General features: G+C 39.6%; 50 protein-coding genes and 3 pseudogenes (2 of these 53 running past the window's edge). 22 read left to right on the plus strand and 31 right to left on the minus strand.

Annotation, left to right across the window (positions count from 1 at the left end; genetic code table 11):
* A protein-coding gene (locus FY048_RS13385) for a capsule assembly Wzi family protein (RefSeq protein ID WP_446091468.1) crosses the window boundary here: on the minus strand, nt 1-696 show its 5' end (the start). The gene continues 750 nt to the left of window position 1, outside the view; only the first 696 of its 1,446 coding nucleotides appear in the window; the start codon lies at nt 694-696; the stop codon falls past the left edge of the window.
* A 187-nt stretch (nt 697-883) separates the two neighbouring features.
* Nucleotides 884-2,413: a lysine--tRNA ligase gene (gene lysS, locus FY048_RS13390; RefSeq protein ID WP_004641802.1), complete on the minus strand. Its 1,530-nt coding sequence runs from the start codon at nt 2,411-2,413 to the stop codon at nt 884-886.
* Nucleotides 2,414-2,671: 258 nt separating this feature from the next.
* Here lysS and FY048_RS13395 point away from each other — a divergent pair, with 258 nt between their 5' ends.
* The gene (locus FY048_RS13395; RefSeq protein ID WP_042898226.1) at nt 2,672-3,160 is read left to right on the plus strand and encodes a YqiA/YcfP family alpha/beta fold hydrolase; all 489 of its coding nucleotides are present in this window, start codon (nt 2,672-2,674) and stop codon (nt 3,158-3,160) included.
* A 53-nt stretch (nt 3,161-3,213) separates the two neighbouring features.
* Here FY048_RS13395 and FY048_RS13400 read toward each other — a convergent pair whose 3' ends face one another.
* Nucleotides 3,214-3,654 (minus strand): SRPBCC family protein, encoded by a 441-nt coding sequence (locus FY048_RS13400; RefSeq protein ID WP_446091469.1) that lies wholly within the window; start codon nt 3,652-3,654, stop codon nt 3,214-3,216.
* A 414-nt stretch (nt 3,655-4,068) separates the two neighbouring features.
* Between FY048_RS13400 and rubA the strand changes: the two genes are divergently transcribed.
* The 4 genes from rubA (at nt 4,069) to oxyR (ending at nt 7,422) form a co-directional block, all read left to right on the plus strand.
* The gene (gene rubA, locus FY048_RS13405) at nt 4,069-4,233 is read left to right on the plus strand and encodes a rubredoxin RubA (protein ID WP_000760495.1); all 165 of its coding nucleotides are present in this window, start codon (nt 4,069-4,071) and stop codon (nt 4,231-4,233) included.
* A gap of 94 nt (nt 4,234-4,327) precedes the next feature.
* Nucleotides 4,328-5,509, plus strand: coding sequence for a rubredoxin reductase RubB (gene rubB / locus FY048_RS13410; RefSeq protein ID WP_446091470.1), 1,182 nt, complete (start codon nt 4,328-4,330; stop codon nt 5,507-5,509).
* A gap of 53 nt (nt 5,510-5,562) precedes the next feature.
* Nucleotides 5,563-6,507: an esterase EstB gene (estB, locus tag FY048_RS13415; RefSeq protein ID WP_446091471.1), complete on the plus strand. Its 945-nt coding sequence runs from the start codon at nt 5,563-5,565 to the stop codon at nt 6,505-6,507.
* 6 nt (nt 6,508-6,513) lie between these two features.
* The gene (gene oxyR / locus FY048_RS13420; protein WP_446091472.1) at nt 6,514-7,422 is read left to right on the plus strand and encodes a LysR family transcriptional regulator OxyR; all 909 of its coding nucleotides are present in this window, start codon (nt 6,514-6,516) and stop codon (nt 7,420-7,422) included.
* A 29-nt stretch (nt 7,423-7,451) separates the two neighbouring features.
* On the opposite strand, the gene FY048_RS13425 is transcribed toward oxyR, so the two are convergent.
* Complete coding sequence (locus tag FY048_RS13425) at nt 7,452-8,042, minus strand: SPOR domain-containing protein (RefSeq protein ID WP_446091554.1); 591 nt, start codon at nt 8,040-8,042, stop codon at nt 7,452-7,454.
* Between the two features lie 57 nt (nt 8,043-8,099).
* On the opposite strand from FY048_RS13425, the gene FY048_RS13430 reads away from it, so the two are divergent.
* Entirely contained in the window at nt 8,100-8,228 is a 129-nt protein-coding gene (locus FY048_RS13430) for a hypothetical protein (protein WP_132071880.1), read from the plus strand.
* 59 nt (nt 8,229-8,287) lie between these two features.
* On the opposite strand, the gene ppk1 is transcribed toward FY048_RS13430, so the two are convergent.
* Together ppk1 and mtgA are read right to left on the minus strand one after the other, a co-directional pair.
* Complete coding sequence (gene ppk1, locus FY048_RS13435; protein WP_016138921.1) at nt 8,288-10,366, minus strand: polyphosphate kinase 1; 2,079 nt, start codon at nt 10,364-10,366, stop codon at nt 8,288-8,290.
* A 105-nt stretch (nt 10,367-10,471) separates the two neighbouring features.
* The gene (gene mtgA, locus FY048_RS13440) at nt 10,472-11,149 is read right to left on the minus strand and encodes a monofunctional biosynthetic peptidoglycan transglycosylase (protein WP_446091473.1); all 678 of its coding nucleotides are present in this window, start codon (nt 11,147-11,149) and stop codon (nt 10,472-10,474) included.
* 76 nt (nt 11,150-11,225) lie between these two features.
* Between mtgA and FY048_RS13445 the strand changes: the two genes are divergently transcribed.
* Nucleotides 11,226-12,035, plus strand: coding sequence for a rhomboid family intramembrane serine protease (locus FY048_RS13445; protein ID WP_446091474.1), 810 nt, complete (start codon nt 11,226-11,228; stop codon nt 12,033-12,035).
* Nucleotide 12,036: 1 nt separating this feature from the next.
* Here FY048_RS13445 and FY048_RS13450 read toward each other — a convergent pair whose 3' ends face one another.
* Nucleotides 12,037-14,496 (minus strand): ABC transporter permease, encoded by a 2,460-nt coding sequence (locus FY048_RS13450; RefSeq protein ID WP_446091475.1) that lies wholly within the window; start codon nt 14,494-14,496, stop codon nt 12,037-12,039.
* A gap of 3 nt (nt 14,497-14,499) precedes the next feature.
* Nucleotides 14,500-15,192, minus strand: a pseudogene (locus FY048_RS13455) (ABC transporter ATP-binding protein).
* Nucleotides 15,193-15,236: 44 nt separating this feature from the next.
* Between FY048_RS13455 and FY048_RS13460 the strand changes: the two are divergent.
* A complete protein-coding gene (locus FY048_RS13460) occupies nt 15,237-15,860 on the plus strand; it encodes an arylesterase (protein WP_446091476.1) in 624 nt (207 codons plus the stop codon).
* 35 nt (nt 15,861-15,895) lie between these two features.
* On the opposite strand, the gene FY048_RS13465 is transcribed toward FY048_RS13460, so the two are convergent.
* Nucleotides 15,896-16,510, minus strand: a complete 615-nt coding sequence (locus tag FY048_RS13465) for a carbonic anhydrase (protein WP_016138926.1) — start codon at nt 16,508-16,510, stop codon at nt 15,896-15,898.
* 285 nt (nt 16,511-16,795) lie between these two features.
* Here FY048_RS13465 and FY048_RS13470 point away from each other — a divergent pair, with 285 nt between their 5' ends.
* Both FY048_RS13470 and FY048_RS13475 read left to right on the plus strand, forming a co-directional pair.
* Nucleotides 16,796-17,821 (plus strand): alpha/beta fold hydrolase, encoded by a 1,026-nt coding sequence (locus FY048_RS13470; RefSeq protein WP_446091477.1) that lies wholly within the window; start codon nt 16,796-16,798, stop codon nt 17,819-17,821.
* Nucleotides 17,822-17,847: 26 nt separating this feature from the next.
* The gene (locus FY048_RS13475; RefSeq protein WP_446091478.1) at nt 17,848-18,855 is read left to right on the plus strand and encodes a hypothetical protein; all 1,008 of its coding nucleotides are present in this window, start codon (nt 17,848-17,850) and stop codon (nt 18,853-18,855) included.
* 23 nt (nt 18,856-18,878) lie between these two features.
* On the opposite strand, the gene FY048_RS13480 is transcribed toward FY048_RS13475, so the two are convergent.
* Both FY048_RS13480 and nfuA read right to left on the minus strand, forming a co-directional pair.
* On the minus strand, nt 18,879-21,143 hold the full coding sequence (locus tag FY048_RS13480) for a TonB-dependent siderophore receptor (RefSeq protein ID WP_446091479.1): 2,265 nt from the start codon (nt 21,141-21,143) through the stop codon (nt 18,879-18,881).
* A gap of 169 nt (nt 21,144-21,312) precedes the next feature.
* Nucleotides 21,313-21,951: a Fe-S biogenesis protein NfuA gene (gene nfuA / locus FY048_RS13485; RefSeq protein WP_336169427.1), complete on the minus strand. Its 639-nt coding sequence runs from the start codon at nt 21,949-21,951 to the stop codon at nt 21,313-21,315.
* A 157-nt stretch (nt 21,952-22,108) separates the two neighbouring features.
* Between nfuA and FY048_RS13490 the strand changes: the two genes are divergently transcribed.
* The 5 genes from FY048_RS13490 to FY048_RS13510 all read left to right on the plus strand — a co-directional run bounded on the left by FY048_RS13490 (nt 22,109) and on the right by FY048_RS13510 (nt 27,946).
* Nucleotides 22,109-22,726 (plus strand): rhomboid family intramembrane serine protease, encoded by a 618-nt coding sequence (locus FY048_RS13490; RefSeq protein WP_336169428.1) that lies wholly within the window; start codon nt 22,109-22,111, stop codon nt 22,724-22,726.
* 170 nt (nt 22,727-22,896) lie between these two features.
* A complete protein-coding gene (locus FY048_RS13495; RefSeq protein ID WP_446091480.1) occupies nt 22,897-24,573 on the plus strand; it encodes an arylsulfatase in 1,677 nt (558 codons plus the stop codon).
* Nucleotides 24,570-25,574, plus strand: a complete 1,005-nt coding sequence (locus FY048_RS13500) for an SUMF1/EgtB/PvdO family nonheme iron enzyme (RefSeq protein WP_446091481.1) — start codon at nt 24,570-24,572, stop codon at nt 25,572-25,574. The genes FY048_RS13495 and FY048_RS13500 overlap by 4 nt, the downstream gene beginning before the upstream one ends.
* Nucleotides 25,575-25,681: 107 nt before the next feature.
* Nucleotides 25,682-25,846, plus strand: a complete 165-nt coding sequence (locus tag FY048_RS13505; RefSeq protein ID WP_016138934.1) for a hypothetical protein — start codon at nt 25,682-25,684, stop codon at nt 25,844-25,846.
* A 552-nt stretch (nt 25,847-26,398) separates the two neighbouring features.
* Nucleotides 26,399-27,946 (plus strand): hypothetical protein, encoded by a 1,548-nt coding sequence (locus FY048_RS13510; RefSeq protein ID WP_446091482.1) that lies wholly within the window; start codon nt 26,399-26,401, stop codon nt 27,944-27,946.
* Nucleotides 27,947-27,988: 42 nt separating this feature from the next.
* Here FY048_RS13510 and FY048_RS13515 read toward each other — a convergent pair whose 3' ends face one another.
* Entirely contained in the window at nt 27,989-29,323 is a 1,335-nt protein-coding gene (locus tag FY048_RS13515; RefSeq protein WP_446091483.1) for a D-serine ammonia-lyase, read from the minus strand.
* Nucleotides 29,324-29,487: 164 nt separating this feature from the next.
* The gene (locus tag FY048_RS13520) at nt 29,488-31,119 is read right to left on the minus strand and encodes an inorganic phosphate transporter (protein ID WP_446091484.1); all 1,632 of its coding nucleotides are present in this window, start codon (nt 31,117-31,119) and stop codon (nt 29,488-29,490) included.
* A 464-nt stretch (nt 31,120-31,583) separates the two neighbouring features.
* On the opposite strand from FY048_RS13520, the gene metH reads away from it, so the two are divergent.
* Both metH and FY048_RS13530 read left to right on the plus strand, forming a co-directional pair.
* Nucleotides 31,584-35,270, plus strand: coding sequence for a methionine synthase (metH, locus tag FY048_RS13525; RefSeq protein WP_446091485.1), 3,687 nt, complete (start codon nt 31,584-31,586; stop codon nt 35,268-35,270).
* Between the two features lie 182 nt (nt 35,271-35,452).
* Complete coding sequence (locus FY048_RS13530; RefSeq protein WP_016138940.1) at nt 35,453-36,280, plus strand: TIGR02391 family protein; 828 nt, start codon at nt 35,453-35,455, stop codon at nt 36,278-36,280.
* Here the strand turns inward: FY048_RS13530 and FY048_RS13535 are convergent.
* Nucleotides 36,280-36,482, minus strand: a pseudogene (locus tag FY048_RS13535) (DUF559 domain-containing protein); the annotation flags it as partial. The gene FY048_RS13530 and the pseudogene FY048_RS13535 sit on opposite strands and share 1 nt — an antisense overlap.
* Before the next feature lie 83 nt (nt 36,483-36,565).
* Between FY048_RS13535 and FY048_RS13540 the strand changes: the two are divergent.
* The gene (locus FY048_RS13540; RefSeq protein WP_016138941.1) at nt 36,566-36,769 is read left to right on the plus strand and encodes a hypothetical protein; all 204 of its coding nucleotides are present in this window, start codon (nt 36,566-36,568) and stop codon (nt 36,767-36,769) included.
* Between the two features lie 9 nt (nt 36,770-36,778).
* On the opposite strand, the pseudogene FY048_RS13545 reads toward FY048_RS13540, so the two are convergent.
* The 5 genes and pseudogenes from FY048_RS13545 to FY048_RS13565 all read right to left on the minus strand — a co-directional run.
* Nucleotides 36,779-36,904, minus strand: a pseudogene (locus FY048_RS13545) (hypothetical protein); the annotation flags it as partial.
* Nucleotides 36,905-37,014: 110 nt separating this feature from the next.
* On the minus strand, nt 37,015-38,019 hold the full coding sequence (locus tag FY048_RS13550) for a transketolase family protein (protein ID WP_000080243.1): 1,005 nt from the start codon (nt 38,017-38,019) through the stop codon (nt 37,015-37,017).
* Between the two features lie 10 nt (nt 38,020-38,029).
* Nucleotides 38,030-38,875 (minus strand): transketolase, encoded by an 846-nt coding sequence (locus tag FY048_RS13555; RefSeq protein ID WP_080645743.1) that lies wholly within the window; start codon nt 38,873-38,875, stop codon nt 38,030-38,032.
* Nucleotides 38,876-38,894: 19 nt separating this feature from the next.
* The gene (locus FY048_RS13560) at nt 38,895-40,196 is read right to left on the minus strand and encodes an MFS transporter (RefSeq protein ID WP_446091555.1); all 1,302 of its coding nucleotides are present in this window, start codon (nt 40,194-40,196) and stop codon (nt 38,895-38,897) included.
* 78 nt (nt 40,197-40,274) lie between these two features.
* Nucleotides 40,275-41,024 (minus strand): SDR family NAD(P)-dependent oxidoreductase, encoded by a 750-nt coding sequence (locus FY048_RS13565; protein WP_252609727.1) that lies wholly within the window; start codon nt 41,022-41,024, stop codon nt 40,275-40,277.
* Between the two features lie 184 nt (nt 41,025-41,208).
* Between FY048_RS13565 and FY048_RS13570 the strand changes: the two genes are divergently transcribed.
* Nucleotides 41,209-42,084 carry a LysR substrate-binding domain-containing protein gene (locus tag FY048_RS13570; RefSeq protein WP_446091556.1) on the plus strand — a complete coding sequence of 292 codons (876 nt, stop codon included), beginning with the start codon at nt 41,209-41,211 and terminating at the stop codon, nt 42,082-42,084.
* A 12-nt stretch (nt 42,085-42,096) separates the two neighbouring features.
* Here the strand turns inward: FY048_RS13570 and FY048_RS13575 are convergent, their stop codons facing one another.
* Entirely contained in the window at nt 42,097-42,543 is a 447-nt protein-coding gene (locus FY048_RS13575; RefSeq protein WP_446091486.1) for a hypothetical protein, read from the minus strand.
* A gap of 192 nt (nt 42,544-42,735) precedes the next feature.
* Here FY048_RS13575 and FY048_RS13580 point away from each other — a divergent pair, with 192 nt between their 5' ends.
* Nucleotides 42,736-43,881 carry an aldose epimerase family protein gene (locus FY048_RS13580; protein ID WP_446091487.1) on the plus strand — a complete coding sequence of 382 codons (1,146 nt, stop codon included), beginning with the start codon at nt 42,736-42,738 and terminating at the stop codon, nt 43,879-43,881.
* Between the two features lie 69 nt (nt 43,882-43,950).
* Here the strand turns inward: FY048_RS13580 and FY048_RS13585 are convergent, their stop codons facing one another.
* On the minus strand, nt 43,951-45,171 hold the full coding sequence (locus FY048_RS13585) for an MFS transporter (RefSeq protein WP_446091488.1): 1,221 nt from the start codon (nt 45,169-45,171) through the stop codon (nt 43,951-43,953).
* A 105-nt stretch (nt 45,172-45,276) separates the two neighbouring features.
* Here FY048_RS13585 and FY048_RS13590 point away from each other — a divergent pair, with 105 nt between their 5' ends.
* A complete protein-coding gene (locus FY048_RS13590; RefSeq protein ID WP_446091489.1) occupies nt 45,277-46,065 on the plus strand; it encodes an AraC family transcriptional regulator in 789 nt (262 codons plus the stop codon).
* Here the strand turns inward: FY048_RS13590 and FY048_RS13595 are convergent.
* Nucleotides 46,032-47,354: a glutaminase gene (locus FY048_RS13595; RefSeq protein ID WP_016138950.1), complete on the minus strand. Its 1,323-nt coding sequence runs from the start codon at nt 47,352-47,354 to the stop codon at nt 46,032-46,034. The genes FY048_RS13590 and FY048_RS13595 overlap by 34 nt on opposite strands.
* A gap of 177 nt (nt 47,355-47,531) precedes the next feature.
* Nucleotides 47,532-48,014, minus strand: coding sequence for a peptide deformylase (def, locus tag FY048_RS13600; protein ID WP_446091490.1), 483 nt, complete (start codon nt 48,012-48,014; stop codon nt 47,532-47,534).
* Nucleotides 48,015-48,248: 234 nt separating this feature from the next.
* Between def and FY048_RS13605 the strand changes: the two genes are divergently transcribed.
* The gene (locus tag FY048_RS13605) at nt 48,249-49,547 is read left to right on the plus strand and encodes an MFS transporter (protein ID WP_446091491.1); all 1,299 of its coding nucleotides are present in this window, start codon (nt 48,249-48,251) and stop codon (nt 49,545-49,547) included.
* 61 nt (nt 49,548-49,608) lie between these two features.
* Here FY048_RS13605 and FY048_RS13610 read toward each other — a convergent pair whose 3' ends face one another.
* From FY048_RS13610 to FY048_RS13645, 8 genes are all read right to left on the minus strand, one after another.
* Nucleotides 49,609-50,805 carry a hypothetical protein gene (locus FY048_RS13610; RefSeq protein WP_446091492.1) on the minus strand — a complete coding sequence of 399 codons (1,197 nt, stop codon included), beginning with the start codon at nt 50,803-50,805 and terminating at the stop codon, nt 49,609-49,611.
* A 155-nt stretch (nt 50,806-50,960) separates the two neighbouring features.
* Nucleotides 50,961-52,601, minus strand: coding sequence for a thiamine pyrophosphate-binding protein (locus FY048_RS13615; RefSeq protein ID WP_446091493.1), 1,641 nt, complete (start codon nt 52,599-52,601; stop codon nt 50,961-50,963).
* Between the two features lie 37 nt (nt 52,602-52,638).
* Nucleotides 52,639-54,105 (minus strand): aldehyde dehydrogenase, encoded by a 1,467-nt coding sequence (locus FY048_RS13620; RefSeq protein WP_446091494.1) that lies wholly within the window; start codon nt 54,103-54,105, stop codon nt 52,639-52,641.
* Nucleotides 54,106-54,118: 13 nt separating this feature from the next.
* Nucleotides 54,119-54,910: an aspartate dehydrogenase gene (locus tag FY048_RS13625; protein ID WP_016138956.1), complete on the minus strand. Its 792-nt coding sequence runs from the start codon at nt 54,908-54,910 to the stop codon at nt 54,119-54,121.
* A 15-nt stretch (nt 54,911-54,925) separates the two neighbouring features.
* Nucleotides 54,926-55,720: an SDR family oxidoreductase gene (locus FY048_RS13630; RefSeq protein ID WP_446091495.1), complete on the minus strand. Its 795-nt coding sequence runs from the start codon at nt 55,718-55,720 to the stop codon at nt 54,926-54,928.
* 15 nt (nt 55,721-55,735) lie between these two features.
* Nucleotides 55,736-56,560, minus strand: a complete 825-nt coding sequence (locus FY048_RS13635; RefSeq protein WP_270902963.1) for an alpha/beta fold hydrolase — start codon at nt 56,558-56,560, stop codon at nt 55,736-55,738.
* Nucleotides 56,561-56,596: 36 nt separating this feature from the next.
* Nucleotides 56,597-57,118 carry a cupin domain-containing protein gene (locus FY048_RS13640; RefSeq protein WP_003653112.1) on the minus strand — a complete coding sequence of 174 codons (522 nt, stop codon included), beginning with the start codon at nt 57,116-57,118 and terminating at the stop codon, nt 56,597-56,599.
* A gap of 23 nt (nt 57,119-57,141) precedes the next feature.
* Nucleotides 57,142-57,671 carry the final stretch of an MFS transporter gene (locus tag FY048_RS13645; RefSeq protein WP_005042319.1) on the minus strand. It continues 694 nt past the right edge of the window, so 530 of the gene's 1,224 nt are visible here — the last part of the coding sequence; its start codon lies off the right edge, out of view — the gene reads right to left on this strand; the stop codon is at nt 57,142-57,144.

A 57,671-nucleotide genomic window follows, 5' to 3' on the forward strand; every position in this document is an offset into this window, starting at 1 on the left:
AGCATCTGGAACTGATTTATAGTCATCTAATTGACCAGCAAAAGCTTGATATTGCCAAGGCCCAATCCAAGATAACCATTTTGTATCAAAAGCATTTTGTACAGCACGTTGTGCAGTTACACCATAAACCGGACGACTAGCATCGCCACGAATTAAGCTACCATCATGGCCAGGCCCCCACCATGTTGGAATTTGACCCGCAACGACCCACTGATTCCAAAGTTTACCAGCGACATATGAGCCTTCAACATTCACATCTTGACCATTATCAATTTGTGGGTCTTTTTCTGCATTTACTCGGATTTTTGCATCCCAGTTTTCGCCACCTGCATTAAACTCTAAAGAACCTTGATATTGAGCTTTTTGGTTATCACCAAATGCTTGCGGAATATTTTTGCTATCAGTTTCAGCAAAAGCGCCCACTTTAACCGTATTGTTATCTGCTTTTAATGCATCAAGAACTGAATTAATAACTTTTTGTTGAGCTGGATGCGTCACTTGTGCTTGAGAAAGTGCTCTCTGGATTTCATCACCACTTAACGGCCAAGTTGAGGTGCTAATCTTGATAACACCTTGTTGATTCAACCAATTTAAGTCTGTACGTAAGTCCTCATTATTTAGCACTAAACCTTGTGCAAAAATAGCGGATGAAGCAGTTGCCAATATTGCAATCGAAAGTGTTTTTCTTAGAAACATGCCAGCCAATTCTCAAAGTTATTTATGAGCAACACCTTAAATTTTTTATCACAACTTTGCAATTGTTAAACTGTGCAATTACATTTTTTAACGCTATCTTAAGATTAGTGTAGATAGGTAAGTTTTTGAGATATAAAAGTAATAAAAAAAGGCAGTATAAATACTGCCTTTTTTTGCCTTTAGAAGATTAACCTTCTTTACGGCGCATATGTGGGAATAAAATTACATCACGAATACTTGGTGCATCGGCAAATAACATGACCAAACGGTCAATACCGATACCCTCACCCGCTGTAGGTGGTAAACCATACTCAAGCGCTTCAACGAACTCTGCATCGTAATGCATAGCTTCATCATCACCAGCATCTTTCTCTGCAACTTGGGCTTGGAAACGCTCAGCCTGATCAATTGGATCGTTTAACTCGCTGAAACCATTTGCCAATTCACGACCACCGATGAAAAACTCAAAACGATCGGTAACATGCGGATTGTCATCATTACGGCGAGCGAGTGGAGATGTTTCAGCTGGATATTCAGTAATAAATGTTGGCTGACGTAGTTTAGTTTCAACTGTTTCTTCAAATACGATAGTTTGAAGCTTACCTAAACCAAAACCTGGCTTAACTTGTTCTTTTAATTCTTCACGAATGAATTGAGCAAGAAACTCACGGTCGCCAACATTTTCTGGCGTAAACTGTGGGTTATTCTCTAAAATCGCATCAAACATAGAGATTTTTTTGTATGGCCCTTTGAAGCTAAACACTTCACCTTGGTAAGGCACATCAGTTGTACCTAAAATATCCAAGGCCAATTTTTCAATCATATTTTCAGTTAATGCCATCAAGTCTTTATAGTCAGCGTAAGCTTGATAAAACTCGATCATCGTAAATTCAGGGTTATGACGTGTTGAAACACCTTCGTTACGGAAGTTACGGTTAATTTCAAACACACGCTCAAAACCACCAACAACCAAACGTTTTAAATAAAGCTCAGGTGCAATACGCAAGAATAATGGCATATCCAAAGCATTGTGATGTGTTTCAAACGGACGTGCAGATGCGCCACCCGGAATCACATGCATCATTGGCGTTTCAACTTCCATGAAACGTTCATTGTTTAAAAATGCTCGAATTCCAGCAACGACTTTGGCACGGATTTCAAAAGTTTTACGTGTTTCTTCATTCACAATTAAGTCAAGATAACGTTTGCGATACTTAACTTCTGTGTCATTTAAACCGTGAAATTTATCTGGTAACGGGCGAAGCGATTTCGTTAAAAGCTCAAAACCTTCAAGGTGAACATATAAGTCACCTTTTCCTGAGCGTCCGATATAACCTTCAGCAGCAATAATGTCACCAAGATCTAAACCTTTAATAGTCTCAAGAATATCTTTTGGTAAACCTTTACGGTCAACATATAACTGAATACGACCTGTCATATCTTGAATAACCATGAAAGATCCACGGTTTAACATGACACGACCAGCAATTTTTACATAAACATGCTCAGCGCTTTCAATTTGTTCTTTCGACTGATCTTTAAATTGTTCTTGTAGATCAGCAGCGTAATGTTCACGCTTAAAAGTATTCGGCCAAGGACTCTTTCCAGTTTCCTTCGCAACATCTTGGATTTGCTTTAATTTGGCATGACGCTGTGCAATTAAATCGTTTTCGGAAATAGTTGGTTCAGAAGTCGATTGAGCGTTTTGTTGCGTCATCTCTGCCTCGATTAAGTAAAAATTAAGTGCTATATCCTAACAGATTGCGGGAGTTTTTCGAATGATTTCAATCAAACAAAAATGAAAAAAGACAATTTTATAGAACAAAACACCACTTTTTAAAGGCAAAGTGACTTAGACCAATCGCTAAGATCATTTTTTAAAGCATTTAGTAAAATATAAAAAAATCCAAATAACCTCGATATTCGAAAGGCCCGATTTGCCTTTTATTTTATCAATGAGATTGTGTCGTAAATAATGAAAATTCTATTTTTACATGGCTTGGATTCTTCCCGTGAATCAACAAAGTTCCATGCCATTTTACATCCTGAAAAATTTTGTATTGACGTCGATTATCGTAACTTAAGTTATGCATCTGTTGAGTACTTTTACCATCAGGCTATTCAGACGATCAAACCAGATTTGTTGGTGGGCCATAGCATTGGAGGCTATTGGGCGCTAAAAACTGCTGCTCAACATAAATTAGCTGTTATTGTGGCGAACCCAAGTCTTACACCTAATTTTCGGGAGGACTATCCTCAACTTTCTGAAGAAGAACTCACTCTCTCTAATCCTAAAATGGCCTATTTAGAATTAGGAGATGAGCAACTTGATATGTATCAGGTTCAAGAAAAACTTGCTCCTTATATGAATATTGAAACTTTTGAAGGTGGGCACCATCGCTTGGCCTATCCTTCGCGAATTAATGATCTGATTATAAAAATTTATAAAAAATATTTGGCTTAGACTTAGATAGTTTGATTATAGAAAAACTGGTGTATATGTGAGTAAAAGAAGCACTATTTTGCTTCAGCCATTTTTTTAACCACATCAAAACCTTGAACAAAGCCACTTTTCAACATGCCCATATATTCAGGCAAGGTGGCCACTTCAACTTTTAGAGTGGTTATATTATCTTTTTGGGTTAGAAAATATTTTTCTAAGGAACCACTCCACCCTTTAACCTCTTCACTCTCTAAATCTTCCTTACCCTCCTTAATCATTCCTAAATGTTTAAAAATCAATATTTCCGGTTTTTGCATTTGTTCAATCGTAGAAACCATTCCATTTCCTTCACCGTCAAGAAAATAAGTTCTACCGCCTATTTGCCAGTCGGTACGCATGGAGGAATCCGGCGCAAAGAATTTCGTCCAAGCGTTATAAGTCTCGCTATTCCAAAGTATGTCCCATACTCTTTCTATAGGCGCCTCAATTTCCACTTCATATACTAAATTTTCCATATTTCACTTCCCTGATTTATACCGTCTTAATGACAGAAAATTTTAATTTTCGGTTTTAATAATGACATTCTGTCACATCATAGTTTGTTGTTATTTAGCTTTCGTATGAGATGATCTTTATTTCAAGATACTTTGACAAATAAAATTAATTATAAGAATGCATTAGTTATTATTCGTTTATGGCGAAGTTTTGCCTAAATAACCAGTTATTTGTCCTAACCTGCCATTCATCTTTACTTACGAATGATTAAACTCCGTTATTTACTTTACTTTGAATGTAGAACTGCGTAAAAATTTGATATCCGATCAAAGGCACATTGGTTATTATTGACCGGATCGTAGTTACATTATTAATAGATGGAATAGTTTTACTGAAAGGCAGCTTTGAGCAAACTTATCAGTGCGGAGAGTCTCATGAAAAAATATCAATGTATCGTTTGTGGATGGATTTATGACGAAGCGGAAGGTTGGCCACAAGACGGCATTGCAGCTGGAACAAAATGGGAAGATATTCCAGATGACTGGACTTGCCCTGATTGCGGCGTTTCAAAAGCTGACTTCGAAATGATCGAAATCTAAGAACGTAAAGTAAAAGGCCATGATCGACATGGTCTTTTTTACGAATATTACCCATCACCGTATTAAATAAATAATTCTAACTCTGGAGAAAAAAATGCATCCTATCGTCATTATCGGATCAGGCATGGCGGGTTATACCTTAGCACGTGAGTTCCGTAAGCTTAGCCCAGAGCAAGAACTTATGATGATTTGTGCGGATGATGCAGTGAACTATGCAAAGCCAACATTATCAAATGCATTTGCAGGTAAAAAAGCCCCAGAGCAGATTCCATTAGGTGATGCTGCTAAAATGGGTACCCAACTCAATATGCGTATTGAGCCTTTTACTTTTGTAAAAGAGATTTTAGCTGAACACCATGAGCTTGTTTTAGAAAAAGATGGTGTAACGTCGAAGCAACCCTACTCAAAACTGATTTTAGCCGTGGGTGCTAATCCAATTCGCCTTGCAATTGCAGGTGATGGTAGCGATGACATTCATGTCGTTAACTCATTGATTGACTACCGCGCTTTCCGTGAAAATCTAGCTCAGCGTAAAGACAAACGTGTTGTTATTTTGGGTGCTGGTTTAATTGGTTGTGAATTTGCCAATGACTTACTTCATAGTGAATATGACATCACTGTGATTGATTTAGCTCCGCAACCATTAGGTCGTTTACTTCCAGAACATATTGCTTCTGCTTTCCAGCAAAATCTTGAAGAAGCTGGAGTAAAATTTGCACTTGGAACCACGGTTGAAAAAGTAAGCAAAATTAATAATGGCGAAGACTATGCGATAACACTCGCAAATGGACAAACATTGGTTGCGGACCTTGTTCTTTCTGCAATTGGTTTACAGCCAAATATTTCACTTGCTAAAAGTGCAGATATTCAAACAAGCCGTGGAATTATTACCAATGGTTTACTTGAAACCAACCAAGCAGACATCTATGCAATTGGGGATTGCGCAGAGGTAAACGGTACTTTACTTCCATATGTAATGCCGATTATGCAGCAGGCTCGCGCCCTCGCAAAAACACTTAGTGGACAACAAACTGCTGTGCACTACCCTGCTATGCCAGTTGCAGTAAAAACGCCAGCAGCTCCACTCACAGTTTTGCCTGCTCCAATTGATGTAGAAGTGAACTGGGAAACGGAAGAATTCGACGATGGGATGCTTGCCAAAGCAATTGACAATGAAGGAACATTGCGTGGTTTTGTATTGTTAGGTGCAACCGCAGGTAAACAACGCTTAACTTTAACAAAGCTTGTTCCAGATCTTATTCCAGCCCAAGCATAAGGTTTGTATCAGGAATACTCAGTTAGAGAGTATTCCTTTAAGGAATGAATAACATGAATAGCGCCTTACAGTTTAACATTTCACCGTACACATCTTTCATGCAAGAAACCAAAGTCAACTTAGGCAATGGAATTGAATTACATGTAGAAGTTGGTGGAAAACCAGAACATCCAACCATTTTGCTGATTATGGGCCTTGGTGCCCAAATGCTTTTTTGGCCAGATTTCTTCTGTAAATCGCTGATTGATCAAGGATTTCGTGTTATTCGTTTTGATAACCGTGATATTGGCCTTTCTTCAAAAGTACGTCATGAAGGTAAACGCTTAAATACTGTCAAATTGATGGGCCGCTTTGCACTAGGGCTAACTAATCAGGGTGCACCTTATACTCTGCATGATATGGCAGACGATGTGTCTATGCTTATTGATCGTTTAGGCGTAAGCAAAGCACATGTGATTGGTGCATCAATGGGTGGGATGATTGCTCAAATTCTTGCAGCAAAATATCCAGAAAAGGTTGAGAAGTTAGGGCTTATGTTTACAAGCAACAACCAGCCATTTTTACCACCGCCTTTTCCGAAACAACTTTTGAGTTTAATTGGCAAACCCGAGACACGTGACGAAGAAGGTATTATTAACCACAGTTTAAAACTATTTCAATTGATTGGTTCACCTGGTTATATCAACCAGATTGAAGCAATACAAACTGCGCGTAAGCTTTATCAACGTAGCTACTATCCTGCTGGTGTACTTCAGCAGTTTTTAGCAATATTATGTACAGGCTCCTTACTTCAACTGGACCGTGAAATTAAGCAACCCGCATTAGTCTTACATGGCTCTCGCGATCGCTTACTTCCACCTAGCCACGGTAAGGCTGTAGCAAAAGCAATTTCCGGTGCTAAGTTTGAATTAATTGATGGAATGGGGCATGATATCCCTGCACATTTTATTCCACAGCTTAGCGGTTTATTTGCGCATCATTTTAAATCATCAGACTAGGACACTATGGCTGCATTACCCTCACTAAGACAGCTATCATATTTAGTTACGTTGTCGGAAACTTTGCATTTTACTGAAGCAGCACGCCGCTCTTTTGTCACTCAATCGACGTTATCAGGCGGCATCATGGAGCTTGAACGTTTATTAGGTGGCGTTCTGGTAGAACGTGATCGTCAGAATGTGCGTTTAACACCTTTAGGTGAACAAGTCGTTGCTCGTGCCCGTGTATTACTAGCAGATGCTCAAGATTTAATGCGTTTGAGCCGTGAAATGAGTGAGCCGTTAACGGGTGATTTGCATTTGGGTGTTATTCCAACCATTGCACCTTTTATCCTGACACGCTTACTTAATGAAGTGCATCAACAGCTACCTAAAATTCAGCTGCATTTACATGAAGCACAAAGTGAAAAAATTGTAGAGCGTTTGGAACACGGAAATCTAGACATGATTGTTCTTGCTCTACCGTTTGACACTCGAGGTCTAAAAGTCGCTGAAATTTCGAAAGAAAATTTGTACCTTGTATGTAGTAAGCAAGATGCAAATGCTCTTCAAGCAAACTCTCTAGATGATCTTGATTTATCAAGATTAATTTTGCTTGAAGAAGGCCACTGTTTACGTGACCACGTTTTAAGTGCATGCCCTATCGGTGAACGTAAAAACGACAACCGTTTAAAAGCAAGTTCTTTACCAACGTTAGTTGAAATGGTTTCTTCTGATTTAGGCTTTACACTTTTACCAGAAATTGCAATTGAAAATAGTATGATCAAGTTTAATGATCAGATTACTGCAAAACCAATTGAAGATGCACCGAGCCGTACCTTAGCGCTAGTGACTCGTAAAAGTACACCATTGCAAAGTGAGTTCGATGTATTACTGCAAATTATGCAGAAGATCACCACAAGAATACATGAATAAAAAAAGGAGTCTTCGGACTCCTTTTTATTTTATTGCGGCGTTAAAGATGCCCACTTAAACACCCAAGCAGATGGCATATTCAAACTATTATCAGCAATAATTTTTTCTCTAATAATTTGTGCAATGGCATAGTCATTGGCAGGGTCTACCATGACTCGTATGCCTTTAGTCGTTGTACTCGTTACAACCTTGTACCCTTTTGCTTCTAACTGCGACTGAACCGTACTTGCCTTATTTTGATTAGCAGCTAGCGCCACTTGTACCATCCATTTCTTTTCACCATTTTCTAAAATTTCTTTAGCGACAGCTGCATCAAGTTGCTTTTTACTATCAAAATTTTTCTTTTCTTCTACTTTCTTGGTGTGGGTATCTTCAATTTTCTTTTGGGCTACAAACTCATCTTGTTTTGGTTTTCTTTTTTGGATGATTATTTTTTTATTTTTCTCTCCACTTTTGTTAGCTTTTTCATTAGATGAGTTTACAAAATAAGGATATATCGCTTGGTCATCAAACCTTTGAAATACGATGATATCTCCATAACACTTCTGATCAGCATAAGCGGTCACTGGTATTATCCCCAAAAGTATTTTAATAAGTAAACTTCTAATAAAGCATTGCATCTTATTCATTTACCAAAGTTAAGTATATTTAATGCGGCGTATTAAAGTAGATTTCTCATGATTTGTATATTTTTAAAATTCAATGTTTTATGTAAAAAATCACATATTTTCAAAACATATTGCAGTGCTTCAAATTATTGTCGTTTATCCAGCAACCATTTAGAAAAACTAACTAAATTACTTTGAATTTCAGTCAATTAAAAAAGCCGACAAAATGTCGGCTTTTATTTATTCTTGAAAGTTCATTATTTAATAATTTCCAATAACGCTCTTTGAGCATTATGCAATTTTTCACCCTCTGCTGGCTCAGCACGAATCCAAGTACCATCACCTTGTAGCAACCATGCCTGTTGATTATCTTGTAAGTAGTTCACCAAACCTTGTTGATAAATACGTTTTTTCAACGCAGGGTCTTCGACAGGGAAACACGCTTCAACACGATTAAATAAGTTACGGTCCATCCAATCTGCACTTGAACAGTAAATACGTGCATCACCATTATTACTGAAGTAATAAACGCGAGTATGCTCAAGAAAACGCCCTACAATTGAACGCACCCGAATATTCTCCGACAGGTTCGGTAAACCCGGACGTAAACAGCAAATCGAACGAATAATCAGGTCAATCTGAACACCTGCCTGAGAAGCTTCATACAATTTATTGATTAACTGGACTTCGGTTAACGCATTTACTTTAACAATGATCTGAGCTTTGCGCCCTGCTTTAGCATTGGCAATTTCTTCATCAATAAAGTTAATGAGCTGAGCATGTAAGGTAAATGGTGCATGTAATAGCTTTTTCAATTTCGCCATTTTGCCCATACCGGTCAATTCTTGGAATATACGATGTACATCTTCACACAGATCTTTATCTGTGGTCATGAGACCATAATCCGTATAAATTCGGGCATTCGTCGCATGGTAGTTACCCGTTCCTAAATGAACGTAACGTACCAATTTATTATTTTCACGGCGCACAACCATAATCATTTTGGCATGGGTTTTATAACCTACGATACCGTAAACAACGACCGCACCAGCCTCTTGTAAAACGTTTGCTACCTCAATATTTGATTCTTCATCAAAGCGAGCACGTAATTCAATAACAGCAATAACTTCTTTTCCGTTACGCGCCGCTTCTGCCAAAATTTGCACAATTTCAGAATCAGCGCCACTACGATATAGCGTCTGCTTAATTGCTAATACTTGTGGATCACGCGCAGATTCACGTAGCAATTGAATAACTGGTGCAAAAGATTCAAACGGATGATGCAGTAAAATATCTTGTTTCTGCATTGCCGAGAAAATGCTCTCGGTCTTTTTAAACACTTTAGGCACAACAGGTGTATGCGAGTCATAACGTAAATGAGGACGTTTAAAATTTGAAACTAGACGAGCTAAATTTACTGGGCCATCAACTTTATATAATTGCTCATCAGTTAAATCGAACTCTTCGAGTAAGTACTCATAAATATGCTGTGGGCAGTTATGAGTTACTTCCAAACGAACTGCACGACCAAAACGTCGAGAACTTAATTCACCTTTTAATGCTTTAGCTAAGTCTTCAACATCTTCGTTCAATGCCAAGTCTGCATTACGTGTCACACGGAATTGGTAACATCCAGTTGCTGTCATTCCAGGGAATAAATCAGACACATGTTCATGAATAATTGCCGATAACATCACGTGATGTTCTTTACCACCTGTTAATTCGTCTGGTAGTCGTACAACACGAGGCAATGAACGTGGTGCAGGCACAACAGCCAAATCAATTTGACGACCAAAAGCATCTTTACCTTCAAGGGTAATAATGAAGTTCAAGCTTTTATTAACAAGTCGAGGAAACGGGTGTGCTGGATCTAAGCTAATTGGAGTTAATACAGGTGCAACTTGTTCCTGAAAATATTTTTTTACCCAAGCAGACTGAGCTGGCGTTAACTCACCACGACGTAAGAAGCAAATATCTTCTTCACGTAGTTTAGGTAAGATTTGCTCATTTAAAATACGATATTGACGTTCAATCGCAGCATGAGCTGTTTCAGATATTTTTTGTAAAACTTGTCTTGGTGTAAGACCATCAGGGCTACGGCTTTCATTGCCTAGAGAGAATTGCTCCATCACTCCCGCAACACGAATTTCAAAGAACTCGTCGAGATTACGTGAAAAAATGAGCAAGAAATTCATTCGCTCAAGCAATGGATGTAAAGGGTCTACCGCTTGTTCCAATACACGCAAATGGAAGTCAAGAATAGACAATTCACGATTTATATAACGGTCATTATAACTATATTCTATTGGGGTCGTTGCTGTAATCGCTGTATTCATGTCTAACTCTATTCTCTATCCAGCCAAAATCTCTATAAACCAGTATGCTGCAAAAATATGACAATTTGGTAAAAACTAAAAAATTAACACATCTTTAAAACAGCATTATTCAGGAATCTGGGTGCTATTCATATAACGTAAAATAATGCGTTTTCTATATTGTAGTTTATGATCGTTGCGGTGATCTTGATAATATTTCGGATCAGGCAATAATGCGGCTAAGAAAGCAGCTTGTTCACGCGTTAAGCTTTTAGCACTTTTACCATAATAATGATGAGCGGCTGCTTCAACACCATACAGATTTTTGCCGAATTCAACCGAGTTCATATATACCTCAAGAATTCGCCGTTTTGACCACATCCGCTCCATCATCCAAGTCGCGACTGTTTCTTGGCCTTTACGAATGAATGAACGTTTATTGTATAAAAACAAGTTCTTTGCAAGCTGTTGAGACACAGTAGAACCACCAGCAACCACTTCACCCTCTTCATTATTTCGCTCAAGGGCAAAACGGATACCTTGCCAGTCAAAACCATGATGATGGATAAACTTTGCGTCTTCGCCAGCTAAAATCGCATGTTTGAAATTGTCGCTAATATCATCATAGTCAAGCCACTGATGGACAATTGGCTCTGATGTATCAGACCAATAATCAATTCGCATGAACATGGTCGTATCCACCTCATGTGTCCGCCACCAAACCAAACTCGAAAAAATCCAAAGTTGAATAAGGAGAATCGCCCCAATAAAAATTAACAACACGCGAACAATAAAAGCTTTCATGTTCGTCCTGATCTCCTGTATTCAACTTTTTTCATGTTAAGCTGTAAAGCATGTTCATATATAACAAAAGCATAGCATGACTCAATATCAGCCTCCGCACATTAATCGTAAACTCAATGTACAAACTTGGTGGCTGACCGCTCTGCTCATCGCAATTAACGTAGGTTTGTTTGTCTGGCAAATTCTATCTGGCGTCGATATTAGTGACCCAGCCATGAAAGATGCTATTCATTGGGGAGCTGATTTTACACCACTTACTTTTTCTGGGCAGCCTGAACGTCTATTTACCAGTATGTTTTTTCATTTTGGTTTAGTTCATCTCATGCTCAACATGTGGGCCTTATATATTTTCGGTAATGTTGCCGAGTCACTATTTGGTCGCTTCTATTTTATTGGGATGTATTTACTTGCTGGCTTATTCGGTAGTCTGCTCAGTAGCTATATGACTATTCAAAATGGACATGAATTGCTGCAACATTTTGACCAGAGCTTACTTCCCCATGTCAGTGCAGGCGCCTCTGGTGCTGTGATGGGATTAGGTGCTGCGTTAACTGTACTTTCTTTATTTCCCCCTCTGCCTCATCAAGCCTACATACTCGATAAAAAAGCATTATTAATGATTATGGCAATCAACCTTATTTTTGGTTTTGTCGCAACTGGTATTAATAATGCCGCACATATTGGCGGCATGGTTATTGGAGCATTCCTTGCACTGATGTGGTACTTAAGCTACGTCAGTAAGTTTAAAAATATGCTCAGAATTTTAGGCTTATTCGGAGCAGTTGTAATTACAGGTGGTTTTTATATGTACTGTGTACAACTCAATTCACCTTTACTTCCGCTATGGCATGAAATCATCATCCAAAACCCCGGAATTATTCCTTAAGCTACAGCTGGTTTAATTCCCTTAAGCTTTGTAAAGGCGGTAAGTTACAAAGATAACCAAGTCGATAACGACCAATCAGCGCGCAAACCAGCATCATGCCAAGGGGTAAAATCAGCCATATTTCAAAATGCCACTGTATTGCCATATTCATTTTATAACTAGCAATCGCACTAATCACTTCCGCAAAACAGCAGGCTACTATGCCTGCTAACAATCCTAAAAAACCAATTTCAAAACTGAGCATCTGCTTCATTTTATTTTTAGATAAACCAAATGAGCGTAGTAAAGCAACTTCACGGCGTCGCTCATCCATTAATAGATTTAAACAAGCAATCAGCACTAATACGCCAGAAAATCCGACTAAGGCAGCTAATACAGTCACAATTTTGACCAAGACATTCATTAAGCGTTTTACTTCATCCAAGATTCGATCAACATCAATAAAAACTGTATTTGAAAATTGCTGAATAATATTGATCATTTTAGGTTGATCTTGCTTAGGTACATAAAAACTACCCAAGTAACTTCCAGCATTTTCGTCTAAGGTTTTAGGGGAAAAAATAAAGAAAAAGTTAGGGCTAAAACTTTCCCACTTCACGCTCCGAAAATTCATAACTTTGGCTTGGAATGTGCCTTCGGGCAGGCTAAAGGTAAGTGTGTCTCCAATTTGGATTCCCAAACTTTCGGCAGTTTTACTTTCGACTGAAACTTGCCCCACGCCATTAAACTGGGTTTGTCCTTTTGTAATGGCATTGTCATTCGGCAATTGATTCGATTGCGTCAGATTTAACTCACGGCGCAAAGAGTTATTTTGTTTTATGGCTTCTTCTGAAAAAGGCACATCATTCTTTGCTACCAGTCGGCCTCGGATGTTTGGATAGAGTGGCGTACTTTGCCAACCATGTAACTTTAATTGTTGCTCAAAAGGTTTTAAATCGAATGGAGGTAAACCATATACAAATTGATTCGGGGTTCCTTCAGGAAGCTGTTGCTGCCAACGCTGTAATAAATCTGTTCTTAATACACTGAGTACCGTAATGAGGCTTAAGCCTAAAGCCAGTGCAGTAATTTGTAAGGCACTTTGCGAGGGCGACCGAATATAAAAAGACAAACGATTTTTCATCTTTTTTAAACTACGAAGCAAGAGCCAAACAACGGTATACAGCAAAATACAAAGAACGATAATTGCAGCCAAAACCATAATGCTGAGCATCAAGTTTTCACTCAACACCAAACTAAAAACAATCAGGCTGCTAATGCCAGCAAAAAACATAAAGAATAATGATTTTCGAGATTTGGCTTCTTCCCGAATCACCCGAATTGGAGGTGTATTTAAAAGCTCCCAAATACTTGGCAAAATAAAACCAAGCAGCACAATCACACTCGTAAAAATAGCAATTGGTAAAGGTCCAAGTAAAAGTGGTATTAGCGAAAAACTTAACTCTAATTGAGGAATCAATTGCAGCATAAGTTGTAGCAGGCCATATCCCATGACTAAACCTAATAGACTGCCCATCACAATTGAAATCGCACTGACAATACAAAGTAGTCCAATATAGGCCCATAAAATTTGGAACTTACTTGCTCCTAAACATCTGAGAAGCGCAATGTGATCTTGGTTTTGCTGAACATATCTTTGACTCGTTAAAGCGATGGCGATCCCACACAACAAAATCGTTAAAATATTAGCCAATTGCAAAAAGGTATCTAGGTTTTCAAGCGGGCGTAATAACCGACTATTTGACTCACTTGCATCACGCAAACGTAGGCCCGCCGTTTCATCTGCTTCTTTAGAAGGTTGATGTTGTTGCTTAAATTGCTTCGAGAAAGCTTGAAGCTGTTCAGGTTGACCAGACATTAACAGTCGATAATCGATTCTGCTGCCTGTCTGAATCGCATGAGTTTTAGCAATATCAGCTTGATGAATAATAACCGTTGGAGAAAAACCTGAAAAACCCAGTTCCTGATTTGAATCACGCACAATCACACCGCTAAATCGGAATGAACCATCGGCAATAGAAACAGTATCTCCTCTTTTTACTTTTAGTAAGTCCGCTGCTCTTTGACTTAGCCAAACTTCACCAGATTGAATCGCTTGAGTTTTTGGCGCAATTTCAAGCTGTCCTCTTAGTGGAAATGCAGGTTCTATCGCTTTTACATTGACCATGACAAACTGATCTTGGGTATGCGCCATCGAACTAAACATGGTCACATTAGTTTGTTTCAGACCCAACTGCTCTGCCCTTTTTTTCCACGACTGTTCGATAGGTTCGTTATTCGATAGAACTAAATCAGCACCCAACATTTGCGAAGCTTGTAAACTGACAGCATTTTTCACTTGGTCATTACTAAATTTCAGGGCTGTGGTTGCACTAATCGCAAGCGATAGAGCAATAATCAGCAGATATAATCCACCCGTACGAAAACTTTGTAGGAAGAGCGGCTTTAGAAGATTACGCATAATTTAACCACCCTGTACTGTCTTTAGTCGGCCGTCGTCTAACTCAACATGACGCTGACAAAGGGTTGCTAAATTACGATCATGGGTCACTAAAATCAGAGTCGTACCTAACTCTCGGTTTAAATCAAAGAGTAAACTTTCAATTTCTTGTGCTGTCTGACCATCTAAGTTTCCAGTAGGCTCATCCGCAAAAATAATTTGTGGTTCTGCAATAAGAGCTCGTGCAATCGCCACACGTTGTTGCTCCCCTCCAGATAAGACTTTAGGCGTTTGTTCAACCTGACGACTAAGACCTACTCGATGCAACTAATCTAAAGCTTTTTTCTCTGCGGTTTTATAATCAAAATCTTTACGTAACCGTAAAGGCAACATCACATTTTCAAGCGCACTCAACTGAGGTAAAAGTTGGAACGACTGAAATACGAAACCAATATGCTGCATTCTAATTTGGGCACGTTGTTCCTCTGTTAACTGATGAACAGCTTGACCACACAACCAAACTTCACCTTCAGATGGTTGATCTAAAGTCGCCAAAATTCCCAATAATGTTGATTTACCTGAGCCAGAACGCCCAGTAATCGCCACCTGCTCCCCTTCAAAAATCTCTAAATCGATATCTTTTAAAATCGTAAACTGATTTTGGTTAATCTGAATAGTTTGTGTAACTTGATGGGCAGCAATGATGGGTTGTGGCATGATGTAAAAAGTCCTATTTATTCAGAATCAGGGTCGAAGTACAAATGTCTAAATCTTTTTTGATTGGTTCTAAAAGCATCATGCTCATCTCATTAAGTATGCTGCCTATGCTTGTATCGGCAAAAACTATTTTAATTTTAGGAGATAGTATCAGTGCCGGTTACGGAATTGATCCCAAACAAGGTTGGGTACAATTACTGCAAAAACGCTTAGACCAACAGTATCCCAAACAACATAAAGTGGTCAATGCAAGTGTTAGTGGAGAAACAACCAGCGGCGCTTTAGCCCGATTACCTAAGTTATTACAGACTTATAAACCAAATGTGGTCGTGATTGAATTAGGCGGAAATGATGGCTTACGTGGGCAACCACCTCAAATGATTCAAAAAAATCTGGACCAGCTCATTCAATTAAGCCAGAAACAAAGAGCCAAAGTTATTCTTTTTGGCATGAAAATTCCGCCAAATTATGGGGCTGCATATAGCAAAGCTTTTGAAAATAACTATAAAGTTGTCAGCCAAAAATATCAGGTGAAATTACTACCATTTTTTCTTGATGGAGTCGCAGGTCAAAAACAGCTTATGCAAAATGACTTGATTCACCCCAATGCTCAAGCACAGTCAAAATTACTTAATTTGGCTTATCCATATATAAAAGGTGCCCTGTAGGCACCTTTTAGTTTTAAGTATTATTGCTAATATGATTAGAAATCAAAAAAAGTAACTTCACCAGTTTCTAGCGAATATTCAGCGCCAACAACAATTAATTTACCTTGTGCAATCAAGCTTTCAAGCACACTTGAACCGTGACGTAATTGATTTACCGAAGCAAAAACGTTTGAACGTACCGCATGACATGAAAGTTTCTTCAAATCATTTTTTAAATCAGTTTGCATTAAAATTTCAACTGATGGACGAACACGGTTCACAATCGACATTAAGTTAGATGATGGTGGCTGATCAGGGTTCATTAATGTATCAATGGTCGCCTGAATCGCGCCACAATGACTATGTCCTAATACAACAACAACTGGGCAGTCATAACGCTCTGCCGCGAATTCAACACTACCTACTTGTGAAGGGGCAACAACGTTACCAGCAACACGAATTACGAATAAGTCACCAAGACCTTGGTCAAATACCATTTCTGCTGGAACACGTGAATCTGAACAACCTAATACAATCGCAAACGGATTTTGATCCTTTGCCATTTCAGCGCGTTCATGATGAGATAAGGTTTTTGCAAGGGAAGTATTTCCATTTACAAATCGTTGATTACCAGCTTTCAGACGATCTAAAACTTCTTGCGCAGTAGGCATTTTATATTTCCATTGTTCTTTCAAGGTTGGAAATCATTTTAATGTGTCAAAATTTGAATGTCACTGACAAAAAATTAAATCCTTTTCCATGAAAAATTTAAAAAATACTTACTCTATTTGAATGGGGAATTTACTGCACATTTCGTACTGTTTAGTGAAAAAATAGACATACTTTGGTTCTCGGATTGACTATAATTTTTCTCCTTTTGATCATTTGGCAAATGACTCATTGGCAAAGTTTTTCAATAATTTTCAAACTCGCTTATGCCTCAAGGATGAAATCTTATGACGACGCTGTTTGTATCAACCAAAACGACCCTAAAGAAAACAGCTATGGCACTTGCCTTGGCCTGTAGCCTTACAACAATAACAGGTGTTTTTCAGACGCAAGCAGCTGATACGATAGATATAAACTTTCAGAATATTTTACAGCAAGAGCGCAGTTGGGCAGGTTTACAAAGTAAAAATTTAAAAGTCGGCGAGGTAACATGGTCATATAGTGAAGGTGGTTCTACGACTAAACCGACGTTGCTCCTTATTCATGGATTAGGCGGGAGTCGTGATAACTGGAACCGAGTTGCGCGTTATCTCACAGCAAATTACCACGTCATTATTCCAGACTTACCAGGTAGTGGTGAAACAATCGTTTCTCAAGACTTTGATTATTCTGTCCCAAATCTTGCTGAAAAATTACGTCGATTTGTTGAAGCTGCAAATTTAAAAGGCCCAATTCACATTGCTGGCCACTCACTTGGTGGTTCGATTGCCCTACTCTATGCTGGACAATATCCATTTGAAACCAAAAGCCTATTCTTGGTTGATAGCGGTGGTATTTTCCGTTCTGCAAATACAATTTATTTAAAAGATCCAGCCTACTTAAAACAACTTTTAGTATCTAAAAAAGGTGACTTTAACTATTTGTTAAAGCAAACCATGTTTAATCCTCCATTTATTCCTAAAGAGTTCCTTCAAGCTCAAGAGAAGCTCATGATTAATCAGGCGCCTCAAACACAAAAACTGGTTGATCAACTGATTGCACTCAATAAAGTCTACACGCCAGATTCATTTGCAGTTCTCACCAAGACAATCGATGCACCGACACTGATTTTATGGGGCAAGCAAGATAAGATTATTAATGTCGAAGTAGCAAGTGAACTAAAACGACTTTTAAAGAATGCCCAGCCTCCAGTGATTTTAGAGAATGTCGGCCATATGCCAATATTGGAAGCCGAGCAGCTGGTTATTCAACAATATGTACCGTTTTTACTTAAAGTAGAAACAAATCAGTCTGCAAAAACGACTACACCTTAAATAAAACTTCGGACTTGTGAGACCTTATGTCTACCCAACCGCTTATAGAAAAACTCATTGAAGCTCATCTTGATTTTTTAGATGAGGAATTTGCTCAGCCTCATGTTATCAAACAAGAATTTGAGCAATTTTATCATTGGTTGGGTAGTCGGCAACTACAACACCTCTGGACCTTTGAACAAATCCAGCAGCTCATTCAAAAGCAGATTTTAGAAACTCCTGCTTCTGATTTTCTGCTTGAACAAATTGCAGAACATATTCGCTTTGCACTGATTCATCCAGCTAATGAAAATACAACAATTGAAGATGTTATTCCTGTTTTAACAATTGATGGGATAGCGCAATACGTTGCAAGTAAAGAAGAGCATCGTAAAAAAATCATTAAAACGATTGTGAATAATCCTGCATTTTCAGCACTCTTGACTCAACTGATTCAACAAACAATGCATGATTACTTAGATGAATCTATGTCAAAACGTGTGCCGGGTGTAGGCCGTTTTATGAAAATGGGGAAATCTGTTCTAGAAACAGTGACTGATTCAAATCTAGACGACACGATTAATCATTATTTGCAAAAGAATATTTTAAAACTGAGTCAAATGAGTGAGCGCGTTTTAAACCAACATTTTGACAATGATAAGCTCTACCATTTTCAGGCAAATGTTTGGCATAAAGTTAAATCTATGCCACTTTCTGTCTTAAAAAACTATGTAGAAGTTCAAGATTTATCAAAAACTGTAGGTTTAGGACACGAGATTTGGGATCACATTCGTCAAACTGATTACCTGAAACAACAAGTCCATGATGGTATTTACACCTGGTATGTTCGCAATCAGGAACGTAGTTTTGATTTGCTACTGCGCGATCTCAATATTAATGAAAGTTTAATTCAACATGAACTGACTCAGTTGCTTGTGCCTGTATTACAGCAATTAGTTACAACGGGACATTTAAGACGCCGCGCCCGTGTTTACCTAGAGAAATTTTATTATTCTGAAAAAGCATTAAATATTATAAATAACAAAGGCGCTTAAAGCGCCTTTGTTATTTGTCTTGATTAGAAAGAATATTTTAAAGAAGCGTAATAAGCTCGACCTGGCTCATTGTAGGTTTGACTGATCGAATTACTGTCTCTTAAAATTTGTTTATCAAACAAGTTACTTACGCCAACACGCGTACTAATATTGTCTGAAATTTTATAACCCATATTAATTCCAGCGGTGCTATAGCTTTTTACAGTACTTGGCTTAATTGCAGAATTTGTTCCACCTGAACCAATGCCAGATTCGATTCTATTTTCAGCAAATTGACGCGACTTTTGACGGCCATATTGAGTAAATACAAAATTCACATCTAACTGATCTGTAATGTCGTAATCAAAAATTGAGTTAATCGTATAGTTTGGAACTAAAGATAATGGGTTACCTGTTTGCTTATCTTTCGAGTCCATCATGTAAGTAAAGTTATTGGTCCAACGAATATCGCCAAAGTCTAACCCCAAACTTCCTTCAAAACCTTGAATTAATGCTTTAGGCGTATTTTCCCAGCGTAAGATATTCCACTTGGTATTGGTCACAGCTCCTGTATTAGCATTGGTGCTTGAACCATCAACTGTTCCGACAACATTTGTACCCGCCACAATCTTATCTTTATAGTCATTGCGGAACCAAGTTAAGCTCGCATTTATGATATCTTTTTGGAACTGGATACCAAGCTCTTTGTTTACCGAAGTTTCTGGTTTTAAATCACCATTACCTTGCAATAAGCAACGTGACTCAATATTGGCCGGGCAACCATTGCCGTTCGTACTGAGTAAGTATCCTTCGGCATTTTGATACATGTTTGGCGCTTTATAAGCTTTTGCTACCCCACCTTTTAAAGTGAAATAATCATTGAGCCGTTGAGTAACGTTTAAGCTTGGGCTCCAATTAGAACCAGATTTGCTATGGTCGTCGAAACGTAAACCTAACACGGCATCGGTGCTATCTGTAAGTTTTAAGTTATCTTCGATATATGCAGAAGCAATACGTGATTCCATTTTACTGCGATTGCCTTTGGCTAATTGATCGCCATAACCTGAACCGCTGCTGTCTGTGCCCTCATTTGTCGAAATATTATCTTTAAATCTATCTTCAACCCATTCAGTACCGAGTGTTAATACGTGTGGTACATAATATTCAAAAGGAATATTGGCTTCACCATTTAAACGAACAGTCTCTAAGCGTGAAGTGGCTTTGTCATCCAGATTATTAATTTTTCCTTCTGTGCTGCCGCCAAGACCTTCAGGAAGGCGTTTGTTGTGGGTTTTATCATATTGGGCAACTAACTTACTCTTACCCCAAGACCAATCCCCTTCGTGCGTTAACGCATAGCTATCGCGGTACATGGTATTGGTTTCTTTACCAATAAGTTCCGAAAGAATCGCATCGGCTTCAGCATTTGCATTTAACTGAGAGTCACCCGAATAAATATTACCTTGTTTGCTAGAAGAGACATCGAGCAAGACCGTTTGTTGGTCTGTTGCTTGCCAAGCTAAACGGCCTGAAATATCTTTATTTTTAACGCCTTCACGGCCAGCTGCATTACTGCCTATTGATTTATTAATATCGACATCGTCAGCTTCTGTTTTATTGTAATTACCATATAAACGATATGACAAAACATCTTTGATCAGTGGTCCACTTACGTTAAAACCAACACGATTTGATGAACCTTCTTTTGAGTCTTCAGGTTGTGAAGTATAAAACTCTACTGAGCCATGGGTTTCATTCGTCACTTTTTTAGTAATGATGTTGACTACACCACCTGCTGCACCCGAACCATATCGAGCTGCGGCTGGTCCACGTAAAACTTCAATTGATTCGATTGCTTCTGCTGGGACCCAATTTGAGTCACCTCGTGTATCACGCTCTCCTTTCCAGCCATAACGAACTGAATTACGAGAGTTAATCGGTTTTCCATCCACTAAAATAAGCGTATTTTCTGGACCCATTCCACGAATATCAATTTGTCGATTATTACCACGCTGCCCCGTTGCACTATTGCCTGTTAAATTGACACCCGGCATACGACGCACATAATCAGAAATATCATTACGGACTGGTAGTTTTTCTAAATCTTCTTTGGTAATAACCGATACACCGAGCGATTGCTTCACTTGCTCTTCAGCTGTTACGAAAATTGTTTCCAATTTCACAGGTTCAGCAGGCTTTTCTAATGCTTGTTCAGCTTGTTCTTGCTCATTTTGTGCAGCATAAGCCATAGACATCATACTTGCCAGTACTGAAACAGAAAGCACTGACTGGATAATACGCTTCGACATAAGTATTCCCAATATATTGATTTATTAAACATCTCTCATTTTAAGTTCGGCATTGTAACAAATCTAAATAAAATTACAAATGATATTGATAATAATTATCATTATTTGTATTGAATAATAAAAAAACCTCATTGCGAGGCTTTTTTATGTCACTTTTCAAATAATTTGATTATTTGAAATAAGCACCTTCAGCTTGCGTATGGTCAGTTTGGTCAACCACACGTTGAAGCTCAGGAATCTGCTCTCTTAAAGTCGTTTCAACGCCCTGTTTCAAGGTCACGTCAATTGCAGAACAGCCTTGGCAACCACCACCAAATTTCAATACAGCTGTTAAACCATGTTCTGCATCATCTTGTACTTCTACTAAGCTACAATTTCCGCCATGCCCTGCAAGACCTGGGTTAATTTCTGCTTGAAGAATGTAAGTAATACGCTCTTCAATCGATGCATCTGGACCAACACGTGGAACCTTAGAATTTGGTGCACGGAAAGTAAGCTGACCACCAAAACGGTCTTTGTTGTAATCAATTACAGCATCTAAAAGATAAGGAATAGATGGTGCATCAATATAGGCAGGAAAATCAGGATAGTCCTGTTTATAATCCGTTGGGATCACTTCTTCTGGCGCACTATATGCCATGCAACATTCTGCACGTGGCGTACCCGGATGTTCAACAAAAACTCGAACGCCAATTCCCGGAGTATTTTGCTTCGTTAATAAATCGTGCAAATACTCTTGTGCAGATGGTGTAATCAAAAGGTTTGGAATTTCTTCTGCAACAGCAGTGTTGGTGTTCTCAGTCGACATAACAATATTCCTCAAGCTGATGCCTTTATATTAACCGAAGATGAGGGGGATTTAAAAAAAATCAACTAAATTTGTCGGATTTATACACAACAGGGTTTCAACTTAAGTTTTTAATGGCATTATTGAGCCAGTATTGATCATTTTTTAAATATTTCTTATGTTGCATTTGCCATTTAACCATACAGTTACTCTTATTATTATTACGGTCATTATCTCTTTAATTGCTTTTAGCAACCAAAACGTGATGAACCGGCTAATTTTTTGGCCACCTGCAATGCAACGTGGACAGATTGATCGCTTCATTACTCATGGCTTTATCCATGCTGATGGAACACATCTACTTTTCAACATGATTACCCTGTTCTTCTTTGGCAGTATTATTGAAAGTTTTTATCGCCAATATTTTTACGACATGGGTTTTGTGTTGTTCTATTTAGGCGGTTTAATTTTTGCAATTTTACCAAGCTACCTACAACATAAAAATGATGCGAATTGGGCCAGTCTAGGCGCTTCGGGTGCTGTTTCGGCTGTTTTATTTGCTTATATTCTGTTTCAGCCATGGAAGCTAATTTTTGTATTTTTCATTCCTGTACCCGCTATTATTTTTGCAATTTTATATATAGCGTACAGTATTTGGGCTGGTAAACGCGGTAATAGTCATATCAACCATAGTGCTCATTTATGGGGTGCAGCTTATGGTGTCATCGTAACAATTTTACTTGAACCAAAAGTTATTCCCCATTTCTTAGACCAACTTACTCGCCTTCCTTTCTAAACAAAATAAATTAAAGAATGGCCCCTTGTGGGCTTTTCTTTTTTTCTCATTTGTTTATCACCATAAATTCTCAGTCTTTTTTCTGATTATCTTTGATCTTTTCTTTGTTTTGATTGCAAAAACCATCTGATTAAACTCGTGCCAATTCTTTTAATAAATCAGATGATACAATGACGTACAAAGCAATTTTATCTAGCCTTTCCATTGCTTTATTTAGCTTATCTTTGGCTGGATGTAATGACAACGATAATCAAGAAAATGTCGTAAGCACGCCTAAGCAACCGAATATCTTATTTATTATGGCTGATGACTTAGGCTATTCAGACTTAGGGGCTTTTGGTGGTGAAATTCACACCCCTAATATTGATAGTTTGGCTCAAGAAGGTCGCCTTTTAACAGATTATCATACTGCCCCAACCTGTTCTCCAACACGCTCTCAACTCATTTCAGGGACTGATCACCATTTAGCGGGCATTGGGGCAATGGCTGAACTCACACCAGAACATTTGAAAGGACAACCAGGCTACGAGGGATATTTAAATGACCGTTCTCTATCCATCGCTCAAGTACTTAAAGATAATGGTTACCGCACGTACATCAGCGGTAAATGGCATTTAGGGTTAACCCCTGAAACCAATGCACACGCAAAAGGTTTTGATCATTCATTTACCTTATTACAAGGTCTAGATCATCACTTTAAACAAGCGCCAAGTGCATTTAAGCGAAATTCGACCTATACGGAAGATGGGCAAATTATTCCTGTTTCAGCATTGCCTGATGACTTTTTCTCGACAAATTATTTTACCGATAAATTACTGAGCTATTTAGACTCAGGCAAAAATAGTGGCAAACCGTTCTTTGCTTATGCTGCCTATACAGCGCCTCATTGGCCAATTCAGGCACCTGCGGAATACCGTGAAAAATACCGTGGAGTTTACGATGTTGGTTACGATGCAATTCGTAATGCGCGTATTGCACGCCAAAAACAGCTTGGTATTATCCCTGCAAACTTTGATGCAGCCGAACCAATTGCAACTCAAAATGCTCCACAAAAATATGGAAAATGGAATGAATTAACTGCTGAACAAAAAGCACTAGAAGCCCGTAAAATGGAAATCTATGCAGGTATGGTAGAAAATCTCGATGCCAATGTGGGCCGCATTATTCAATACCTCAAACAAAATAATCTTTATGACAACACCTTAATTTTCTTTGTTTCCGACAATGGTGCGGAAGGTTTCGTTCGTGGAGGATATGGCAGTGAATCTGGCTTTGATAACTCTGTAGCAAATGTAGGTACACCAACTTCATATCACTATATTGGACCACGTTGGGCCGAGGTTAGTGCTGCACCCTTCCATTTGTGGAAGGATACAGCTGGTGAAGGTGCAACTACTGCCCCTGCTATCGTAAAATTACCAAATCAGAAAAAAGCAGAAGAAACGAATCATAGCTTTGCATCAGTACTCGATGTTTTCCCAACTTTACTAGAATATGCTCATATTCCAGTACCGCAAGGCCAATACAATGGCCGTACCATTAACACGCCATCAGGGATTTCATGGAAACCTTTGCTTGAAAATAAAACCACTACGATTCGCCCCGAAAATTTTAGTTTTGCTGATGAGTTACATGGCAGTAAATATGCAAAACAAGGCGAGTGGAAAATTGCACTTCAAGGCCGTCCTGAGCTAGGTACAGGAACTTGGGAGCTATACAACATTAAAGCGGATCGAGGGGAAAGACAGAACGTTGCTCAGCTTTACCCAACAAAAGTCCAAGAATTGTTATCAGTCTATCAAAAATATACTGAAAAAAATGGTGTGCAGGAATATAACGCCAAATGAGATTGAAACCATTTTTAGTGACGACCATCAGCCTGTCTTTTATGGCAGGCTGTAGTCAATCTTCACAAGTTTCTGAATCCACACCATCGTCTCAGCAGCAAATTTCTTTAGCTGACTTGGGGTCTATTGAGAAATGTAAAAACTACACAGGACTACCTCAAGGTTGGCTAAAACAACCCACAGCTGGAATGGTTTTAATTGCCGATGGGCATGTTAATTTTGGTTCTGAGAAAGCCTATCCCGATGAACTTAATTTTGGAAAAAAACAACGGGAAGTCAAAGGATTCTGGATTGATCAGACTGAAGTTACGGTTGCTCAATTTGCAAGCTTCGTGAAAGCAACGGGCTATATTACCGATGCCGAAAAACAAAAGCAGGCTGCTGTTTTTTCACCAGATCCTCATCACCCACAGCAATGGTGGCAGCTAAAATCGGGATATACATGGAAAACTCCAAATGGCAGTAATGGTGCGGTAGCTAATCCAAATGAACCTGTGCGATATGTGAGTAAAAATGATGCTGAACATTATGCAGTCTGGCTTGGGCATGATTTACCAACAGAACTAGAATGGGAATATGCAGCTAAAGCCAACTCAAAAACTGATACGCCCTTACATCAAGGGCCTACCGATGAACACCAACATCCACAAGCAAATTATTGGCAAGGTGAATTCCCTTTTCAAAACCTAAATCAAGATCACTTTAAAGATGTAGCGCCCGTTGGATGTTTTGCGGCAAATAATTTCAAACTGTTTGATACAATTGGAAATGTATGGGAATGGACATCCTCTCCTTATCAAGGCGCCCATGACCAACATATGGGAAATTATTCTGATTTAAGGCAACAAAAAACAACCAGTACACAATATGTAATTAAAGGCGGATCTTTTCTTTGCGCTCAAAATTATTGTTCACGTTATCGAAACAGTAGTCGCTATCCGCAAGACTTTGATTTAGCAGCAACACACGTTGGCTTTCGAACAATTTTACGATCTGATTAGTTTCTTTTAATCAAAATTATTAAATATATTTTTAACGAAAAGCAGATCGAAAAATAATCAATATATTTCTATAGTACAAAGGAGAATGATAAAAAAGTGAGAACATGATGAAAGCATTATTTCTTTGTGTAGCAGCAATTTTCACAATGTCATTATCCGCCTGTGCAGTTCATACACGGGAAGGTAGTATTGTGATTGATCCAGATTCACCTTATCACAACCATCCCGGAGACTTTTGCCCACCAGGACAAGCGAAAAAAGGACGTTGTTAGAAACACTCATTCTTAAAGTAATTTTGAAGTTACGTTAAAGAAATAGAGTTTAATTGAATGATAAGTGAGTTTGAAAATGGCGGGTTCCAACCCAAAAATAGATGGGATGAAACTAGAAAATTATGGTGCAAAAAATCACCATATCCCCAAGATTTTTAAAAGACAATCTTATGTTGTCTTCTATCTAGTTTCACCCCAATTCTTTCTTATTCCGTCTGACTTTTCTTATCTTTTAATAAAAAAGTCTAGTTTTTAATCATTTCTGCATCTGTATTATTGATACATTTTGAACATTTTACCTTCAGGTTAAAACTGATGTATTTGCTTAATACAAAATAATCATTTATGTAACGTAAGTCTATAAAAATGTTCTAAAATTGTGAAAAAAATTAAGACCAAAATGAGATGAATTTATCATAATAAATCGCTCTTCCATGTTTCATCACATAAATAATCAATATTATTTTGTCAGTTATTGCCACTCGTTTCCTTTCATTGGCATAGATAATGTATACATCTGTATATTAACCCAGTCTTATAACGAGATATTTTATGTCCAGCACAAGTCAAGTCGAAGGTCTACAATTTCCAGTACACGCCTCAACAAAAAAACAAAGCACATCTCTTACAGGCCAAGAGATTTTGTCAGAGGCTTTATCTGTTGTAGATAATAAAACCGCGCAACAAGTGTTGAATGAAAAAAACTGGCGAAAAAACTACCCTATCTATTTTAAAGCACTTGTTAAGCAAGGGATCTCAAATAGTAGCAACCCAATTACTATTGCTAAGCAAGGTTTGCATAAAGCTCACCATATTTTTGACTATTATCGTGATAGTAAACATTACCTTTTAAAAGATGCAGTTCATATTGCTTCATCAACACCCCTTCATACAGTAAAAATTAAAGGTGAAAGTGAAGCAGCTCCAGAGTGGTATGTACCTTACAAAGGACAAAAACTCAGTGGACAAAGCTTGCTAGATCAAATTCAACGTTGGGAAGAGGCTGGTATTATTGAACCAAGCCATGCAAAAGCTTTGCGTGAAGCTACTGCACACCCAGAATGGTTTGATTTATCTGACCGTACCATGGTGTTGTTTGGTGCAGCTTCAGAAGCAGGCCCCCTGCCTTGGTTAGCCAAATGGAAAGCGAATATTATTGCAGTCGACTTACCAAACCCACGTGTCTGGGGCAAAATTTTAAATACGATTCAGCAAGGAAACGCAACTCTGATTGCACCAAGTGTTGAACAAATTGATTCATCAGCAAAAGTTTCTGAATTAAGAGATAAATTGGGTGCAAATTTATTGACTCAATTACCAGAAATTGCACAGTGGCTAGTTCAGTTTCCGCAAAAGTTAGATTTGGCCGCAATTGCTTATTTAGATGGTGAAAAGCACGTTCGTGTTTCCATGGCAATGGACAGCATTATGCAATATGTGAGCGAGCATAAACCTGAGACAAGCCTTATGTTTATGTGCACGCCAACCGATGTTTACGCGGTTCCTAAAGACGTAGCCAAAGCTGCTCAACAAAAATTTAAATCACGCACAAAAATACAAAAAATGGCAGTGAAAGGCGTTTCTACACTTTCCTTAAACCGTTTTTTTCAAGCGCCATATCAAGACTTGATTGATTGTGAAAATGGAAAAACTTATGGTATTGCCGACTGTCTAGTCGTTGAGCAAGGTCCAAATTATGCGTTGGCAAAACGCATTCAACAATGGCGTGCTATTTTGGCCCGTCATCAGGGGCAACATGTAAGTATTAATATTGCTCCATCTACAACCACCTACTCTGTGACTAAAAACCCATTATTGAAAGCAGCTTTTAATGGTGCAGAGCTTTTTGATGTAGAAGCATTTAGCCCTGAAACCACCAATGCCATTATGGCAGCAATCTGGATTCATGACTTAAGAAATGAGTCTTCTGTGGCAAATCCTGAAACTGAGCTAGACCATCCGCTTGAACTTATGATGGAAGGTGCCAACCACGGTGGATTGTGGCGTGTTGCTTATTTAGCAAGAACTGCCCTGCCTTTTGCTGCAATCTATGGCTTTGCAACCGAAAAGCTACCTTTTGGAAAATCATCTAAAAAATAATTTGATTGAAGCCCAATTCTAGAATTGGGCTTTTTTCTGTGTTTATTTATTTTGAAAGTGTGATAGATATTTTTGCATTTCGTCAGACGGCACCATACCACCTCCTGTCGCCCATACTACATGGGTTGCCTGTTTTAATTTCTCAGCTGATAGTTGATGTAAAGCCAGATAATCAGGACTCGTCTGAACATAATATGGACCCATCATGCCTGCCACCGCTGAAGGCTCAAGCTGAATATTTTCAGTTTGATTTAAAAGCGCAATGAGTTCATACAAACGTTCATCATGAATAGTGTAATAACCATCAATTAGCTGTTGCATAGCACGCCCCACAAAACCTGAAGCACGACCTACTGCAAGCCCATCTGCGGCTGTAACGTTATCGATGCCAATGTCATTTACTGAAATCTGATCATGCAAACCAGTGTGTACACCAAGTAACATGCAAGGCGAATGGGTTGGTTCAGCAAAAATACAATGTACATGCTCACCAAAAGCCAGTTTTAACCCAAAACTCACTCCACCAGGGCCACCACCCACGCCACACGGCAAATAAACAAATAATGGGTGTTCAGCATCAACTTTAATCTGTTTTTGCTCAAATTGCTGTTTTAAGCGTATTCCTGCAACGGCATAGCCTAAAAATAATGTTTTCGAGTTTTCATCATCAATAAAAAAACAGTGTGGATCTTGCTCTGCTGCTTTTCTTCCCTCTTCAACCGCTACGCCATAATCACTGGCATATTCCACAACATTGACGCCCAGTGAACGTAGTTTGTCTTTCTTCCACTGTCTCGCATCGGCAGACATATGGACTGTGACTCTAAAACCCAGTTTGGCGCTCATAATGCCAATCGAAAGCCCTAGGTTGCCTGTAGAACCTACTGCAATTTGATACTTAGAAAAAAACGTTCGAAATGAATCTTGATCTAACTTACTGTAATCGTCTTCCAACTTGAGGAGCCCTGCCTCAATTGCCAATTTTTCGGCGTGAGCTAAGACTTCATAAATACCACCACGTGCTTTAATTGAACCAGAAATAGGGAGATGACTATCTTTTTTTAGCCAGAATGCTCCACTCAGTTGCACTTGTTCTGTTGCAGAAAGTGCTTGCTGCATTTTCGTAATTTCAACGATATCTGATTCAATTTTTCCATGTTGAGCTTGAGTCTCAGGAAACACTTTTGCTAAATAAGGTGCGAAACGCGCTAGCCTTGCTTCCGCGTCACTTACATCCTCTGCTGTGAGTCCAACTTTTTCTAAAGCTTCTGTTAAAGGATAGCGATGAGGTGTAAACCAAAATGTCTCTTGATAGGCTTGCAATGTCTCAATAAGTGGAAATTGTTGTTTTAACTGATCTAGTTGAACCGCATCCATAATCTATCCTGATATCAAAGTTTTAAGCCCAGCTTTTGAAGCTGCTTGATGCTCTATAACGACTTGTTAATTTATAATTGAATGTACATGAAAATAGACTGAACTTTAAAAAGAAACAAATAAAAAAGCCACTGTTTACAGTGGCTTTAATTTTTTAAATGCTTTTATACAAACTGTAAGAATAACCAGTACAAACCGCCTGACAAACAGATTGTTGCAGGAAGTGTAAATACCCATGCAGATAAAATTGTTTTAACTGTATTGAAGTTTAAGCCTGATCTATTCGCGACCATGGTACCTGCAACAGCACTATTTAAAACGTGTGTTGTTGAAACAGGCATACCTAAACCGTCAGCAGCTGCAATTGTACTCATTGCTACAAGCTCAGCAGACATCCCCTGACCATAAGTCATATGATGCTTACCAATACGCTCACCTACAGTCACAACAATACGTTTCCAGCCCACCATGGTGCCTAAGCCAAGTGCCAAAGCAACTGCTACTTTCACCCAAGTTGGAATGTATTGTAAGAATGAATCTAAGCTACTACGGTATTCTTTCACAAGTTTTTGTTGTGACTGATCCATTTTTGGTAATGCATTCGCTTTGTCCAAACGTTTAAACGAAGTGGTGCTTAAATACATGTCATTACGAATTTCACTAATCGCAGCTTCTGGAATGTCTTTTAAGTTGTTATAGCTAGAAACGCGCTCACCCAAATGATCAGTCATGCTTGCCAATGCAGGCACTACTTCTGGGGTTTGCTGTTTAGTTTGAATATATTTAGTCAAAATAACACGAGCTTTTTCATCGGTTAATTCTGGCTTATTTTGATTTAAAAATACGGCAGTTTGAGAAGAAAGCTGATGGAATGATTGAACTTGTTGTGTATCAAGATTTTTATTTAATGAATAAGCCAACGGCACCAGACCAACCAAAATCAGCATGATGAGACCCATACCTTTTTGACCGTCATTAGAACCATGTGCAAAACTTACACCTGTGCAGGTAAAGATTAAAATTGCACGAATGATTGCTGGTGGTGGTTTGTTACCTTCTGGTGGCTGAAATAATTCTAATTGGCGTTTAAAAACAGTTTTAACCAACAAGAATACAATCGCTGCAAAAGCAAAACCAATTAAAGGCGAAAATAATAAAGCCTTACCGACTTTAATCACCTGATCCATATCAACACCGCTGGTTGTTACGCCAGTCGATGCACTCAACAGATGGTTCATAATGCCCACACCCAAGATTGAACCAATCAAGGTATGAGAGCTAGAAGCAGGAATACCCAAGAACCAAGTACCCAAGTTCCAGAGAATCGCAGCAATAAGCAGCGCAAAAACCATTGCGAAACCTGCACCGCTACCCATGTTCATAATCAGTTCAACAGGCAACAATGCAATAATGCCGTAAGCGACTGCGCCGCTTGCAACCATTACCCCAAGAAAATTACAAAAACCTGCCCACATGACTGCAACTGGTGCAGGTAAAGCATTGGTGTAAATCACTGTTGCTACTGCATTTGCAGTATCGTGGAAGCCATTTACAAACTCAAAGCCTAAAGCAATCAAGAGTGCAGTAGATAAAAGAATAACCGAATAGAGACTCAAAGGTGGAACATGTGCTAAATCAGCACTCACCTGAAATCCAATATAAATAAGTGTCGCAACAATAATCGTCAAAAACACCGGCATAAAAAACTTAGGTGTTGGGACATGTACATTCGTCGATTTGACTTGCAGGTTTGCCGCAAGTTTTGAATCCGAAACAGGGGGTAGATTAGAATTCATGCAGACGGTAAGAGGATAGAAAAATCCTCTGTATTCTTAAATTAAATTATGACAATTATATGACAAAGCGGCGCCTGATGAAGTCAATTTTTCATATTTTGACCTCATTTGATGCACCTTTCCTCTATCCAATTTATTTTTTTATTAAAATACAATAATTTAAATCAATTTATAGATTCCTTATTTGTGACTATTTTTAAAGCAAAAATATATAAAAAATTAGCCGTATGATTATTTTTTAAACAGCTTAATTGTCATAAAACGGAATATTGCAGATGAAATATTTCAATATCATGATCATTTCATGAATATTTGATGAAAAAACAATCTCTATTTGTCATAAAAGCCGTTTTCCTAATGAATCTATTACAAGTGAATGACGGGTCGTTATAGCTCATCAATTGTGCAACTATTCTGTTACAATAGCGCCGCATTTTTAAATTTGTACAATATCGGGGTTTTCTATGTCTACGCTTGCCACCCTAAAAGCGCTTCTTGCCAAACGCATTCTGATTATTGATGGTGCGATGGGTACCATGATTCAACGCCATAAACTAGAAGAAGCCGACTACCGTGGTGAGCGTTTTGCCGATTGGGCACATGACTTAAAAGGTAACAATGACCTTCTTGTGCTAACTCAACCCGAAATCATCCAAAGTATTCATGAAGCTTATCTTGATGCGGGCGCAGACATTATTGAAACCAACAGCTTTAACGGCACGCGTGTTTCAATGTCTGATTACCACATGGAAGATCTTGTTCCAGAGATTAACCGTGAAGCAGCACGTTTAGCCAAAGCAGCTTGTGAAAAGTATTCAACTCCAGATAAACCACGTTTTGTAGCGGGTGTACTCGGTCCAACATCGCGTACTTGTTCAATTTCACCTAATGTAAATGACCCCGCATTTCGTAATATTACCTTTGATGAGCTAAAAGAAAACTATATTGAGGCAACTCATGCGCTCATTGAAGGCGGTGCAGATATCCTTCTGATTGAAACCGTTTTTGATACATTAAACTGTAAAGCTGCAATTTTTGCGGTGAAAGAAGTCTTTAAACAACTTGGTTATGAATTACCACTCATGATTTCGGGGACCATTACCGATGCCTCAGGCCGTACCTTAACAGGTCAAACTGCTGAAGCGTTCTGGAACTCTGTACGTCATGGTGACTTACTTTCAATTGGTTTCAACTGTGCCCTTGGTGCAGATGCAATGCGTCCTCACGTTAAAACCGTGTCTGATGTGGCGGATACATTCATTTCTGCCCATCCAAATGCAGGCTTACCAAATGCTTTTGGTGAATATGATGAAACACCAGAGCAAACTGCTGCTTTCTTAAAAGAATTTGCAGAAAGTGGTTTGATCAATATTACCGGCGGTTGCTGTGGTACGACACCAGATCATATTCGTGCGATTGCCAATGCTGTAAAAGACATTGCACCACGTCAAATTCCTGAAACTAAACCAGCTTGTCGCTTAAGTGGTTTAGAACCATTTAATATTTATGATGACTCATTGTTCGTTAACGTAGGTGAACGTACCAACGTTACTGGTTCAAAAAAATTCTTACGCTTAATTCGTGAAGAAAATTTTGCCGAAGCTTTAGAAGTTGCCCAGCAACAAGTCGAAGCTGGCGCACAGATTATCGACATTAACATGGATGAAGGGATGCTCGATTCGCAAAATGCGATGGTACATTTCTTAAACCTTGTGGCCTCTGAACCAGATATTTCACGTGTGCCAATCATGATTGACTCATCGAAATGGGAAATCATTGAAGCAGGCTTAAAATGCGTACAAGGTAAACCCGTTGTTAACTCGATTTCCTTAAAAGAAGGTTATGACGAGTTTGTCGAAAAAGCTCGCCTGTGTCGCCAATATGGTGCTGCGATTATTGTGATGGCCTTTGATGAAACAGGTCAGGCCGACACCGCTACACGTAAGCGTGAAATCTGTAAACGTTCTTATGACGTTTTAGTTAACGATGTTGGCTTCCCTGCTGAAGATATTATTTTTGACCCGAACGTGTTTGCAGTAGCAACAGGTATTGAAGAACACAATAACTATGGTGTCGATTTTATTGAAGCCACTGGTTGGATTAAACAAAACCTACCTCACGCCATGATTTCTGGTGGTGTATCGAACGTTTCGTTCTCGTTCCGTGGAAATGAGCCTGTTCGTGAAGCGATTCACTCTGTGTTCTTGTACCATGCCATTAAACAAGGCATGACCATGGGGATTGTAAATGCTGGTCAAATGGCAATTTATGACGATATTCCTAAAGAACTCAAAGATACAGTTGAAGATGTTGTTTTAAACCAGAACCAAGGTGAATCTGGTCAGCTTGCGACCGAAAAACTACTTGAAGTCGCTGAAAAGTTCCGTGGCCATAGTGGTGCTCAACGTGAAGCTGAAAACCTTGAATGGCGTAACGAACCTGTAGAAAAACGTCTTGAATATGCGTTGGTCAAAGGTATTACCACCTACATTGACGAAGATACAGAAGAAGCTCGCCTAAAAGCTAAACGTCCTTTAGATGTAATTGAAGGCGCTTTGATGGACGGCATGAACGTTGTTGGTGACTTGTTCGGTTCAGGCAAAATGTTCTTACCTCAGGTTGTGAAATCTGCACGTGTCATGAAGCAATCTGTAGCTTGGCTCAACCCGTACATTGAAGCTGAAAAAACAGGTAGCCAATCTAAAGGTAAAGTCCTGATGGCAACTGTTAAAGGCGACGTACACGATATTGGTAAAAATATTGTAGGTGTTGTGCTGGGTTGTAATGGTTACGATATTGTTGACCTTGGCGTGATGGTACCTTGCGAGAAAATCTTGCAAACTGCGATTGATGAAAAATGTGACATCATTGGGTTATCAGGTCTGATTACCCCATCTTTAGATGAAATGGTATTTGTTGCGAAAGAAATGCAACGTAAAGGTTTTAACATTCCTTTATTGATTGGTGGTGCAACAACATCAAAAGCACACACAGCAGTAAAAATTGACCCTCAATATCAAAACGATGCTGTGATTTATGTTGCCGATGCTTCACGTGCTGTAGGTGTTGCAACTACCCTGCTTTCAAAAGAAATGCGCGGAAAATTCATTGAAGAGCACCGCGCAGAATATGTCAAAATTCGTGAGCGCTTAGCCAACAAACAGCCTAAAGCTGCCAAACTGACTTATGCGGAATCTGTTAAAAACGGCTTTAAAATTGATGAGAGTTATGTTCCTGCAAAACCAAATCTTTTGGGAACACAGGTCTTAACCAATTATCCACTTGCAACACTTGTAGAATATTTTGACTGGACACCATTCTTCATTTCTTGGAGTTTGGCAGGTAAGTTCCCAAAAATTTTAGAAGATGAAGTGGTTGGTGAAGCCGCAACAGATTTGTACAACCAAGCTCAAGCAATGTTGAAAGATATTATCGACAACAACCTTTTTGATGCACGTGCTGTATTTGGTATGTTCCCTGCTCAGCGCACTGATGCTGACACGGTCAGCGTATTTGATCAAGCTGGCCAAAATGTTACGCATACTTTTGAGCACTTACGTCAACAATCTGACAAAGTAACAGGTAAACCGAACTTGTCTTTGGCAGATTACATTCGTACTGACCGTGAGCAACAGGATTACTTAGGCGGATTCACTGTATCGATTTTTGGTGCAGAAGAATTGGCAAATGAATACAAAGCTAAAGGTGATGACTACTCTGCAATTTTAGTTCAGTCACTAGCCGACCGTTTTGCTGAAGCCTTTGCAGAACATTTGCATGAACGCATTCGTAAAGAGTTCTGGGGTTATAAAGCTGATGAACAGCTCAGCAATGAAGAACTAATTAAAGAGAAATATGTCGGTATTCGCCCTGCACCAGGCTACCCTGCTTGCCCAGAACACTCTGAAAAAGCTGTGTTGTTTGACTGGTTAGGTTCTACAGATAAAATCGGCACCAAACTCACTGAACACTTTGCAATGATGCCGCCATCTTCGGTAAGTGGTTTCTATTACTCTCATCCACAAAGTGAATACTTTAACGTGGGTAAAATCTCTCAAGACCAACTTGAAGATTATGCAAAACGTAAAGGTTGGACACTTGATGAGGCAAAACGCTGGTTAGGGCCGAATTTAGATGATTCGATTGTCTGATTTAGAGTCCTTTTAATCTTCTCTACCCCCTCTTTAAAAATAGAAAATAGAGAGATGTCATGTGAGTAAATGAAATACATGACATCTCCTCTCTTTGAAAAAGGGAGGTTGAGAAGGATTAAATTGATATTCAAATAAAAAATATATAATTTATCTATTAAATATTTTTAGAAAACTTTCAAATGGCAATAATTAAAAAATTTGAGTTAGCAAGCTTAGAATCTATTTGTAATATTTTAGGTAATACAGAAAATGGATTAACAGGTAGTCAGATATCTAAATATTTATCCGAATGCGATATCTCTGACCCCCAACTTAATTCCACCAAACGGAAAAAATTGTATGATGCTCTAGAACAGAAACAAAATAATGATAGATGTTCAAATAATATAATCAGCTTTATTCAACATGTAATGAAACCATCAAGACACTTTGATAACCAAGAATGGTTTCTAGATATGCGTAAAAAGTTAAATTTTGTACTTTCATTTGAAGGTTTAGAATTAGAAGAAACAGGATTAATAAGACAAATAAAAGCTACAACCACCCTATCTGAAGCAGAAGCGCGAGCACAGCAATTAAGAAAAGCTCTTATGGATAGAAAAATTCATAATGATGTTCTTCATTTTTGTAAGGCTGAATTATTAGTTGATAATTATTTCCATGCCGTTTTTGAAGCTACAAAAAGTATTGCAGAGAAAATTAGAATGAAAACAAATTTGACATCTGATGGAGCCGAGTTAATAGATCAAGCATTTTCCTTCAAAGGTAAAATTCCTCATTTAGCGTTAAGTTATTTAAAAACTGAAAATGATGAAAGTGAGCAAAAAGGTTTTATGAATCTACTAAAAGGAGTTTTTGGTACTTTTAGGAATACTACTGCCCATGCTCCTAAGATTACATGGAATATTAATGAACAAGATGCTTTGGACATTTTATCAACTATTTCATTAATTCATAGAAAACTAGATAAAGCACTGGAGCCTAAAAAAATGTACGAAGGAAAATGATAATGCTGCCCAATCTCACACTCAATAACTAAGCTTATTACTGAACAATAGAAATTATAATAAAGTTAGGAGTTAGCCTTTGTCGACAAAACTGTAATCCTAAAATTTGCTTAAGGCATAATGTTTGCCATAGCTACTGTTCTGTATCGGCCATATTGTTACGTAAATCACGCGATGGAAGTTTTAAGCTATTGTTCTGCATCACAACTCTCTTATTTTTTAAATATTCTTTTAAGAGTCTTGGCATAATATCTGCCAGAGAATAACAATGCACGAAACATCATTATGAACACAACTCAACTTTTTCTCGGCGTAATCTTTAGCTCAATTGGACTCGGCTATTTTCTCTATGGAAAAAAGCAAAAAATGACTGTGCCTTTTTCTGTGGGTTTAGTTTTAATGATTTTTCCTTATTTTATTGAAAGTAATGTCTTGCTTAGTGGCATTGGTACTCTACTATCCGTTATTCCCTATTTTTTACGTTTTTAGAGTCATTTCTTAAATGGTTTGAATTTCCTCAACTCTTAAGTGATGCATCATCTCTCGAACAAATACAAAGTAGGTAAAAACATAAAGCTGATTTGGGGACACTTGGCTTGTGTAGTAGCTCAAATGCTCAATAAAATCCATTTACCTAGCACTTTTAGATTAAACAATCAGTGAATAAAAATCCCCCAATCTTTAAGATTAAGAGATTTCCTTTCGATACTATTTATATCAAACACACATGAACTTTACTTCAAATGTGACTTAATCTTCTCTTTAACTGCTTCAGTTGAAATACCATAGCGATCATGCAAAGTGGGTAATGCCCCTGCATCTAAAAATGCATCTGGCAAACCAATCATGTCAAAACGAGGATGTTGTCCATTTCTTAGAAGTAGTGAGCCGACAGCTTCCCCTAACCCACCAATGACTGAATGATTTTCGGCTGTTAAAACAGGTCGACCACCTTTTGCGACTTCATCCAAAATAGTTTGTTCATCTAAAGGTTTAATTGTAGGCACATGCAACACTGAAACCTCAATGCCCTCTTTTTCAAGCTCTTCGGCTGCCTCAAGCGCACGCATGGTCAATAAGCCAGTCGAAATAATGAGTAAGTCTTTACCCGGTTTAATCACCTGTGCTTTACCCAATTTAAACTGGTAATTGTATTTATCGAGCACTAATGGAACCTGCCCACGCAATAGACGCATATATACAGGGCCATTATGAGCGGCAATTTGAGGAATCGCTTGTTCGATTTCCAAGGCATCACATGGGTCAATGACCATCAAGTTCGGCATTGCACGGAAAATCGCAATATCATCGGTTGCCTGATGGCTGGGGCCATAGCCCGTGGTTAACCCTGGAAGTGCAGCCACAATTTTGACATTCAGATTATCTTCAGCAATCGCCATACAAATAAAGTCATAGGCACGGCGTGATGCAAACACTGCATAGGTAGTCGCAAAGGGAACAAACCCTTCACGGGCAAGCCCCGCTGCTGCGCTCATTAAAAGTTGTTCTGCCATGCCCATTTGGAAAAACTTGTCTGGGTTTTCTTTAGCAAAAATATGCAGGTCAGTATATTTTGATAAATCTGCTGACAAACCTACGATATCGTCACGCTCTTTTGCCAAAGCATTCAGTGCATGTCCAAATGGAGCTGGTTTGGTCGGTTGGCCCTCGGCAGCAATAGAAGCAATCATTGCCGAAGTGGTTAGTTTTTTCTTAGGAGGATTGGCTAACTGGCTCATGGTGTATTCCTTACTGTCCGTAGTGGGTCAAAATATTTAAAGCGTCATCCCATTCATGTTCATCAACACGAATGAAGTGTGTTTTTTCGCGGCTTTCCAAGAACGACACACCCTTACCCATTTTGGTGTCACAAATAATGACGCGTGGGCATGCCCCCTCATGGTTTCGTGCTTGATTGAATGCCTTAAGTAAAGCTTCCATGTCATTGCCATCTACGCGTTGGGTGTACCAACCGAATGACTGCCAACGGTCTACAATCGGTTCAAACGCTAAAATTTCGCTTGAGTGTCCATCTGCCTGCTGATTATTCACATCAATAATGGCAATTAGGTTATCTAGTTTCCAATGAGACGCAGACATCACGGCTTCCCATGTTGAGCCTTCATTTAACTCACCATCGGACAGTAAGTTATAGACAAAAGCATCCGACTTTTTCTGTTTCAACCCTAGACATGCACCGACTGCAATTCCAAGACCGTGCCCCAATGAACCACCTGTAATTTCCATGCCCGGTGTATATGAAGCCATACCCGACATTGGTAGACGACTGTCATCTGCTCCATAGGTTTCAAGTTCTTCAAGCGGGATAATTTTCGCTTCAATTAAGGCCGCATAAAGTGCAATTGCATAGTGCCCAATAGAGAGATAAAAACGGTCACGGCCTTCCCATTCAGGGTTTTCTGGCTGATATTTCATGGCATGAAAATAAGATACTGCCAGTAGATCTGCTGCACCCAAAGCTTGTCCGACATAGCCTTGACCTTGTACTTGTCCCATACGTAAAGCATGTTGGCGAATGTGGTAGGCACGTTGTTGCAACTCGGCAATTTGGCCTGATTTATCAATATTTAACATTGTCATTTACTATTCCTTATCAACGATTGACCAGTTTCGCCGGAACACGCAGAACCAGACTGGCACCGAAAATTAATACTGCTGTGATTAAGAACATGCCGATTGCATTTGAACCTGTGTTGGTGGTGACCCAACCAATTAAATAAGGTGAGCAGAAGCCTGCGAGATTGGCGAAGCTATTGACGGCTGCAATACCTGCCGCTGCAGAAACACCACCCAAGAAGTTGGTCGGTAACATCCAAAATAAAGAGGATGCAGTCAGCACACCTGAGGCTGCGATGCAAAGGCAAATTAAAGAGAGCGTTAGATTTGAAGCGAATAAAGTCGCAAGTGTGAGTGCTATAGCGCCTGCACACATCGGAATAATTAAGTGCCAACGGCGTTCTTGGAAATGGTCACCACTACGCCCGGCCAAAAGCATAACCACAATGGCGCACATATAAGGCAGGCTTGTAAGCAAACCGATATGCCAGTTATCACTAATGCCTGAGTTACGAATGAGAGTTGGCAACCAAAAGGTAATGGCGTATTGGCCCATCACTACACAAAAATAGATGCCTGCAAGTAACCATAAGCGCTTATCTGCGATGAACTCTTTAACGCTAGCATGACCTTCTTTGTGCTGGTTATCTTGAGCAAGCTCTTGCTTCACCAAGTTTTTTTCGTCTTGAGTTAACCAGTTGGCGTCTTGAACTGAATCTTTTAAAACAGCGAGTACCAATAGGCCAACAAACACAGTAGGAATGGCTTCAATGAGGAACATCCACTGCCAGCCGAACCAACCATGTACACCGCTCATTCGGTCCATGATTAAGCCTGAAAGCGGCCCACCAATCATTCCTGAAATTGGAATCGCGATAAACCAAAGTACGGTCATGCGTGCACGGCGGTAAGATGGGAACCAATAAGTGAGGTAGAGCAACAAGCCCGGTGCCAAACCAGCTTCTGCAACACCAAGTAAAAAACGCAAGGTGTAAAATTGCCATTCAGTTTCAACAAAGGCAAAACAGCCAGACAAAATGCCCCATGTAATCATAATACGAGCAATCCAACGTCTTGCACCTACCTTGTGAAGTACGATGTTACTTGGCACTTCACAAAGGAAATAACCAATAAAGAAAATCCCTGCACCTAACCCATATACAGCTTCACTAAACTGTAAATCGTTCATCATCTGGAGTTTGGCAAAACCAACATTCACTCGATCTAAATAGGCACAAAAATAACAAAGCATTAAAAATGGCATGAGCCGAAATGCAATTTTTCGATAGGCTGACTTACGAAGTGCCGTATCTACTTCAGATGAAAGTACTGTATCCATCATGCGAATCCCTTTACATTTGGCCACAGTATCCTCTTGTGACCATCATTCTATTTTTAGTTTTTAAATGGCGCGCGATTAATGAATCAGCATGCCACCATTTACATCAAGTGTTACGCCAGTTAAATAAGTTGATAGATCACTTGCCAAAAATAATGCTGCATTTGCAACGTCTTGTGCTTTGCCTAAACGTCCGAGTGGAATACCAGCAAGAATGTCATGGCGACGGTCATCATTCATTAAACCGCCTGTAATATCAGTATGGATTAGACCTGGAGTAAGTGAATTTACACGAATTTGGTCGGGACCAAACTCACGAGCCATCGCTTTTGCCAAACCTAAAACACCAGCTTTTGCAGCGCTATAATGCGGCCCGCCAAAAATACCACCACCGCGCTGTGCCGAAACTGAAGATAAGCACACAATGCTTCCACCGCCGTTTGCTTTCATCGATGGAATAACGGCTTGCGACATAATGAGTGTTCCGCGCAGGCTGACATCTAAAATACGGTCATAGTCATTGCGCTGAATATCGAGTGTTTTAACTGGCTGAGTAATGCCTGCATTGTTAATTAAAATATCAATCTTGCCGTAGTGCTGTAGTGCTTGTTCAACAGCTGCTTTGACCTGTTCTTCATTTGCAACGTTTGCAGCAAGACCTAAATGTCCTTCACCAAGTGCCTTTGCAGCGTTTTGGCTTTGAGCAAGATCTAAATCAACAATAATGACTTTGGCACCTTGTTGTGCAAAGATTTCTGCGGTTGCTCGCCCAATTCCACGTTCTGATGCTGCACCGGTAATTAATGCCACTTTTCCTTGTAGTAACATGTTCAATCCTCTTTTACGCTTTATTTCCTGAGTTCTGACTTAGAATCTCTTTTTTCACAAAGCCCAGCAATCAGCTCGAATTCAACAAGACATGAAAAAAATTCATGCCTATACTATTTTTAAATAAGTTTTAGGGATAAAAACGGATCATTTCATGGATAGCAGTGAAAACAATTTCAACCAGATGCCCTCAATTAAAACATTACAGGCTTTTGAACAAACTGCCCGTTTTGGCAATGTTGCCAAGGCAGCAGAAAATTTAAATCTCACGCCTTCGGCAGTGAGTCACCAAATTGCTAAGCTTGAAGAAATGATTGGGCAGAGTTTATTTATTCGTGGTGCCCGTGGTGTGACGCTTACCCCTTCTGGTGAACGCTATTTTCAAGACGTTACGACCATTTTGCATAACCTAATGTTAGCGACTGAAAAAGCTGCTGATAAAAGCCCGAAAGACAGTTTATATATTCACTCATCCCCAAGTTTTGGTTTGCTTTGGTTGCTTCCTCGCCTCGAATCATTTAAAGAAAAGTTCCCCATGATTCAGGTCAATTTGTCCTGCTCTTATGAAAATTTGCACTTTACCCGCGACAAGATCGACATTGATATTCGTCATGGTTTGCCCAACTGGACAGGCGTAGAAATCAGAACGATTCGTAATGAAAAGCTAGAAGTACTTGCGTCCCCCAAACTACTTGAACGCAGTCCAGTAAATAAACCTCAAGATTTATTAAAAAAAGAACTGATTTTATCGCGCTCAACGTTGGTCACTTGGCCGCAGTGGTTTGCCCATCAGGGTTTAAGCATTCCTGAGTTTCCCTACACTTTGAGTTTTGACCGCTCTTATATGTCACTTGAGGCAGCCACACACGGACTAGGTTTTGTTTTAGAAAGTAATTTACTCACTCAAAATTATTTGGAATCTGGAAAGTTAGTGAGAGTTTTTGCCGATGAACTATCAATTCCTATTTCTGCTCATCATTTGGTGTATCCACGAACACATCAATTTATTCCTAAAATTGAGCTATTTTTAAACTGGATTTATGATGAGTTAGCAGATTGAGAAAGTGATTTCTTAAATGATTTGTATTTGCTCAACTTTTAAGTGATGCATCATCTCTCGAACAAATACAAAGTAGGTAAAAACATAAAGCTGATCAGGGGCTACTTGGCTTGTGTAGTAGCTCAAACGCTCAATAAAATCATTAAATCCATGCTCAAGCTCAATACGGCTGATTTGCTTTTTAGCACTAAAAAATAACTCACTGAGTTGTGTCATGGCTGCATCAGACGTAACAGCTACACCACTTATATTTAAATTTCTGAGGGGCTTTGACTCGATGATTTCTTCAATGAAATAAATCATCTTTTCAATAGCAAGCTCATCAATAACACCATAGCTAATACTTTTTGAATCAACAAAACTCAAGCCCTGTTCGAGTTGAATATTTTGATTATCTATGTCAAATGACAAGCCATTAAGACCAAGAGAAAACTTTAAAACCGAGTCAGGATGAGTCATAAAAATTGCTTACTGTTGAATTTTGATAATAAGATTAATTTCTTTATAACTTTAAATTGAGCTAGTTTGTTCAATACTTAGAATTAACGGGCTAATCATCATTAACACTATATATAATAAAAAACTCTTTAAAAAGACGAAAATTCAACCTTATATTCATCCAATTCCATGATTAAAAAATAGAGTATAAACATGAAAAAATTAGTAATTTTAGGTGTTGCGATTTATAGCTTTGCACAACTTGCAAATGCAGCAACATTAAATGTAAAGCCATATGGCACAACTCAAGATGGTCAAAAAGTTGATCTATACACCATGAGCAATAACAAAGGAGTCTCTGTTTCTTTTATTAGCTTTGGTGGGGTAATTACACAGATTTTGACTCCCGATGCACAAGGTAAACAAAATAATATTGTTTTGGGTTTCGATGATCTAAAAGGCTATGAAGTCACTGATACCAAAGAAGGCATTCATTTTGGTGGGTTAATTGGTCGTTATGCGAACCGTATTGGTAATGCTAAATTTAGCTTAGATGGAAAAACGTATAATCTTGAAAAAAATAATGGACCGAATTCATTACATAGTGGTAATCCCGGTTTTGATAAACGTGTTTGGCAAGTTAAGCCCCTCGTTTCTAAAGGTGAAACCGTTAAAGCTTCTCTTAAGTTAACCAGTCCAAATGGTGATCAAGGTTTTCCCGGAAAGTTAGATGTGGAAGTAATCTACAGTCTTTCAGATCAAAATGAATTCCAGATTGAATATAAAGCCAAAACTGATCAACCGACAGTCGTCAATCTTACAAATCACAGTTATTTCAACTTGTCAGGAGCTGGGAACAACCCGTATGGCGTACTAGATCATGTGGTACAACTCAATGCAGACCGTATATTGGTAACCGATCAAAACTCTTTACCAACAGGTGAAATTGCTTCAGTTGCAGGTACACCTTTTGATTTTCGGACTCCTAAAGCAATTGTAAAAGATATTCGAGCGAATCATCAGCAATTGGCGTATGGATATGGCTATGATCAAACTTGGGTAATTAATCAAAAGTCTCAAGGGAAATTAAATCTTGCAGCTAATGTTGTTGACCCAAAATCTAAACGGACTATGCAAGTCCTAACCACTGAACCAAGCGTTCAAATGTATACGGCGAATCATTTATTAGGAAATATTGCTGGTGCAAACGGCGTACTTTATCGACAAGCAGATGCTCTAGCATTAGAGACACAGCATTTTCCAGACAGCCCCAATCAACCAACTTTCCCATCTACTCGTTTGAACCCAAATCAAACGTATAACAGTGTCACCGTATTTAAATTTGGTATTCAAAAATAGTCTTTTGAATTGGAATTATATTCATCTTAAAAAAGACTCTCAGTTTAATATGACTGAGAGTCTTTTCATTTATTTAACTTTTGTATTTGGTAAAAATGCGGTTGCGAAACCTAATAATGGTAACAATGAACACAATCCAAATACCCATTCAATGCCGTTAACATCGGCCAAATGCCCTAAGCCTGCTGCGGCAATACCACTTACCCCGAACATAAGACCAAACATTAAACCTGCAATCATACCGACACGGCCCGGAACAGCTTCTTGTGCGTAAACCACCATGGCAGCAAAAGCAGACGACAGTACTAAACCCGTGATAATTGACAAGACAGTTGTCCAAAATAAGTTTGCATACGGCATCATTAATGCAAACGGCGCCATGCCTACAAATGAAACCCAAATAACAGCTTTACGACCAATTTTGTCACCAATTGGGCCACCCGCAAATGTTCCTAAAGCGACAGCAGCCAAGAAAGCAAACAAATGCAATTGAGCAGTCTGGATACTGATATGGAACTTTTGAATTAAGTAAAAAGTAAAGTAGTTACTAATGCTGGCAATGTAGGTAAATTTAGCAAACATCAACACACTAATCGTGCTCAAAGCAATAATCAGCTTACGGCCATGTAATTTACTCTGTACTTGGTTTGCACGTGTAGCTACCTGATTTTTAGCATGACTCACCGTCCAGCGGCTTACACCAAATAAAACCCAAATGGCTAAAAGTGCAAATATGACTAAGCCTGCAACTGCATGCTGCCCAAATGGAACAATCAACAACGCTGCTAACAATGGACCAATGGCAGTACCTGTGTTTCCGCCCACCTGAAAAGTCGACTGCGCCGTACCAAAGCGCCCACCCGATGCCATTCGCGCCACCCGCGAAGCTTCAGGATGGAAAGTTGCAGAGCCTACTCCAATAAGCGCAGATGCACATAACAACACTGTAAAGCTTGGTGAAAATGCCAACAAGATGATGCCGCAGAATGTGACCATCATTCCGAGTGGGAGAAGATATGGTTTTGGATGTTTATCGGTATAAAGTCCAATCCAAGGCTGAAGCAGCGAACCTGTAATTTGATATACAAACGAAATCAGGCCAACTTGAGCAAAACTCAGCGAAAAGTTTGCTTTTAGCATTGGATAAATAGCTGGTAGCACGGCTTGAATCAAATCATTCAGTAAGTGTGCAACCGCCACGGCGCCTACAATTTTAATAATCATTCCTTGCGGCTGATCATTTGCAACGGTATTGGCAATACCATCTTTCAATTGTATTGAAGACGTCATACCTGAAAAACTCCAATATTCTAAGTAAGGTGCTTATTGTAAATTGTCGCTTATAAAGTTATCTTCCAATAATCATTGTATAAGTGACAATTTTTAGGATGGATTATGTCCGATTCTCTTATTCAGTCTGATTTATCTGAACTTGTGATTGGGCTATCTTCCGAGCATGCTTACCGAGAAATCACGCCGACTCATACGCATACACGTGCGCAGTTTTTATATGCGTCCACTGGGAACATTCAGGTATTTACACCGAATAATGTCTGGATTGTGCCACCCATGTGTGCGTTATGGATTCCTGCTCATGTCGAGCACAGTGTGATTTCTCTCAGTCACGTTAAATTAAATACCGCTTTGGTTGAAATAAATGCAGCTGCTTTAATGGGGCAACATTGCTTTATTATTCGAGTGAGCAATCTTTTGCATGAGCTTTTGATTCGTTTAAACGAAATTGAACGAGAGGAATCACCCAATATTACGACCTCTCAAGAGCTTTCGCGTTCTTTGCAAATTCTGATTTTTGAAGAAATTCATCGAGCCAATTTGTTGCCTATCCAGATTCCATGGCCAAAAGACAAACGACTATTAAAAATTTGCCAAGCGTTATTACACGCTCCGAATCAATCAAAAGATTTAACAGATTGGGCAGATGATATTGGTGCGAGTTCGAGAACTTTAATGCGCATGTTCCAAAAAGAAACTGGGCTGTCTTATCGGGCATGGGTCCAGCAAATGCATATTGCACTTGCCTTGAGTAAAATCGCGAATGGTGAATCTATTGCTCAAATTTCTGAATCACTGGGGTATACCAACCCCAGCGCATTCAGTGCAATGTTTAAACGACACCTAGGAAAAACACCTCAGCAGTTTAGAAGTGTTGCGATGTCGTTATAAGTCTTTTTTTTTGCAGGTAGGTCATGCTTTTCGAGCAAATCATCAAAATCGTGGTAGACATGAAGCTCACGATCTTTACCTGTTCTCGCATGATCTAATCGCTGTTCAGGATCGACCAAAACAAGGGTATGACCATCATCAATTAGACGATCTACGCCTTCTAAAAACATGCGCTTACCCACCTCATGGATAAGTGAAATCTGGGTTAAATCAATGACAATTGTGCTTTGATCAGTTGTCTCATCTTGTAAAATGCGCAACAACATTTCAGCTTCGGTAAATTTCAATACGCCGCGAAGCACATACACACTTAATGAAGCATCTTTTCCTGTACGGTAATGGCTTTGTACAATGGTTTGTGCTGAAGGTGTACCTTCCATGAGATGTAATCCCATGTCACGAGATAAACGCTCTAAAATATCGATGCCTCGAATACTATGACCATGCTCATCTAAACGAGGAGAGAAAGCAGCAATACTGACCTGACCCGGCAGCACACCTAAAATACCCCCTGCTACACCACTTTTAGCAGGAATGCCAACAGTTGAAAGCCAGTCACCTGCGGCATCATACATGCCACAGCTCATCATGACACTGAGCACTTGTCTAACCACAGATCGGTTTAACAAACGCTTTCCAGTTTTAGGGTCAACCCCACCGTTGGCAAGCACACTACCCATACGGACCAAATCTTTAACCGTAACCATGATCGCACATTGGCGAATGTAACCATTCACAATATCGACTGGATCGGTTTCTAAAATTCCTACTGTTCGCAACATATAGCCGATCGAAAGATTACGATAGGCTGTTTTGACTTCCGAATCATAAACTGACTCATCAAAACTTAATTCACGTCCTGCAAGTTCGCTCATAAAACGGCGTAAAATTTCTGCGCTATGTAAACCATGTTTGACCTGAATCAAGGAATGTACAGTAATTGCGCCAGAGTTGATCATCGGGTTTTTAGGACGACCATCTTTCCCCAATGAAATTTCATTGAAAGCTTCCCCTGAAGGTTCCACTCCTACCTTATTGAGCACCGCATCAATGCCAAGCTGTTGTAAAACATAGGCATATACAAATGGTTTAGAAATCGACTGGATGGTGAATTCAGTATCATCATCTCCAATCGAATAAATTTCGCCATCTACCGTAGACATGGCTAAAGCTAATCGATCTGGATTTGCATTTGCTAACTCTGGAATATAGTCAGCTAGATGCCCGCTATTATCTACCTCACAGGCTTCTATCACATTTGCCAAATAATCTGGGAGAGGGGTTTTCATGGTGAGTAACCTTAAATGAGGAGATTTACACTTTCGAGCATTTTTTCAGCACAATCCGCTGATAATATTAAAATTATAATTTTTGAGTGAAATAAAAATCACGATATAAGTATTGTAATTCCGATGGCTTATTTATTTCAACCTCATTATACGTTTTTCAAAACTTTAAATAGAATATTAGATTAATCTTTCTACAAATAGAACACCATTTAAATGATCGACTTCATGTTGAACAATACGGGCAGGAAAACCGTGAAAAATCGTTTCAACGACTTCACCCTGAAGTGTTGAATATTTAACCTTGACCATTTCTGCACGTTCAACTTGTCCGCGTTCATCCGGCACGCTTAAGCAGCCTTCTTCACCCAAAAGCGTTTCATTCGAAAATTCTAAAATTTCAGGATTCACCATCACCACAGCTTCCATTTCAGGAGCATCCGGATAGCGTAGGTTCGGTCGAGATGCCACAATAATGACTCGTTTAGAGATATAAACTTGCGGTGCAGCAATTCCTACGCCATTACGCTCAAGCATTGTCGCATGCATAGCATCAGCAAGCTGATAAAGCCAATTACTGTTTAACTCATTTGTCGAAACGGAAGCCGCAATGAGTTTTAAAATATCTTCACCACGCTTTGCGACAGGTAAAACTACACTCATCCTTTGAATCTCTCATTTAACTGGCTATGACAAGTTTTATTGTGTCGCTGAACGGTTCAAAAGAAAAGTCATTCCTACATCTGTTTTTGTATCATCTAATGCGTTTTTTGTTTTAAAGCATTTTTATTTGAGTGATGAAATCTACACCTCTTAATAGAACAAATTTCCTCCATTTACTTTTACTTCACTTTTCCATTAATATCCAAACTTCAATTACAACAACTAAGTAAAAAAATGGATCAGGACTTAACTTTGCAGGATGCGAACTATCTTAATAAAGAAGATAAACGAACCCTTGCCCTTTCTTCACTGGGCGGCGCTTTAGAATTTTACGATTTCGTGATTTATGTGTTTTACGCCAAAATCATTTCCGACCTCTTTTTCCCCAGCACGCTTAGCCCATTTTGGGCCATGCTGAACACTTACGGTATTTTCGCAGCAGGTTACTTTTTTCGTCCTTTAGGCGGAGTTGTAATGGCCCATTTTGGTGATCTGGTCGGGCGTAAAAAACTGTTTTCGCTTTCTATTTTCCTGATGGCACTGCCTACCCTATTTATCGGGATATTGCCAACCTTTGAAAATATTGGGTATTTGGCACCGCTACTTTTATTGCTCATGCGTGTGGTGCAAGGTATTGCGATTGGAGGTGAAATTCCAGCCGCGTGGACCTTTGTGTCTGAACACGTACCTGAAAGAAAAATCGGACTGGCAAATGGTTTACTCACTGCCGGACTATCTTTAGGAATTTTATTAGGTGCACTCATGTCTCTATGGATTTCACTGAATTTTAGTGAAGGACAAATCCATGACTGGGCGTGGCGTATTCCTTTCATTGCAGGTGGTATTTTTGGTCTAGTCGCACTTTATTTACGAACTTATTTAAAAGAAACACCTGTGTTTAAAGCCATGCAGTCACGTAAAGAAATTTCAAAAGAAATGCCAGTGAAGCAAGTGTTAAAAACGCATAAAACAGCCGTTGTGATTGGCATGCTATTTACATGGTTTTTAACAGGCTGTGTGGTGGTGGTTATTTTAGCCATGCCCAATTTATTGATTGGTTCATTTGGTTTTGAACGCGCGCAGACTTTTGAAATGCAAAGCGCCGCCATTATTATGCAAATGGTCGGTTGTATTTTGGCAGGCTATTTTGCTGACCGTTTTGGTTGCGGTAAAGTCATGATGGTCGGTGCACTTGCTGTAGCACTCACAGCAGCAGTTTTTTATAACAGTTTAGGTCACGCCGCACATTCAACTATTTTTGGTTTATATATGTTGTTGGGTCTATGCTCTGGTACTGTCGGCATGGTGTCGAGCAGTATGGTCAAGATGTTCCCCGCACCTGTTCGCTTCTCAGGCATTTCATTTTCTTATAATTTATCGTATGCAATTGTGGGTGGTTTGACACTGCCTTTAGTACATTGGCTCAGTCAATATAGTGATATTGGTGCGATGTATTATATTTTCGCGCTGACTATTCTAGCCTTTATGACCGCATTTGTATTTTGGAATAAGTTTGAAAAAAACAGATATTAAAAGCTTTAAATTATTAAATAAAAAACCACGCCGATCGCGTGGTTTTTTATTGCTGCTTACGTTAGAAAGTAAACCCGATATTAAAGTTAATGCGGTATAGCCATTTATCACTGTTTAGCGAAGTGGCCGAGGTATAACCTGTTGAGTTGGTCGAGCCACCAATAATGTTGGAGTTTTTACCCCACGTATAATCTGCCCAAACCATAAATGGTGAAGCAATAAACATCATACCTGTGGTGTTCATTTGCGAATCTGACCAATCATCACGTTTTTTATCCAGATAACTATAGTCATTATAAAACTTAATGGATTTTAACTTACCCATGTTGGTCACAGGCAACGTATAGGCAAGGTTTAAACTGGCAATCGTTCCTTCTGAAGCAATGAAATAAGCTGGCGTAAGTCCGTTCGCCCCCATTAAAGTCATATCACTATTTACACCATCCGGATTTTTAGCATCGTATTGATAATGAATGACCGAGCTTTGTAAATTAAAGCGTTTGTAGTTGTTTTCGGTATGCAAACCGACTGCATAATATTTGCCGTCTTTATCTGTAATATCATTATGTAGCTGGGCAATTGCACCCGATACACCAAACTCTTGCTTACCGAAATCAGTTTCTAACTTGCGAACAATGCGGGTATTCACCTGATTGCGCTTTTCATTTTGATAAGCTTTTTGAGATGGAAATGCATTTCCTGCCAAGTCATCATAAGTTGCACTCTCTGGTGAATAACGCAAATTTGTCTCTAACATTTGCGGGTAATAACCGAGTTTTAAATCCCAGTCTTTGTCGTGATAATTCCAGTTAATCCCAGGTGCAATATTGTTTCCATAGCCTAAAAAGAATGGAATGTGGTAAGTCCAGCCATTTTGCGGATAGGGATAAATCGTAAATGGTTTATAAACCAGACCTGCTTCAATGCTGTTATTGGCATCTAAGTTATAGCCAACATATGCTTTTTCAATGGACGTTTTCTGTTGGTCTTGAAACATATAACTGGCATTGATGTAGGCATCATCAAACTTACCTTTTAGATCTACCCTGAAAATATCAAAATGGAGCTTACCAAAACCACGGTTCGGCCCTTCCCAATCTTCATAGCGCTGATTTAACCGAACCACCCCACCTAACTTTAATGAGTCGGTGCCATCATCACTTTTCCATTCAAGTAATGAATCTTTTGCAAATGCATTGACGCTTACCCCCAGCGTAAGCGGTGCAATGAATGCCATGATCAATGAAGTCTTTTTCATCTCTACATCCTTGATTGAGTTCCAGCGTCCTGCTGGAACTTTATTTGTTTTACCTGTAAAACTTAGTTTTTATTGCTTTTTAGACAAAAAAAATTATCTAAAAAAAGGATGGCTTAGCAGCTCCCATCGCATATGTACTAAACCATCCAAACTGGTTAATACAGTTTTTTTTGCGGTGGGCCCGCGAAGTTTAATGGTCCAATCGAGTTCATATCGAGCTCGATTACAGTTGGTCCTTCAAAAGCGACAGCCTCTTGAATAACCGTTTTAAATTCATCTGCACTACCGACTTTCCAGCTCTTCACACCCATTGATTCGCCAAGAAGTTTGTAGTCTGGTGTATGCAATTCATTGAAATACTGACGACCACCAAAGTAGTTATTTTGAATGCCACGCATTACGCCATAACCACCGTCATTCATAATCATTAAGACCATGTTGGTGTTTTCTTGCACCATAGTTGCAATTTCACCAATGCCCAGCATTAAGCCGCCATCGCCGACTAAACCAATTACTTTCTTGTCAGGGTTAGCTACCGAGGCACCGATTGCTGTTGCAAGACCTAAACCAATTGCACCCGCGAGTGAGTGGATATTTTGGTTTGGTGCTTGTACAGGGAATAAACGACTGCCCCATGTGCTACCCGACATGGTGATGTCACGTACAAAAATGCCATCTTGCGGTAAAGCTGTACGTAAGTGATCACAAATTAAAGCATATTGGTCGATTTGCTTACGCAGTGCATCAATTGCAGCTTGTTTAGCAGCCACTACAGCGGCATCGTAATCGGCATCAACTTTTGAAGTCCCTTGAAGCTGTTCTAACACACGTGTTAAGACATCTTTGGCATCACCACAAATGAAGTTACGGATTTTGTAATTACGTTGTTGAGCCATTGGGTTTGCATCTACCTGAACAATATTTTCAGGGAACTCAACCGAATAGGTTTTAGTTTCATTACTACGTAAACGAGAACCCAATACAACCATTAAGTCAGCATCTTTTAATAACTGCTCAACCGCCGCCGAGTTATGGAATGCACCTAAGCTACGCGGATGATCATCTGCCAACACCCCACGAGCGTGGGTCGATGACACCACCGGAATACCTAAATCTGCAATTGCTTTGACTTCGGCAACGCTATTTAAAGTTCCACCGCCAATCCAGAAAATTGGGCGTTTTGCTTTTTTGATTTCACTCACAAGAAAATCAATTTCAGCTTGCTCTGCCTGTGGCAACTCAAGTGCTTTCACTGGCCCAAGATTAAGTGGCAAATCAATTTCTGCGGCTTGCACATCAATTGGTAGTTCAATACTTACCGGTCCCATTGGAACTGTAGTTGCGACACGAATAGCTTCACGAATCACACCAACAGCATTGTCTGGACTGGTAATGCGAAATGCTGCTTTGCTTGATGCACGCAAGAATGTAAGTTGGTCTTTAGTTTCATGAATAAAACTCGCATCACGGTCAAGATATTCACGCTCAACTTGACCCGTTAAATGCAATACAGGGCTACCCGCATTCATTGCTTCAATCAGTGAACCTACCGCATTACCTGCCCCAGCACCCGTACTGGTTAACGCTACACCTAGGCCTTTAAAACGCGAGTGTGCATCTGCCATAGTGACTGCACCCGCTTCACCGCGTGCTGCAACAAAGCGCATTTTTTCACGGCGCCCTACTGCATCTGCAATAGGTAAATTGTGGATGGAAATAACACCATAAATACTATCAACTTGGTGCGCTTCTAATACTCTTGCGATTGCTTCGCCTACATTTACACGTTCAGTCATGTCTGTTCCTCAAAATTTGTTTCAGTCCTTGAATTTATTAATCGCACCAAGGGTTAGGCTGTTCATTCAGCCCCATATAAATACTCTTTTGTTGCATGTACGATAAAATGCCCAAACGGCCTTTTTCGCGCCCGATACCACTGTCTTTAAAGCCACCAAACGGCGCACTAATCGAGAACTTTTTGTAGGTATTAATCCACACTGTTCCCACTTCTAACACACGTGCAATACGCCAAGCTTTACGGTAGCTTTCAGTCCAGATGCCTGCGGCAAGACCAAAACAACTGTCATTGGCTTGGGCAATTAAATCTTGCTCGTTGTCATATTTCATAACCACTAAAACAGGGCCAAAAATTTCTTCCTGACAAGTTTGAGCACTGTTATTTAAGCCCGTAATAATGGTCGGTAAGTAATAGCTTCCTTGGGCATAGTCACCAGTCGTGATAGCTTCACCACCAATCAGAATCTGACCACCTTCGCTTTTGGCAAGCTGCACATAGCGGTCAACTGACTGCAAATGTTTGTCATTGACCAATGGTCCTAAATGCACACCAGCCTGTTCTGGATGACCCACACGTAAGCCTTTGGTAATTTCAACCAAACGCGTTAAAAACTGATCGTAAAGACTGCTATGAATAAACAAGCGAGAACCTGCGATACACGCTTGGCCTGCCGAGCTAAAAATTCCGTACGCGACACCTTTAGCAGCCAGTTCGACATCTGCATCCGGTAAAATGATGGTTGGTGACTTACCACCTAACTCAAGCGAAGTGCTAATCAGTTTGTCTGCGGCAATATGTGCCAGATGACGACCCGTGGTTGTTCCACCTGTAAAAGAAATTTTACGAACCAACGGGTGCTGAGCAATTGCGTCGCCAATGACTGAACCACGACCAACCAACACACTGAGTAAGCCTTTTGGTAAGCCAGCTTCTTCAAAAATTTTGGCAAGCTCTAAGGCAATGAGTGATGTTGCTTCTGCTGGTTTTAACACCACAGCATTTCCTGCTGCCAAAGCTGGAGCAAGCTTTTGAACCTCACTCGCGATTGGAGAATTCCAAGGCGTAATTGCTGCCACAACGCCGACAGGCTCATGTACACTCATGGTCATAAAGTCTGGAGCACGTTGAGTGGTGAGCTCGTCATTCAGCGTTTCACATGCCGCCGCAACATAACGTGCAGTCGCCGCAGCGCTCATCACTAAACCGCGAGTTTCGGTTAAAGGCTTACCATTATCACGGGTTTGTAGTTTTGATAATTCATCGACACGCGCTTCAATAATGTCTGCAACTTTATAGAGAATACGTGCGCGCTCATGCGGTAAGCTGTTTCTCCAGCTCGGTTGACGCCAAGCCTGATCTGCTTTTTCAATTGCTTCATTTACATCTTCAAGCGTTGCTGTTGAAAGCTCTGCATTAACCGACTGATCTGCCGGAAACAGGCTTTGAATGACTGCACCACGGCCTAATCGCCATTCACCTGCAACATAAATTTCCTTCGCCATGATCAAATCCTTCTTAAATCTGTATTGCTTCTACACTGTTGCGACAAGCACGAATCACGCTAAGCGCGGCCAAAGTTGATGTTTTCGGGTTACTTGGCAACGGCACGCCCACCAGTTCAATGGTCATTTGTCCAAAGCCACCTTCTGCCACAATGGTATGTTTGTTTTTGTTGATGGTTGGATCAACAGTTAACTCAACCATGGTTTCATCCATTCCAAGCCCTGCAAGTGCAATCGTTGCTGCAACATTGGCATTGGCTGGAAATTTGGTCGCAGCTTCACGGGCAGTTCCTGTGAAAAAGACTGTAGCCTCTGCAACATGGTCTAGATCGACCAATTGCTCTGCATAACTGCCCTTCCAGCTTTTTGGGCTTTTACAGCCTTTGTAAGTGACTTTTTGCAAACCACCTTCTTTGGCCGCAGAAATACCGTCAATGCCCGCAATTGCCCCTGCAAGTAAATGCAGATGTGCATCATTTTTTTCGGCAGTTTGTTTAAGCTGAATCAGAAACTCGTTATCAGCCAAAGTACCCACCGAAATTAGACCAATGGTCCAGCCTTTCGCTAAAACTTTTTGAGCATGCTCTTTCACTGCTGCTTGACCTGCCACCTCAATGACATAGTCTGGCGCACCATCACATTGCTCAATATCTGAAATCACCTGAATCTCAGAAGAGACTTGTGACTGCACTTTTTCAATGCTGCGAGATGGCACGACAATCCATTTGAGTTGCAGATCTTGAGGCAAATGGGCATACACTTCTGCTGCCATTGCGCCAAAACCAATCATCATCAACTTTTTCATGACAGCACCTAATATTTATAAATGTTTGTTAAAACCACCCGAGACATCTATTGCCGAACCTGTGGTGTAAGATGCCAATGGTGATGCCAAGAAAACTAAAGCACGGGCAGGCTCTTCTGGACGGCCTAAACGCTGCATTGGAATACCGCGGTTTTTTGCGATATTGCCTGTCCACTCTTCCCACGACTGGTTTAAGTCTGAACGAGTTTCATAACGGCGTTTCCACTGCGCAGATTCAACCATTCCAAGTAAAATCGAGTTCACGCGAACACCATATTGAGTAAACTCATGTGCCAAAGAATGGGTTAAGTTCAACAGTGCAGCACGTGCAGATGAAGTCGCAATCATGTGTGGTTCTGGTTGCAATGCCAGTAACGAGTTCACATTGGTAATTGAGGCATTTGCTGACTGTTTTAAGTCGTCAAGAAAAGCACGTACCGGATGTAAAACACTGAAATACTTCAGCTCAATTTCTTTCATCCAGTCTTCATCTTGCGTATTTTCAAAGTTTGAAACGCGGCCTTGTCCAGCATTATTAATGAGCATATCAACATTGCCCAAATTGAGTTTTACGTCTTTGGCAAATTGTTGAACTTCTTCTTTTTTCAACACATTACATGCTTTGGTAAAAATATTGGCATGTGGATATTTCTCTAAAATATAGAGTTTTGACACATTCAAACGCTCTTCATCGCGACCACACCAAGCTACTTTTGCACCCTCTGCAACCAATATTTCAACAGCAGCCAGCCCAATCCCAGAGGAGCCACCCGTAACAACTGCAACTTTTCCTTCAACTTGGAAGCTCATAATCCTTAATCTCTCTTACGATTGTTCCTGAATCGTCAACATAATTTGGTTAAATGCTTGCGGTTGGTCGACATAACTTAGATGTCCTGCATCTTGGATGATGTAGTGCTGTTCCAACTGCAATTCCTGAGCAAGCTCTTGTATACCTAACGCAGGAGTGATTTGATCTTGCTGCCCTGCAATCACTGTGCATGGGACTTTTAAATCTGTTAAATAATTACGTATTTCGTCATATGCGAGTAAGTACGATGCATGGGTGAATCCCTGTAGGGTCAACTGCTGCATCACTTCTGAAACTAAAGCCAAGGCTTGTGGTTCTTGTTTATAAATCAAATGAGGCCCACGGCTTTCTGCCATACCTTTAGCGCCTAACTCTTTCAACATTTTTGGTCTTTTTTCAAAAACCTGAATTTGTGTTTGTTCATCTTGACGTTGGTAGCCTTGAGCCAAATTGGCGATCACCAAATGCTCTACTCGTTCTGGATAAAGTGCAGCAAATGCACTCGCCTGTAAGGCGCCTAATGAGTGGCCAACAACAATTGCTTTTTCAATTTTTAAAACTTCAAACAGCGCTGCCAAACGCTTTGCATAATCGGTAGCATTCGGCTGATCAGTTAAAAGTTCATCTGACAAGCCATAGCCCGGTGCGTCCCAGGCAATGACATGAAAATGATGAGACAGCACTTCAAGTTGGTTCACCCAAGAAGCAGAACCTGAACTAATGCCATGTAACAGCACGAGGTATTCGCCCTGACCGGCTTCTCGATATGCTTGTTGCTGGCCTTGAACAGTCACCGTTTTAACCGGAAATTCTGCTAACTTTTCAATGAGTGTCATCATTTTTATTCCTTTCCCTTAACTCACATCATCAAGCGCTTAACGTTTGATTTGAGACAATGGGTGCTCTGGTGGATAGTTTGGAATCGTCGGTTTGCCTGTTCCCAACATCACACACATCAAGGCATCTTCTTGACCTGGGTTAAATAGACCACGGTAGATTCCCGGTGGAATTGAAATCAGGTCACGCTCTTTTAAACGGGTCTCGAATTTCTCGCCGTTGTGTTCAATGAACAAATCAATTTCGCCGCGAAGCATAAAGAAAACTTCTTCAACGTCGTGGTGAATGTGCAAAGGACCTTCACACTGAGGTGGCAACACCATGGTCGAAAACGTAAAGTTTTCTGCTGGTACAGTGTTACCGTCATTTGCAACACCTGTTGCGCCTGTACCCATATAACGCATTTGCGCACGGCGATATTTCGGGTCGTAATCGGCTTGGAACTTCAAAGCCTCAAAGTCATATTTACGTGTCTCAAAGCGAGCAATACGCGTGTTTAACCAATCTTCTAAAGAAGAATTTTCTGGTTGTGCCCACGATTCGAATTGTTGTGTAGTCATTTTTTAAACTCCTATACAGTGAATTAATATCGTTTTAAAAGAGGAACCAAGAAAAATGACCCAATGACAGCGACAGCAGCCAAGAAGGTAATTCCTAAATTAAAACTATGTGTTTGCATCACGATGTAACCGATAAGTACAGGTGCAATTGCACTTGCAAAATTACCCAAACCATTAAATATTCCGCCCGCAGTCGCCCCTACATTTGAGGTCGTTACTTTTGCAAGCAGAGCAAATACAGCAGCTACTCCAAAACCCCAAGCCATCGCACTTAAAGACATCGCTGCAATAATCAATAATGGCTCTGTCATGATGACCATCACATACATGAAAATGCCTGCGAGTAATAAGCCGCTAAATACTTGAATTGCACGGCGACCCAACTTGTCAGATAAAAAAGCACCGATGATTTCGCCAATTAACATGGCAATGAATGGAAAGCTTGAATACATTCCAAATTCTTTGAGGTTGAAGCCTTTGTCTTGCATTAAGTAAGAAGGAACCCAGCTGTTTAAGCCCCATAAATAAGTCATCAATGCAATGTTGAAGAGAC

This window comes from Acinetobacter sp. 1124_18A (assembly GCF_052824995.1).

Excerpts from the sequence above, each read along its gene's own strand:
- FY048_RS13465 (WP_016138926.1), bottom strand. The coding sequence starts at position 16,510 with ATGCCTACTGCGCAAGAAGTTTTAGATCGTCTGAAAGCTGGTAATCAA.
- FY048_RS13515 (WP_446091483.1), bottom strand. The coding sequence starts at position 29,323 with ATGGATGCGGTTCAACTAGATCAGTTAAAACAACAATTTCCACTTATT.
- FY048_RS13640 (WP_003653112.1), bottom strand. The coding sequence starts at position 57,118 with ATGACTACACAACAATTCGAATCGTGGGCACAACCAGAAAATTCTTCT.
- FY048_RS13425 (WP_446091554.1), bottom strand. The coding sequence starts at position 8,042 with ATGCAATGCTTTATTAGAAGTTTACTTATTAAAATACTTTTGGGGATA.
- rubA (WP_000760495.1), top strand. The coding sequence starts at position 4,069 with ATGAAAAAATATCAATGTATCGTTTGTGGATGGATTTATGACGAAGCG.
- FY048_RS13490 (WP_336169428.1), top strand. The coding sequence starts at position 22,109 with ATGTTGCATTTGCCATTTAACCATACAGTTACTCTTATTATTATTACG.
- FY048_RS13635 (WP_270902963.1), bottom strand. The coding sequence starts at position 56,560 with ATGATGACACTCATTGAAAAGTTAGCAGAATTTCCGGTTAAAACGGTG.
- FY048_RS13565 (WP_252609727.1), bottom strand. The coding sequence starts at position 41,024 with ATGTTACTACAAGGAAAAGTGGCATTAATTACCGGTGCAGCATCAGAA.
- def (WP_446091490.1), bottom strand. The coding sequence starts at position 48,014 with ATGAGTGTAGTTTTACCTGTCGCAAAGCGTGGTGAAGATATTTTAAAA.
- nfuA (WP_336169427.1), bottom strand. The coding sequence starts at position 21,951 with ATGTCGACTGAGAACACCAACACTGCTGTTGCAGAAGAAATTCCAAAC.
- FY048_RS13550 (WP_000080243.1), bottom strand. The coding sequence starts at position 38,019 with ATGAGCCAGTTAGCCAATCCTCCTAAGAAAAAACTAACCACTTCGGCA.
- FY048_RS13530 (WP_016138940.1), top strand. The coding sequence starts at position 35,453 with ATGGCAATAATTAAAAAATTTGAGTTAGCAAGCTTAGAATCTATTTGT.
- ppk1 (WP_016138921.1), bottom strand. The coding sequence starts at position 10,366 with ATGAATACAGCGATTACAGCAACGACCCCAATAGAATATAGTTATAAT.
- FY048_RS13610 (WP_446091492.1), bottom strand. The coding sequence starts at position 50,805 with ATGAAAAAGACTTCATTGATCATGGCATTCATTGCACCGCTTACGCTG.
- FY048_RS13450 (WP_446091475.1), bottom strand. The coding sequence starts at position 14,496 with ATGCGTAATCTTCTAAAGCCGCTCTTCCTACAAAGTTTTCGTACGGGT.
- FY048_RS13590 (WP_446091489.1), top strand. The coding sequence starts at position 45,277 with ATGTCCGATTCTCTTATTCAGTCTGATTTATCTGAACTTGTGATTGGG.
- FY048_RS13540 (WP_016138941.1), top strand. The coding sequence starts at position 36,566 with ATGAACACAACTCAACTTTTTCTCGGCGTAATCTTTAGCTCAATTGGA.
- FY048_RS13460 (WP_446091476.1), top strand. The coding sequence starts at position 15,237 with ATGTCTAAATCTTTTTTGATTGGTTCTAAAAGCATCATGCTCATCTCA.
- FY048_RS13480 (WP_446091479.1), bottom strand. The coding sequence starts at position 21,143 with ATGTCGAAGCGTATTATCCAGTCAGTGCTTTCTGTTTCAGTACTGGCA.
- FY048_RS13430 (WP_132071880.1), top strand. The coding sequence starts at position 8,100 with ATGATTTGTATATTTTTAAAATTCAATGTTTTATGTAAAAAATCACAT.
- metH (WP_446091485.1), top strand. The coding sequence starts at position 31,584 with ATGTCTACGCTTGCCACCCTAAAAGCGCTTCTTGCCAAACGCATTCTG.
- FY048_RS13585 (WP_446091488.1), bottom strand. The coding sequence starts at position 45,171 with ATGACGTCTTCAATACAATTGAAAGATGGTATTGCCAATACCGTTGCA.
- FY048_RS13470 (WP_446091477.1), top strand. The coding sequence starts at position 16,796 with ATGACGACGCTGTTTGTATCAACCAAAACGACCCTAAAGAAAACAGCT.
- FY048_RS13505 (WP_016138934.1), top strand. The coding sequence starts at position 25,682 with ATGAAAGCATTATTTCTTTGTGTAGCAGCAATTTTCACAATGTCATTA.
- FY048_RS13500 (WP_446091481.1), top strand. The coding sequence starts at position 24,570 with ATGAGATTGAAACCATTTTTAGTGACGACCATCAGCCTGTCTTTTATG.
- estB (WP_446091471.1), top strand. The coding sequence starts at position 5,563 with ATGAATAGCGCCTTACAGTTTAACATTTCACCGTACACATCTTTCATG.
- lysS (WP_004641802.1), bottom strand. The coding sequence starts at position 2,413 with ATGACGCAACAAAACGCTCAATCGACTTCTGAACCAACTATTTCCGAA.
- FY048_RS13605 (WP_446091491.1), top strand. The coding sequence starts at position 48,249 with ATGGATCAGGACTTAACTTTGCAGGATGCGAACTATCTTAATAAAGAA.
- FY048_RS13400 (WP_446091469.1), bottom strand. The coding sequence starts at position 3,654 with ATGGAAAATTTAGTATATGAAGTGGAAATTGAGGCGCCTATAGAAAGA.
- FY048_RS13615 (WP_446091493.1), bottom strand. The coding sequence starts at position 52,601 with ATGACTGAACGTGTAAATGTAGGCGAAGCAATCGCAAGAGTATTAGAA.
- oxyR (WP_446091472.1), top strand. The coding sequence starts at position 6,514 with ATGGCTGCATTACCCTCACTAAGACAGCTATCATATTTAGTTACGTTG.
- FY048_RS13625 (WP_016138956.1), bottom strand. The coding sequence starts at position 54,910 with ATGAAAAAGTTGATGATGATTGGTTTTGGCGCAATGGCAGCAGAAGTG.
- FY048_RS13475 (WP_446091478.1), top strand. The coding sequence starts at position 17,848 with ATGTCTACCCAACCGCTTATAGAAAAACTCATTGAAGCTCATCTTGAT.
- rubB (WP_446091470.1), top strand. The coding sequence starts at position 4,328 with ATGCATCCTATCGTCATTATCGGATCAGGCATGGCGGGTTATACCTTA.
- FY048_RS13595 (WP_016138950.1), bottom strand. The coding sequence starts at position 47,354 with ATGAAAACCCCTCTCCCAGATTATTTGGCAAATGTGATAGAAGCCTGT.
- FY048_RS13555 (WP_080645743.1), bottom strand. The coding sequence starts at position 38,875 with ATGTTAAATATTGATAAATCAGGCCAAATTGCCGAGTTGCAACAACGT.
- FY048_RS13520 (WP_446091484.1), bottom strand. The coding sequence starts at position 31,119 with ATGAATTCTAATCTACCCCCTGTTTCGGATTCAAAACTTGCGGCAAAC.
- mtgA (WP_446091473.1), bottom strand. The coding sequence starts at position 11,149 with ATGAAAGCTTTTATTGTTCGCGTGTTGTTAATTTTTATTGGGGCGATT.
- FY048_RS13445 (WP_446091474.1), top strand. The coding sequence starts at position 11,226 with ATGACTCAATATCAGCCTCCGCACATTAATCGTAAACTCAATGTACAA.
- FY048_RS13575 (WP_446091486.1), bottom strand. The coding sequence starts at position 42,543 with ATGACTCATCCTGACTCGGTTTTAAAGTTTTCTCTTGGTCTTAATGGC.
- FY048_RS13395 (WP_042898226.1), top strand. The coding sequence starts at position 2,672 with ATGAAAATTCTATTTTTACATGGCTTGGATTCTTCCCGTGAATCAACA.
- FY048_RS13580 (WP_446091487.1), top strand. The coding sequence starts at position 42,736 with ATGAAAAAATTAGTAATTTTAGGTGTTGCGATTTATAGCTTTGCACAA.
- FY048_RS13560 (WP_446091555.1), bottom strand. The coding sequence starts at position 40,196 with ATGGATACAGTACTTTCATCTGAAGTAGATACGGCACTTCGTAAGTCA.
- FY048_RS13570 (WP_446091556.1), top strand. The coding sequence starts at position 41,209 with ATGCCCTCAATTAAAACATTACAGGCTTTTGAACAAACTGCCCGTTTT.
- FY048_RS13630 (WP_446091495.1), bottom strand. The coding sequence starts at position 55,720 with ATGAGCTTCCAAGTTGAAGGAAAAGTTGCAGTTGTTACGGGTGGCTCC.
- FY048_RS13495 (WP_446091480.1), top strand. The coding sequence starts at position 22,897 with ATGACGTACAAAGCAATTTTATCTAGCCTTTCCATTGCTTTATTTAGC.
- FY048_RS13510 (WP_446091482.1), top strand. The coding sequence starts at position 26,399 with ATGTCCAGCACAAGTCAAGTCGAAGGTCTACAATTTCCAGTACACGCC.
- FY048_RS13620 (WP_446091494.1), bottom strand. The coding sequence starts at position 54,105 with ATGGCGAAGGAAATTTATGTTGCAGGTGAATGGCGATTAGGCCGTGGT.